Source organism: Pigmentiphaga sp. (assembly GCF_033795525.1).
Taxonomy (GTDB): domain Bacteria; phylum Pseudomonadota; class Gammaproteobacteria; order Burkholderiales; family Burkholderiaceae_B; genus Pigmentiphaga.
Map to the genome: position 1 here is coordinate 394,297 of NZ_JARYGM010000001.1, position 56,587 is coordinate 450,883.

The following is a 56,587-nucleotide window of genomic DNA, read 5'->3' on the forward strand; positions in this document are numbered from 1 at the left end:
GCTTGTCCGTTCTGCCGCGCAAGCAGTCGCCGCTGCCGCAATTCTTTCATTTATGAAATCCGTATAATCATTTTTGATATCGACCATAGCCGGGACGCTCCATGGCACTTGCCGCTCCTTTGCTGCCGCGCTCCCCTGCCCGGCCCGTGATCTGGGCCATGGGCATCAGCCGGGTCTCGCGCGCATTTGCCGAACTGACTCCGGCGTACGCCGGCCAGGCCGATTTCCGCATCGTCGATGAAGGTTTCGAGACGGCTGCCCGCTCCATCAACGAAGCAGCCCGGCAAGGCCTGGTCGACGCCGTGGTGGCGGGCGGCTCTAACGGCGCCTACCTGCGCCAGCACGTCGATGTCCCGGTCATCCTGATCAAGGTCACCGGGTTTGACGTCATGCATGCGCTGACGACGGCGCGGCAATTGTCCAGCCGCCTGGCCCTGGTTACCCACGCGTCCACGTTTCCGGAGACGGAAGCCTTCAAGCAGGCCTTCGGACTCGACTTCCCCAGCCACAGCTACATCACGGTCGAAGACGCCGCTGCGCGGGTCCAGGGGCTCAAACGGGCGGGCCTGGAGGTCATCGTCGGGCCGGGCATGGTGTCCGACCTGGCCGAACAGCAAGGGCTGGCGGGCGTATTCCTCTACTCCGCCAACTCGATACGCATGGCATTGGAAGATGCCATCGAAGCCGCGCGGCTGGCGCGCATCGAGCAGCGTCGGCGCGAGTACCTGAACACCGTCCTGTCCCACCTGAACGAAGGCGTGGTGGCGGTCGACGCCGAGGGCCGCATCCAGTCGCTGAATCCGACCATGGAGCGGCTGCTGGGATTGCGAGGGGACCAGGCCATCGGTCGCCTCCTGGAGGAAGTCGCGCCGGCAATATCGCTGGAAGGCCCGCTACGCCATGGGCAGAAAGAGCTGGAGACGATCCAGAAGGTCAACGACAAGGTCCTCATCCTGAACCGCATCCCGATCCAGAGCGGCGGCGAGCTGCTGGGCGCGGTAGTCACCGCGCAGGATTCGAAAGCCATCCAGCGTGTGGACCGCAGTTTGCGCACCGGCACGGGGGTGCGCCCGGTCGGCACGCGCTACGAGCTGGACGATTTGCTCGGCAGGTCCCCGGCCATCGAGCGCGTGCGGGAGCTGGCGCGGCTGTACGCGCAGGTCAGTTCCACGGTCCTGATCGAAGGCGAAAGCGGCACCGGCAAGGAAGTCCTCGCGCAGGGCATGCACCGCGCCAGCCCCCGGCGGGATTTTCCGTTCGTCGCGATCAACTGCGCCGCCTTTCCGGAACCGCTGCTCGAGAGCGAACTGTTCGGCTACGTGGAAGGCGCGTTCAGCGGAGCGCGCAAAGGCGGCAAGACCGGACTGTTCGAAGCTGCCCACAACGGAACCATATTCCTGGACGAGATCGGCGACATGCCGCTGGCCCTTCAGGTGCGCTTGCTGCGCGTGCTGCAGGAGCGGCAGGTGCTGCCCGTGGGCGCGCTGGAGCCGGTCGCGGTCAACGTGCGGGTCATTGCAGCCACGCATCGGGATCTTCGCGCCATGGTCGATACCGGCGAGTTCCGGCGCGACCTGTTCTATCGGCTCAATATCCTCCGGATTACCGTGCCGCCGCTACGCGAACGCGAGGGCGACATCGAAGAACTGGCAGAAGTGCTCTATGCGCGCGCCCAGCGCCGGCTGGGCATTCCGCGCCCGGTGCGGCTGCCCGCCTTCGTCAAAGCCCGCTGTGCCGGCTATGCCTGGCCGGGGAACCTGCGCGAAATGGAGAATGTGCTGGAACGGGTCGCGGTGTCGCATGCCGGGCGCAAGCCCGGCCGCAAGGAACTGGAATTGGAACTGGCGGTGACCGTGCCGGAACTCTATGCCGGATCGGGCCGGGAAAACGCCGGCTGCCCGCCGTTGGCGCCGCTGGAAGACGTCGCCCGCGCCAGCGAGACGGCCCACGTCCGGCGCGTGCTCGAGGCCTGCGGCGGCGATCGGGCCGCGGCCTGCGAAATCCTGGGGATCAGCCCGGCCACCCTGTGGCGCAAGCTCAAGAACGGGACCGCCTGAGAACGGCTCTGCCGCGGGGCCGGACACCGCCGGCCCCGCGCATGCGAGAAGGCTCAGCAGAAAGCCTGGATGCCTGTCTGCGCACGCCCGAGGATCAGCGCATGGATGTCGTGCGTGCCCTCGTAGGTGTTGACCACCTCCAGGTTGACCAGGTGCCGGATGACGCCGAATTCGTCGGAAATACCATTGCCGCCCAGCATGTCGCGCGCCAGGCGGGCAATGTCCAACGCCTTCCCGCAGGAATTGCGCTTCATGATGGACGTTATCTCCACCGCAGCCGTGCCTTCGTCCTTCATGCGGCCCAGGCGCAGGCATCCTTGCAGCCCCAGCGTGATTTCGGTCTGCATATCGGCGAGCTTCTTCTGGATGAGCTGGTTGGCGGCCAGCGGCCGGCCGAACTGCTTGCGATCGAGCACATATTGGCGGGCGGTATGCCAGCAATACTCGGCGGCACCCAGCGCTCCCCAGGCAATGCCGTAGCGCGCCGAATTGAGGCAGGTGAACGGCCCTTTCAGGCCGGCCACATTGGGCATGTAGTTTTCTTCCGGCACGAACACTTCGTCCATGACAATCTCGCCGGTGATCGAGGTGCGCAGGCCGACCTTGCCATGGATAGCGGGAGCCGACAGCCCCTTCCAGCCTTTTTCCAGGATGAAGCCGCGAATGGCGTCCTTGCCGTCTTCTTCCTTGAGCTTGGCCCACACCACGAAGACGTCGGCGATGGGCGAATTGGTGATCCACATCTTGGCGCCGCTCAGCCGGTATCCGCCATCGACCTTGGTAGCGCGGGTCACCATGGAGCCCGGATCGGAACCGTGGTTGGGCTCGGTCAAGCCGAAGCAGCCGATCAATTCGCCGGTGGCCAGCTTGGGCAGGTACTTCTGCTTTTGCGCCTCGGTGCCGAATTCGTAGATCGGAACCATGACCAGCGAGGACTGGACGCTCATCATGGAGCGGTAGCCGGAGTCGACCCGCTCGACTTCGCGCGCGATCAGGCCATAGCTCACATAGTTCAGGCCCGGACCGCCGTACTGCTCGGGAATGGTGGGGCCCAGCAGGCCGAGCTCGCCCATTTCGCGGAAGATGGCGGCATCGGTCCTTTCGTGGCGGAAGGACTCCAGCACGCGCGGCATCAGCTTGTCCTGGCAATATGCCGCGGCGGCTTCCCGAACCATGCGTTCGTCATCGGTCAACTGCTGGTCGAGCAACAAAGGGTCGGCCCAGTTGAATTGTGCGGGCTTGTGCATAAGATTCATGTCTCGCGGATGGTTGTAGAACAGGCGGATACCGAAGGCGCTGCCCCGATATCCTCGCCGCCCCTGGCTCGGGCTGGGCGTCTTTCCAGCACGATATACGCATTTGGTACTGCCGCCAAACGAGTTCTTTTCACTTACCTGTGCGTTTTCTGTACTTGTTAAAGTAGCGTTTTGCCTTCCGGGGCCCCCCGATGCGCCGCAAACTTCCCAGCACGGCCGCGCTGACCGCCTTCGAGGCGGCCGCCCGCCACCAGAGCTTCACCAAGGCCGCGGCCGAGCTGGCCTTGACCCAAAGTGCCGTGTGCCGGCAAATAGCAAGCCTGGAATCGTTCCTGGGGCTCAAGCTCTTTCGCCGCACCCGCCGCGGCGTCACACTGACGCAAGCCGGCCTCGCCTACGGCGAGGTCGTCGCGCGCAGGCTGGACGAAGTCGAGCGCGACACCTTGGACCTGATGGCCCGGCGCGGGGAAGGCGGCGTCCTGGAGCTGGCTTCGGTCGCAACCTTCGCCACGCGCTGGCTGCTGCCCCGCCTGGCAAGCTTCGAACGGGCGGCCCCCAACATCGTGCTCAACATCACGCCGCAGAGTCGCCCCTTCCTGTTCGAAGGCACGCCCTTCGACGCGGCCATCTATGCTGGAGACGGCCCGTGGCCCGGAACCGAGGCCATCTTCCTCATGCCGGAAAAACTCGTGCCGGTCTGCTCGCCGCGGCTGCTCGGTGTCCGCAAGCGCATCATGCCCGAGCAATTCTCGGCCTACCGGCTGCTCCAGCAGAGCACACGCCCCTACGCGTGGCGGCAATGGTTTGCCGCCCAGAACGTCAGCCATGCCCATGACCTGAGCGGACCCCGCTACGAATTGTTCTCCATGCTGATCGAGGCGGCCGTCCACGGCCAGGGCATCGCGCTGGTGCCGCGGCTGATGGTCGAGGCCGAACTGGCGGCCGGCAAACTGGTCGTCGCCTGCCACCGCGAATCGGTCCGGGACAAGAACTACTACCTGGTCCTGCCCGAATGGAAAGCAGACCATGCGCCGGTCCACGCCTTTACCCGATGGCTGAAGGAACAGGCAGAGGCGTACCGGCGCGAGCACGGCCTGGCCGACAGCCCAGCCTGAACCGGCATCGGCGGGGCGGACCGTCCTGGCATAAAAAATCCCCGTCACGCACCATGCGTGACGGGGATTTTGATTTCGCAGCAGCGCTTACTGGCCTTCCAGGAAGCTCTTGAGCTTGTCGGCGCGGCTGGGGTGGCGCAGCTTGCGCAAGGCCTTGGCTTCGATCTGGCGAATGCGCTCACGCGTCACGTCGAACTGCTTGCCGACCTCTTCCAGCGTCTGGTCGGTGCTCATCTCGATACCGAAACGCATGCGCAGCACCTTGGCTTCGCGCGGGGTCAGCGAGTCCAGCACTTCCTTGACTACGTTGCGCATCGAACCGTGCAGGGCCGCATCCGAGGGCGCCAGGGTGGCCGTGTCCTCGATGAAGTCGCCCAGGTGCGAATCGTCGTCGTCGCCGATGGGCGTTTCCATCGAGATCGGCTCCTTGGCGATCTTCAGGATCTTCCGGATCTTGTCTTCCGGCATGTCCATTTTCTGCGCCAGGGTGGCCGGATCGGGCTCGGCCCCGGTTTCCTGCAGGATCTGCCGGCTGATGCGATTCATCTTGTTGATCGTTTCGATCATGTGCACCGGGATGCGGATGGTGCGGGCCTGATCGGCGATCGAACGGGTGATGGCCTGCCGGATCCACCAGGTAGCGTAGGTCGAGAACTTGTACCCGCGGCGGTATTCGAATTTGTCCACCGCCTTCATCAGGCCGATGTTGCCTTCCTGGATGAGGTCGAGGAACTGCAGGCCGCGGTTGGTGTACTTCTTCGCGATCGAAATCACCAGGCGCAGGTTGGCCTCCGTCATCTCGCGCTTGGCCTTGCGGGCCTTGGCTTCGCCGGTGGCCATCTGCTTGTTGACGTCCTTCAAGTCCTTGAGCGGCAGCACGACGCGCGCCTGCAGATCGATCAGCTTCTGCTGCAGCTCCTGGATGGCCGGGATCTGCCGCGACAGCGTTTCGGAATACTCGTGGCCGGCGTCGACTTCGCCAATGACCCAATCCAGGTTGGTTTCGTTGCCCGGGAAGGTCTTGATGAAGTGGGCCCGCGGCATGCCCGCGCGTTCGATGCAGATCTGCATGATGGCGCGCTCGAGCTTGCGGACTTCCTCGACCTGGGAGCGCAGCGTATCGGCCAGGCGCTCGACCATCTTGGCCGTGAAGCGTATGCCCATCATTTCCTGCAGGATGGTTTCCTGCGCCGAGATGTACGCCTCCGACTTGTAGCCCTCGCGCTCGTAAGCCTGGCGCATCTTGTCGAACCAGCGCTTGACGTTCTCGAATTTCTCGAGCGACTTGATGCGCAGTTCCTCGACCTGCTTGCTGCTCATGCCGCCGGCGGGCGCTTCGTCCGCATCGTCGTCGTCATCGTCGGACGACGAGGTGACGCCCGAACCGGCGTATTCCTCGCCATCGTTCGGATCGATCAGGCCGTCCACGACCTCGTCGATCTGGATTTCGGCGTTGCGCACGCGGTCGGCATGCTCGAGGATCTCGTTGATGGTGGTCGGGCACGCGGAAATGGCCATGACCATGTGCTTGAGACCGTCTTCGATACGCTTGGCGATCTCGATTTCCCCTTCGCGGGTCAGCAGCTCGACCGAACCCATCTCGCGCATGTACATGCGGACCGGATCGGTGGTGCGGCCGAAATCGGAATCGACCGTGGACAGCGCGGCCTCGGCTTCCTCCTCGGCATCGTCGTCGGACGAGGCTACGGGAGCGTTCTCGTTGAGCAGCAAGGTTTCCGCATCGGGCGCCTGGTCATAGACCGAGATGCCCATGTCGTTGAACGTGCTGATGATGCCGTCGATCGCCTCGGCGTCGACCAGATCGTCGGGCAGGTGATCGTTGATCTCGCCGTACGTCAGGTAGCCGCGGTCCTTGCCGAGCTTGATCAGCAATTTCAGGCGATTGCGGCGCGCCTCGTATTCCTCGGGCGACACCGGGCCGCGCGCGATCAGGTCCTTGGGATCGGCCTTGCCCCGCTTGCCGCGTCCCTTGGGAATCTTGATCTCGGGAATCGGCTCGGCATCGACGTCGCCATCATTCACGTCGTCGAAATCAGCACCGGAAGAGTCCGCCTGCTTGGCATCCTTGGGAGGACGGCCAGGACGGCGCCCCACCGGCTTGGCCAGCAGCTCGGCGAGCTTCTTCTCGGCGTTTTTCTTGTCGGCGGCGGACACGGTCTTGCTCGCGGTCTTGGCGGCCCGGGCGGTCTTGGTGGCCTTGGTCGCCGCCTTCGCCGCAGGCTTGGCCTTCTCGACCGGCTCGACCGCGGGTTCGAAATCGGTATCGACCGTCTGGGCGGCGGCCTTCGGTTCCAGCAGCTTGGTCCGGGCCCGGCCGGCCGACTTGACCGTTACCTTGACGCCGCTGGCGTCAGCCGTCTTCGACGCCGCCTTTTCCTTGGCCTTGTCTTGCCCTTCGGCTTTGGATTTGTTCACAGTCAGCGTCTTGCCTGTCGTCTTCGCCATGGTCGGTCAACCACTCCTAATATTTCATCCGGGGGTCGGATCGCCCCGGCCCACACCTGTATCCGGCGCCTGCCGGCGCGGTGCCGCTATCCGCCCGCCTACCGCCCAGGGGCGCTCGGCCGCGGACAGGCAAACGGATGCGCAAAATGCGCGCGCAAAGTCCTCGTTACAAACCTATACCAGAAAACCCGGGCAAAAGGTCGGCATTAGACCTGCGGTAAACCCTCTATTCTAACACCCTCGGCTTCTTCAACTCCACGATTCTTTCGGTCAACGCGAGGTATCTTTCCTTGTCCTGTGCATCTTTCAGGCCTGAAGCGGCCAATCTCTGCTGCTCGGCACTGACGGCCTGCAACTCGACCATGCGCAAGGCGTCGTGCAGTTCGCCGTCGGGATCGGGTAGCTCGTCTTCATAGATGGTGGCCGTCGAGGCCATCACAAGGGCCTGTGCGAGGTCCGTGCCCTCCGCCGCCTGCAGCAGCGCGCCGGCGTGCTGGGCGCCGGTGCTGCGCACCAGCGCGAGCAGCGTCTTGACCGGCTCGTATCCTTGATTGGCCTCCAGCAAACGCTCGGCATCCTCGTCTATATGGCGGACCAGGCCGGGGTGGGCCAGCAGCAACTGCAGCAAGCGCCCGGCTATCGGGGTCACCCGGGGACGCGGCCCGGCGTAGCCGGGGGGCCGTCCCTCGCCGTAGCGGCCGTCCCGATCCCGGAATCGCCCGCCTTTGAAGCGACCGGGGCGGAATCCGCCGCCTTGGCCAGCCCCATCCTGTCGCGGATGAAAATCGGGGGCCGGCTCGTAGAAATGGTCGCCAGGCGGCTCGGAGTCCGGCACCCAGATGGGACCGTCGCCGTCGTCCTGCACGCCATTAGACTCTGAGCGGACGGGAACCGGAGAAGTTCCCCGGATTTGGCCGGCGGGCTGGACCAGCGGGCCGCTGGGTACATCCTGGAGCACTATGAGCTGCGCCAGCTCGTCGGTGGTCAGCCGGGTAAGCTGCGCCAGCTCCCGCTGCACCTGCATGCGCAAGGCGCCCGCCGGCATGGCCTGGAGCAGCGGACGGGCATCGTGGACGCAACGCGCCCGCCCTTCGGCCTCGTCCATGGCATGGCGCGCAGCCAGCTCGCCCAGCATGAATTGCGACAAGGACATGGCCTCCCGCAACGCCTTGCGAAAACTGTCGGCGCCGAACTCCCGCACGTACGAGTCGGGGTCGTGATCGTCCGGCAGGAACAGGAAACGCATGGAGACGTCGTCCCGCAGCAGAGGCAGGCAAGCCTCGAGCGCGCGCCATGCGGCCTTGCGGCCCGCCTTGTCGCCATCGAAGCTGAAGATCACGTTATCGCTGGCGCGCAGCAGCTTCTGTACATGGACCGGCGTCGTGGCAGTGCCCAAGGTGGCGACGGCACACTCGATGCCCAGTTGCGCCAGGGCCACCACGTCCATATAGCCTTCGACCACCACCACCATGCCTTCCTTACGGATCGCCTGACGCGCCTCCCAGAGCCCATACAGCTCCGACCCTTTGGAAAAAATGGGGGTTTCAGGGGAATTCAGGTATTTTGGCTCCCCTTTGCCGATGATGCGGCCGCCAAACCCGATCAAATGGCCGCGGGCATTCCGGATGGGAAAGGTGATCCGCTCGCGGAAACGGTCATAACGGCGCCCATCTTCGCTCTCGATGACCAGACCGGCCTCTACCAGCAGCGGGTCGTCGTAGGAGGGCAACACGGCGGCGAGCCCCTGCCGCTCGGCCCCTGCCCAGCCCAGGCCGAAACGGGCTGCGATCTCGCCCGACAGGCCCCGTCCCTTCAAGTAGGCGATCGCTGCCGGGGCGCCGCGCAATTGCTGTCGGTACCAGGCATTTGCGGTCTCCAGGACCTGGCTATGGCGCGACACCATGGCCTCGCGCTGCTGGCGGGCGGCGCGCTGCCTGGGGCTGCGTTCCTCTTCCGGTACCTGCAAGCCCACCATACCGGCCAGGCTCCTCACCGCTTCCGGAAAGCCGGCGCCGGTGTGCTCCATCAGAAAGCGGATCGCCGTCCCGTGGGCCCCGCACCCGAAGCAATGGTAGAACTGCTTAGTCGGACTTACCGTGAAGGACGGCGTCTTTTCTCCATGAAAAGGACACAAGCCGAGCAAGTTGGCCCCGGCCTTGCGCAATTGCACGTGCTGGCCGACGACATCGACGATGTCGACCCGGGCCAGCAGATCCTGGATGAACGACTCGGGGATCATGCGCGCAAGGCGTCAGGAGCTCGGCTCGCCAGGCTCAAGCCAACCGGGCCTTGATCAGCTTCGACACTTCGGCCATGTCGGCACGGCCGGCCAGCCTGGGCTTGACCAAGCCCATGATCTTGCCCATGGCCGCGCCTCCCGTTACGCCTTGGGCGGTGACTTCCGCCACCGCGGCCGACACTACCGCCGCGATTTCCTCCTCGGACGCCGCCTGGGGCAGGAATTCCTGCAGCACCGCGATTTCCGCGCGCTCCTGTTCGGCCGATTCGGCCCGTCCGGCCTGCTCGAACGAAGCGATGGATTCGCGGCGCTGCTTCACCTGTTTTTCAACGATGGCAATGATGTCGGCATCCTCCAGCTCCCGGCGCTCGTCGACCTCTTTCTGCTTGATCGCCGCCGACAACAAGCGCAGCGTGCCAAGGCGGTCGGCCGCCTTGGCACGCATCGCGCTCTTGATTTCATCGGAAAGACGGGCTTTGAGAGTGTCTGCTGTCATGGAAATTCCGCGATATGGAAGGCTCGGCCGAGGCGGGCCGGAGACAAGGCAAAGAATAACGGGAAAACGCCAAAAGCCGCCCGGCTGATGCCGTAGCGGCTCTCGAAATTCTGCGAAACTACCGGAAAGCTTATGTCACGCCGGGGCGTGACCGCAATCAGTACAGGCGCTTGGGCAGTTGCTGGCTGCGAATGCGCTTGTAGTGGCGCTTGACGGCAGCGGCATGCTTGCGTTTACGCTCGGCCGTGGGCTTTTCGTAAAACTCGCGCGAGCGCAGTTCGGTCAGCAAGCCAGTCTTTTCAATGGTGCGCTTGAAACGACGCAGGGCGACCTCAAACGGCTCATTTTCTTTAACGCGAATTGTCGGCATGTAACGATTGCCTCGGGGTTGCTAGGGGTTAATCAAGCCTGCCAATATAGCAGATCCTTGCCTAAGTTGCCAACCCTTATTCGGACCCGATGCTACACTGACCGCTAGGGTTAACTCTGATCATAGTCGCATCAGCACTCATTTTCCATGATCGTCCTCGGCTTTGAAAGTTCCTGCGATGAAACCGGCGTGGCCCTGGTCAGCGCCGAGCGCGGCCTTCTGGCCCACGCGCTCCATTCGCAGGTCGACATGCACCAGGACTACGGGGGCGTCGTCCCCGAGCTGGCCTCGCGCGACCATGTGCGCCGCGTCCTGCCCCTGACGCGCCAGGTCCTCGATGCCGCCGGCCTGGCCTTGGAAGACGTGGACGCCATTGCCTACACCGCCGGTCCGGGCCTGGCCGGCGCGCTGCTGGTAGGTGCCAGCGTTGCCCAAGCCATTGCCTGGGCCCGCGACCTCCCGTCCATCGCCATCCACCACCTGGAAGGCCATCTACTGTCCCCCCTGCTGGCTACGCCCCGGCCCGAGTTTCCCTTCGTCGCCCTGCTGGTATCGGGCGGGCATACCCAGCTGATGCGCGTGGATGGCGTGGGCCGCTATAGCCTGCTCGGCGAAACGCTGGACGATGCGGCCGGGGAAGCATTCGACAAAACGGCCAAGCTGCTGGGCCTGGGCTATCCCGGAGGGCCGGCCCTGGCCCGGCTGGCCGAATCGGGCCATGCCGAGCGTTTCGACCTGCCCCGCCCCAAACTGCACAGCCCGGACCTCGATTTCAGTTTCAGCGGCCTCAAGACCGCGGTGCTTACGCGCATGAAGACGCTGGCCGCGGGCGACACCCAGGCTCGCGCGGATCTGGCCGCGGCAACGCAGGACGCCATCGTGTCGGTGCTGGTGGCCAAATCCGCCAAGGCGCTCGAGGCGACGGGCCTGAAGCGGCTAGTCATCGCCGGCGGCGTCGGCGCAAACAGGCTGCTGCGCGAACGCCTGGCCGCCCGGCTCCAGGGCCTGGGCGCGCAGGCGTTCTTCCCGCCCCTGGAACTCTGTACCGACAACGGCGCCATGATCGCGTTCGCAGCGGCGATGCGCCTGCAAGCCGGCCTGGCGAACCTGGACGAGCGGCACAGCGCCTTTACCGTCCAGCCTCGCTGGGACCTCGAAGAAGCCGGCGCGCGTCCGGGAGCCTAAACACCGCGGACGCCAGGCACTCCGCGCCTCAGCGCGCCGGCCCGGACCGCTTCCCGATCCGGCTCTCCTTGCCGGACAGCAAATTGGCGATGTTCTGCCGATGGCGATAAAGCAGCAGCAGCGCCATCAGTCCTATGGCAGTGCCGATGCGGGTATCCGCATACCAGGCGACGCCATGGCCGAACACATAATAGATGGGTGCAAAGACCGCGGCGACGATCGCCGCCAACGACGAGTAGCGGAAGAACACCGCCACGATGACCCAGGTGGCCAAGGTGGCCACGCCCAGCCACGGTTCCAGCGCGAGCAGCACGCCCAGCGCCGTGGCCACGCCCTTGCCGCCGCGAAAACGCAAAAAGACCGGGTACAGGTGGCCGAGGAATACAGCCAGTGCCACGACCGCGACCGTCGTATCCCCAAGCCCGAAACGCGGGCCGTAGACCTGCGCCAGCCACACCGCGATCCAGCCCTTGAACGCATCGCCGACCAGCGTCAGGACGGCGGCCGCCTTGCTGCCCGAACGCAGCACATTGGTCGCGCCCGGATTCTTCGAGCCATATGTGCGCGGATCCTGCAGCCCCATGACGCGGCTCACAATGACGGCGAACGGTATGGACCCGGCCAGGTAGGCAAGAACGGCAGCGACAGCGGTGATCATGAACAGTAAGCCTCGAACCAGTGTGGGGGCGGCGATGACAATCGCGTGACAGGCGGCGATTCTACCGGTTGCCTATGACGCTGTCCCGGACGGGCGCGAAATCATCGAACACCCATAGCGGCATTCGCGATCGTCCGGGCGGCAGGAAGTTACCCGGGGCATCATAGCGCTGCCGCCACCGGGACAGCCTGCAGCAATCGCACCATTTCGCGCGGGTCGATGCCCACCAGATAGCCACGCCGGCCGCCGTTGATGAAGATGCGCGGCAGCTCCAGGATGCTGGCCTCGACATAGACCGGCATGGCCTTGCGCGTACCGAACGGCGATGTGCCGCCAACGAGGTAGCCCGAATGGCGCTGGGCGACGTCAGGCTTGCAGGGCCCCACCTTTTTGGCGCCGATCTGGCGCGCCAGATTCTTGGTCGACACTTCACGGTCGCCGTGCATGAGGACGATCAAGGGTTTGGCGGCATCGTCTTCCATGATCAGCGTCTTGACGACCGTATGTTCGTCCACGCCCAATTGCCGGGCGGACTCCCCCGTCCCGCCATGCTCGACATACTCGTAGACGTGCTCGGTAAACGCAACGCCGCGTTGGCGCAGGAACTGCGTCGCGGGGGTTTCGGAAACGTGCTTGGGTTTACTCATCTGGTATGGCGGAACAGCGGGGCTGCGGCTACCCTCGAGGGTGATGGCGGGCGTGCAGCAGTTTAAGCCGCTCGCGCGCGATGTGGGTATAGATCTGGGTGGTCGAAATATCGGCATGGCCGAGCAGCATCTGGACCACGCGCAGATCGGCCCCATGGTTCAACAAATGGGTAGCAAAGGCATGACGCAGCACGTGGGGCGACAAGGCCGCGCGTATACCGGCCCGCGCGGCGTACTTCTTGACGATGAGCCAGAAGCTTTGCCGTGTCATCGCCCCCGCTCGCGCAGTAACGAACAGGACGTCGCTGACCCTCCCGCCCAGCAGCGCGGGCCGCGACTCTACCAGGTAGCGCGCGATCCAGTGGGCCGCTTCGGCACCCAGCGGCACCAGGCGATCCTTGCCGCCCTTGCCCATGACCACGCGCACCACGCCTTCATTGAGGCCAACGTCCAGGGACTTGAGCGACACCAGCTCGGACACGCGCAGCCCTGTCGCATACAGCGTCTCCAACATGGCCCGGTCGCGCAAGCCCAGCTCCGTTTCGGGATCCGGCGCCGCAAGCAGCGCTTCGACTTGCGATTCGGATAAGGTCTTGGGCAGCCTGGGAGCCTGCTTGGCGGCGCGCAGCGTGAGGCAGGGATCGGCCTGGACGCGATGCGTGCGCAGCGCCCATTGGAAGTAGCGCCGCAGGGTCGCCAGCCGGCGATTGGCGGTGGTCGCCTTGCTGTGCGGATGGACGGCGGCGAACCATCCCTCGATATCGTGCGCCTGGGCACGATCGAGCACCGAACCACGCGTTTGCTTGAGCCAGGCATCGAAGGCGGCGAGGTCCTGCCGATATGCACGCAAGGTGTTATCGGACAGCCCATCCTCCAGCCACATCGCTTCGATGAAAGCTGCGATACCGGGATCGTCCTCCGGACGCACCACCGCCTGCCGCGCGCCGCCACGAGTCTGCCTGGCTGCGTTCATGCCGTCCGCCTGCGCACACGGCGGTTCGCCGGCGCCGCGGCCTGCGGTGCCAGCAGTGCGACTTCCAGCACTGCCAGAATTTCGTCTCCCATGTGCGCGGCATAGCCGGATACCGACCGCCGTCCACGCCAGCCGTTCAACCGGCCTTCCAGCAACAACGTGGCGAACCCGTGCACGGCCGACCAGGCAAGTACCAGCCGGCGATCGAAGTCGCTCCCCTCGCCGGGCAGCCCGCGCGCGGCCAGGGCACCGGCAAGCGTCTCCGAAAGATGGCCCGCGGCTTCCCGCCCGGCTTGCTCCAGCTCCGCATGGTCCGGCGAGAGCCGGTCGTAGCGGAACATCAGCTGGAATTGTGCGCGATGCCCGACCGCGAAGTCGATGTAGGCCAAGCCTACCGCGCGCAGTTGCGCCTCGGGCAAGTCCGGCGCGGCCTCGCGATAGGCACGCATCAAGGACGACAATCGCCGGAAGCCCGCGGCCGCGAACGCCGTGAGCAGACCGGCCACGTCGCCGAAATGATGCGCCGGCGCGGCGTGGGAGACACCGGCACGGCGGGCGCATTCGCGTAGCGTGAACCCCTCGAGCCCCCGCTCTTCGAGCAGCGATTGCGCTGCATCCAGCAATGCCTGCCGTAAATCACCGTGATGATAGGCGCCCGTGTGCCGCTTGGCGCGGCGCCCGCTCCGGCTGCCTGTCGATAAGTCCGATCCCATCGTCGCATGTTCGCAAACAAATCTTTACGTTGTCAAATTTTATGCGGGACGGCGCGAATAATTCTTGACACTGTAAACATCCATGCTATCGTGGCGCTTTGCAAATCTAGACACTGTCAAAAAAGATGACGACCGACTTCATCCTCGCTGGGGCACATCATCTTTGTTTTCTTGGCATGGCGGTCGCGCTGGCTATGCAATGGGCGCTGCTTGCGCCATCGCGAACGGCGATTCCCCTGGCCACATTGGGCCGCACCGACGCCTGGTACGGCAGCCTGGCCGGCCTGCTACTGTTGATTGGCACCGCGCGCGTGGTCTGGAGTCCGAAAGGCGCGGACTTTTTCCTGGAAAATCCCTTCTTCTGGGCCAAGATCGGCGTATTCCTGGCGGTGGGCGCGATCTCGGCCTTTCCCACCATCAATTACCTGCGCTGGCGACAGCAGTCACGCCATGATGCGAGCTTCCAGCCGGCGGGACCGGACATTGCCAAGGTACGCAGCGCGATCCGGCTCCAGGCCCTGGGCTGGGTGGCCCTCCCCATTCTGGCCGCGGCCATGGCGCGCGGCTTGGCCAGCTAGCCTGGGGAAGGCGCTCCTTGCGCGCGACAGCGCGCCTACTCCAGCTTGATGTTCTGCTTCTTGACGACGTCGCGGGCCTTGTTCAGTTCTTTCTCGATCTCGGCACGGAACTCCGCCGGCGTGTTCCCCACGGGCGCGGCCCCCTGCTTGGCCAGCGTGTCCTTGACCTGCGGATCGGACAAGACCTTCACCGCCGCCTCGCGCAGCCGCTCCACGATCTCGGTCGGCGTACCGGCGGGCGCCAGCAAGCCGTACCATGCCGGATCGTTCATCAAGGGCAGGCCCAGCTCCTTGAAGGTCGGCACATCGGGCAGCCCGTCGACCCGGTCCGGCCAGGCCACGGCCAGCGCGCGTAACCGCCCCGCCTGGATATTGGGCATGGACGAAGGCAGGTTGTCGAACAGCATCTGCACCTGGCCGCCGACCACGTCGGCGATGGCCGGCCCCGAGCCGCGATAGGGAATGTGCACGATCTTGGCGCCGGTACCCAGCTGGAAGAGCTCGCCGAGGAAGTGATTGATGCTGCAAGTGCCCGAGGTCGCGAACGAGAACTTGCCCGGCTCCTTCTTGGCCAGCTCGAGGAAGGCCTTGTAGTCGTTGGCCTGGACCTTGGGATTGATGGCGAGCACGTTCGCGGTATGGGCGAAGTTGGTGACCGGCTGGAAGTCCTTGAGCGGGTCGTATCCGAGCTTGGGGTTGCAAGCCGGGTTGATGGCCATCGTGGACACCGTGGCGATGCTCAAGGTGTAGCCGTCGGGCGCTGCGCGCGCGGCCTCGGTCGCGCCGATGGCGCCGCCGCCCCCGCCCCGGTTCTCGATGACAAAGGGCTGACCGAGCTCCTTGCCCATGCGTTCGCCGACCAGGCGCGCGATGATGTCGGTCGAGCCGCCCGGCGCAAAGGGCACGATGACGCGCACCGGCCGGCTGGGATAGGACTGCGCCACCGCGGCCCCGGGCACCGCCGCAAGCGTGGCGGCCGCCGCCGCCATTCCCGCCAGCATTGCTGTGATTCTTCTGGCTTTCATGCATGCTCCTCTTTGGATTGGACAACCCTCGCCGGACGGCCCACGCGGCGCTGCGCCGATGCGCATTCGCGCCTGCCTTCATCCGGCACGCTTCGGATATCGCCTTGACCTCATGGCTCAAGCGGGCTTGCTCAAAAGAATAGCAAACGGCCTTGTTACGCTGTGGATGTCGCTCTTCTCGTTTTCCCCGATCCCCAGGGGCGTTGCGGCCGCCCTCAAGCGCCCGAGGCTTCCTGGCGCGCCAGCGCCCAGCGCACGTGCTCGCGCACCAGCTGGCTGGGATGGTCCGCCCGGGCCTGCAGCGCGGCACGGGTCGCTTCGGAGGCCGGCGCATTGCCCAAGGCGACGGCGACGTTGCGCAGCCAGCGCTCGTAGCCTATGCGCCGAATGGCGCTGCCTTGCGTGCGCGCCTCGAAATCCTGCTCCGTCCAGGCGAACAGCTCCAGCAACGCTGCCGTATCGAGCCCGTGGCGAGGGGCGAAATCCGGCACGGCCGACGCGCGGGCGTATTTGTTCCAGGGACAGGCCGTCTGGCAGTCGTCGCATCCGTAGACGCGCGTGCCGATGGCGGGCCGCAGCGCCTCCGGTATGCTGCCCTTGAGCTCTATGGTGAGATAGGAAATGCAACGCCGGGCGTCGAGCACGTATGGCGCGACGATGGCGCCGGTCGGACAGGCGTCGATGCAGCGGCGGCAGCGTCCGCAATGCGGTGTTTCCAGACGGTCGGCCGGCAAGGGCAGGTCGGTCAGGATCTCGCCCAGGAAAAACCAGCTGCCGTCGCGCGACAACAACAACGTATGTTTGCCGCGCCAGCCCAGGCCGGCCTTGCGCGCGAGCTCCACCTCCATGACCGGGGCCGAGTCGGTAAAGACCCGGTAGCCGAAGGGACCGATGTGTTCGGCGATGCGGTCCGCCAGTCGCTGGAGGCGCTGCCGCAGGACCTTGTGGTAGTCCCGGCCCAGCGCGTAGGCCGCCACCACTGCCCTCGTTCCGTCGGCCAGCGCGGCCTGCTGGCGGGCAGCCAGCTCAGGTCCGTCCAGGGGCGCATAATCCATGCGCACCATGATGGCCGACCGGGCATTGGCCACCAATTGAGCCGGGTCGCGCCGCAGCGGCAAATGGCGCTCCATATAATCCATTTCGCCATGCATGCCCTCGCCCACCCAGGCGGCAAGCCGCTCTCCGGCCTCGGACAGGTCGAGATCCGCGACCCCCACGGCGGAAAAGCCCAATTCCCGCCCCCACCGGCGCACCGATTCCACCAGGCTGGCAAGATCGGGGCCGGCGTCGCGAGAAGGAGACGCAATCGGGGGCAACGCTGACATACTGCCATGGTAGCCCATGCCCACGAACGACGCCTTTCATCCCGCCATGTCCTCTTCACACCACCTGCACCTTCCCGACGAATCCGCGACCGAGGCGCTGGCGGGCCGGCTGGCCCCGCTGGTCCGCAAAGGCGGCCGGATCCACCTCCACGGCGACCTCGGCGCGGGCAAAACCAGCCTTGCCCGGGCACTGTTGCGCGCAGTCGGCGTTACAGGTCGAATCAAGAGTCCGACCTTCACGCTAGTTGAACCTTACAAAGTTTCGAACTTATACTGCTATCACTTTGATTTTTATCGTTTTACCGATCCACGCGAGTGGCTCGACGCCGGATTCCGGGATGCCCTTCGCGATGACGCCCTCGTGCTCATCGAGTGGGCCGAACGCGCGGGCGGTGCGCTTCCGGTTCCGGACCTGGACATCGCGCTGTCTTATGAAGGCGCAGGACGCGGGGCGACACTCCGTGCGCACACCGCAAAAGGGCAGGCATGGCTGACAACACTTTTTCCCGACACGACGAGCTAGATCCCGACCTCCCGGCCGGTAAGCCGGCCTCCACCTACGCCCAGGCCCAGGGCGTCCTGGCTCCCCGCGGCGTGTCCCGGCGCCGGTTGATGGCCGGCCTGGCGGCCACTCTCGTGGTTCCCATGGTACCCACGGCGACGCGTGCCGCGGAGCTCGTGGCCGTGCGCCTGTGGCCGGCCCCCGACTACACGCGCCTCACGCTCGAACTGGATACCGAACTCAAGACCGAGCACTTCGTGCTTACCAACCCGGACCGGGTGGTGCTGGACATCGAAGGCGTGGAAATGAGCGCCACGCTGCGCGACCTGGTATCGAAGGTGCGCCCGGAAGATCCGTATATCGCCAGCGTGCGCGTCGGCCAGAACCGCCCCAATGTCGTCCGGCTGGTACTGGATCTCAAGCAGGAAGCCATTCCGCAGGTCTTCAGCCTGCAACCGGTCGGGGAATACAAGCATCGCCTGGTGCTGGACCTCTACCCCAAGGCGGCGCAAGACCCGTTGCTGGCCCTGGCCGACAAGGGCGCCGACGATCCGATGACCCGCATGCTCGAACAGCTGCAGGCCGAGCGCAATGCGCCGGCGGCCCCGGGAACCGGACGAGCGCTCAATGGCGCGCCTATTCCGGAGGTCCAGCCGCCCAGCAAGAAGACCGCGCCGGCGCCGGCCGTCGCGCGCATGATCACGGTCGCGCTCGACCCCGGCCACGGCGGGGAAGACCCGGGCGCCGTCGGCCGCGGCGGGACGCGCGAGAAGGACGTCGTACTCAAGATCGCACGCGGGCTCAAGGCCAAGATCGACGCGCAGCCGAATATGCGGGCCATGCTCACGCGCGATGGCGATTACTTCGTTCCCCTGCACGTACGCGTGGCCAAGGCACGGCGCGTGCAGGCAGACTTGTTCGTATCCATCCATGCCGATGCCTGGATCAAGCCCAATGCGCGCGGCTCGTCCGTCTTCGCCCTGTCGGAACGCGGCGCCAGCAGCAGCGCGGCACGCTGGCTGGCGGCCAAGGAGAACGCCTCGGACCTCATCGGCGGCGTCAACATCGGCTCGCACGACAAGCAGATCGCGCGCGTCCTGCTGGATTTGTCGACCACGGCGCAGATCAATGATTCGCTCAAGCTCGGGCGGGTCGTGCTGGATGAACTGTCCAACATCAATCGGTTGCACAAGCCACATGTCGAGCAAGCCGGCTTTGCCGTGCTGAAGGCGCCCGACATTCCATCCATCCTGGTCGAGACCGCGTTCATCAGCAATCCCGAGGAAGAAAAGCGCCTTTCGGACGATGCCTACCAGGGCCGCATGGCGACCGCGATCATGCAGGGCATCCAGCGATATTTCGCGAACAATCCGCCGCTCTCGAAGAACAAACTGACGTAGTGCCGGACGCTTTGCGCGCCCCCGGCAGCGGCGCAGGGGCGGAGCCTGGTCCGCCCCTGTGCTTAACGCGTAGGAGGCGGCTCGCTTTTCGGTTGCGTCATATGGCGCACGCCTTTCCAGAGGGCGCCCAGGAGCAGCGGGACGATGGCAGCGGCCAGGCCCACGAGGACGATGGTATTCAAGTGCTCCCGCACTATCGGCAAGTTGCCGAAGAAGTAGCCGGCCAGCACCAGCAGGACCACCCACAGCAGCGCGCCGACGACGTTGAAGAACTGGAATCGCGCGAACGTCATGTATCCGACTCCCGCCACGAAAGGCGCGAAGGTCCGGACGATGGGCAGGAAACGGGCGATGACGAGCGTCTTGCCGCCATGCTTTTCGTAGAACGCGTGAGTCTTGAGCAGCGCCTCGCGGTCGAGGAACCGGATGTTCTGCGAAAAGACCCGCGGCCCGATGTAGCGCCCGACGTAGTAATTCACGGTGTTGCCGGCCACCGCGGCAATCAGCAGCAGCGCGATCAACAGGCCGGGATGCATGTATCCGGTGGCCGCGAACGCCCCTGCGATGAACAGCAGGGAATCGCCTGGCAGGAACGGCACCACCACGAGACCGGTTTCCGCAAAAATGATAAGAAAGAGGATCAGGTAGATCCACGCACCGTATTGCGCGACCCATACGCCCAGCGTCTGGTCGATATGGATCAACATGTTGAGAAATTCGAGCATAGGAAAACCGGATCGTCCGCGAGCTTGGCAACCGAGAGGGCACTATAGCCCACGTCGATGTTTCTGGACATGTCAAAGCATGACAGGACGACCTGCCGCCGGCGGTATGCCGGGCCACTATAATCGGCCCATGCCCCAACGCCGTCCCATCGCCCCGCTTCCCGACCTTTTGATCAGCCAGATCGCAGCCGGCGAAGTCATCGAGCGCCCTGCCTCTGTCCTGAAGGAATTGATGGAGAATGCCATCGATGCCGGAGCGCGCGCAATCGACGTAAGGTTGGAGGGCGGCGGCATACGGCGTATTGCGGTCAGCGACGACGGCGGAGGTATTCCTCCCGAAGAACTACCCCTGGCCATTGCGCGTCATGCGACCAGCAAAATCCGTTCGCTCAACGAACTGGAGTCCGTGGATTCGATGGGGTTCCGGGGCGAAGCGCTGGCCTCGATCGCCTCGGTGGCGCGGCTGACGCTGATCTCGCGCACCGCCGAGGCCGACCACGCCTGGCAATGGGAAGACGGCCAGGTCGCGCCCGCTTCCGGCCCCCCGGGCACGACCGTAGACGTGCGGCAGCTGTTCGATAACGTCCCGGCGCGCCGCAAGTTCCTAAAATCGGAAGCCACGGAGTTCGGCCATTGCGTGGAGGCGTTCCAACGCATTGCGCTGGCCAATTGCCAGGTGGCTTTCCGGCTGTTCCATCACGACCGGGCCTACCAACAGCATTTGCCGTCCGATCCGGTGCGCCGCATCCACGACGTGCTGGGGACCGAGTTCGGCGCAGGCGGCCTGCCGGTACAGGCCGATGCGGGCTCGATCCGGCTGCACGGCGTGGTTTCCCGCCCGACCGCCTCGCGCGCCCGCGCCGACCGGCAGTATCTCTACGTCAATGGCCGCTTCGTGCGGGACCGCACCGTCAGCCATGCCCTGCGCACGGCCTATGCCGACGTCCTGCATGGCGACCGGCAACCCGCTTATGTGCTGTTCCTGGACCTCGATCCCGCGGCGGTCGATGTCAACGTGCATCCGGCCAAGCACGAAGTCAGGTTCCGCGACAGCGGCGCGGTGCACCGGTTCGTCGCCCAGATCGTCGGACAGACGCTGGCCCACGCGGCGGGTGCCGTTCCCGCGCCGGGGGCTGCCGATGGCCACGCCGGCGAGGGCGCGCAAGCCTTGGGAGGGCGTTTTCCTGCCGATGCCGAGCCGGCCACGGTTGCGCCAGCCGGGCAAGGCGCTGTCATGCCGGCGCTGCCGTCCGCCTCGCAGCTGCCCTTCAGGCTGCACGACGCGGGTCCCGCCTACCGGCCGGAGCTCGGCGCCCGCATCCTGGCCTTGCACGAACCGCTCGCGCCGTCGCCTGCCGCCGCGCCCGGCCTGCCGGTGCGGCCCGCACCCATCGCCGCGAACCGCCCTGCCGCGCTGCCCGCCGATACGGAATTTCCGCTGGGCATGGCGATCGCCCAGCTTCACGGCATCTACGTCCTGGCCCAGAACGCGCATGGCCTGGTCGTGGTCGACATGCACGCGGCGCATGAACGCATCGTCTACGAGCAGCTCAAGAACGCGCTGGACATGCAGCGCATGCCGCGGCAAAACCTGCTGGTGCCCGTCGTGTTCCGTGCTTCCGAACGCGACGTCGCGCTGGTGGAGGAACAACAGGAGAACCTCGCCGCGGTAGGTTTCGAATTGCGCCCCGCAGGACCGGCCTCGATCGCCGTGCGCGCCGTGCCGGCCCCGCTCGCCCAAGCCGATATCGAAACCCTGGCGCGCGAAGTCCTGCGAGACTTCGCCGAAATCGGCGCCTCGCGCCTGTTGACCGAACAACGCAATGAACTGCTCGCCACCATGGCATGCCACGGTGCGGTCCGGGCGAACCGCCGGCTTACGCTGGACGAAATGAATGGGCTGCTGCGGCAAATGGAGACCACCGAACGCGCCGACCAGTGCAACCATGGCCGGCCGACCTGGGTGCAGCTCAGCGTCGGCGACCTCGACCGGCTGTTCCTGCGGGGCCGTTGAACCGGCGCCAGTTCCCCCATGCCTCCCAGTACGCCTTCCGTCCTGTGCCTGATGGGCCCGACCGCCGCCGGCAAGAGCGCCGCCACCCTGGCGTTGGCCGAGCGCTGGCCGATTGAAATCGTCAACGTCGATTCGGCAACGATCTACCGGGGCATGGACATCGGCACGGCCAAGCCCAGCGCAGCGGAACGCGAGCGGGTTCCGCAGCACTTGCTGGACATCCGGGACCCGGCGGAAACCTTCTCGGCCGGCCAGTTCCGGGCGGAAGCGCTGCGCCTGATCGCCGAAATCCGCGCCCGTGGCCGGATCCCGGTACTGGCCGGCGGCACCATGATGTACTTCAAGGCGCTGCGCGAGGGCCTGGATACCTTGCCCCAAGCCGATGCGCTCGTGCGGGCCCGTCTCAACGCCCGTGCCGCGGAAATCGGTTGGCCCGCCCTGCATGCCGAGCTGGCCGCGGTCGATCCCGAAACGGCGGCCCGGCTCTCTCCCAACGACAGCCAGCGCATCCAGCGCGCACTGGAGATCCATGCCCTCACGGGCCGGCCCATGTCGGCCTTGCTGACGGGCCAAGCCGCACCGGACGAGACGGCGCTGCACTACGTCAACCTGAGCCTGGAACCGTCCGAGCGGGCAGGCCTGCATGCCCGGATCGAACAGCGGTTCGACGCCATGCTCGAGGCCGGCCTCGTCGACGAGGTCCGCCGCCTGCGCGCACGTCCCGACCTCGGCCCGGACCTGCCTTCCCTGCGATGCGTCGGCTATCGCCAGGTCTGGCGCTATCTGGCGGGCGAGATCCACGGTGCGGAGATGCGGGGACAGGCCATCGCCGCCACCCGGCAATTGGCCAAGCGGCAGATCACATGGCTGCGCGCCCTGCCGGACCGTGCCGTCGTCGACTGCCTGGCCGCCGACAGCGCGGCACGCGTCATCGACGCGGCCGCTCCCGTGCTCGACGCGGCGGCGGGCGCAAGTCCCTGAGCCGGCCCCGCCGCCGGCGTGCGCCCCGGCGCCGGCCCTGCTATGCTCAACGCTCGCGCGGCCTGTCGCCGCGCTTTGCGCTTTCGACGACACCATTCATGAACAGGTACTGGAGCCGCGTCACTCAGCAACTGACGCCCTACGTCCCCGGCGAACAGCCTCAGATCGACGGCCTCGTCAAACTCAACACCAACGAGAACCCGTACCCGCCTTCGCCGCGCGCGCTGGAAGCCATCCGCCGCGCCACCGACGACGCGCTGCGCCGCTATCCCGACCCCGACGCCACCGCTTTCAAGACCGCCGTTGCGCGCTTCCACGGCGTTCCGGCCGATCATGTCTTTGCCGGCAACAGCTCGGACGAAGTGCTGGCCCACGTATTCGTCGGCCTGCTCAAACACGACCTGCCGCTGCTCTTTCCTGACGTCACCTACAGCTTTTATCCGGTCTATTGCGGCCTCTACGGGATCGATCACCGTACCGTCCCGCTGGCCGCCGACCTGTCCATCCGGGTACAGGACTATGGCTGTCCGAACGGCGGAGTCATTTTCCCCAACCCGAATGCGCCGACCGGGCGCCTGCTGCCGCTGGACGACATCGAGGCCCTGCTCAAAGCCCATCCGGACTCCCCGGTGGTCATCGACGAAGCCTATATCGATTTCGGCGGCGCCTCGGCCGTGCCGCTCGTTGCGACCTATCCCAACCTGCTGGTCGTCCAGACGCTATCCAAGTCGCGTTCGCTGGCCGGGCTGCGGGTAGGCTATGCCATCGGCCAGCCGCACTTGATAGAAGGCCTGGAACGGGTCAAGAGCAGCTTCAACTCGTATCCGCTGGACCGGCTCGCCATCGCAGGCGGGACGGCCGCGATGGAAGACGAGGCCTACTTCGACCAGACCCGGCAGGCCATCATTGCCTCGCGCACGCGGCTGACCGGCCGGCTGGAAGAGCTCGGCTTCGAAGTCCTGCCGTCGGCCGCCAATTTCGTATTTGCGCGCCACCCTGGGCACAGCGGCGCCGCCTTGCTGAAAGCGCTGCGTGAACGCAAGGTGCTGGTGCGGCATTTCAAGCACCCGCGGATCGACCAGTTCCTGCGCATCAGCATCGGCACCGACGCCGAATGCGATACGCTGGTCGGGGCGCTGCGCGAAATCGTCGGCTAGTCGCCGGGGTCCGGTCGGTACGTCCGTCCAGCTCCCCTGGCATCATTCCGCCTTGATGCCCACCGCCCGCACGATGCCGCTCAGCCGGTCCGCGTCCCGGCGTATCAACGTGCCAAAGCTCGCCGGCGTGCCGCCCACCGGATCGACGTACTGCGCCGCCATTTTCTGACGGGTCTCGGGCTGCTTCAGCAACTCGTTCACGGCAGCATTGATCTTGCCGATGACAGGCTGCGGCGTCCCCTTGGCGGCGATCAGGCCGAACCAGGCATCCACCATCACGTCTTTGTAACCGGCCTCGACCAGCGTCGGCGCGCCGGGCAGCAAGGGCGAACGCGCCTGGCCCGTCACCGCGACCGGCGCAATCCTGCCGCTTTTCTGCCCTTCGACGATATGCGGAATGCTGGCGAAGAATACCGGCACCCGGCCCGCCAGCACGTCGGTCAAGGCCTGGCCGCAGCCCTTGTAGGGAATGTGGGTCAGCCGCAGCCCGGCAACCTCGCGGAACTGCTCGGCGGCCAGGTGCTGCGGCGTGCCGGGACCGCACGAGGCATAGCTGACATCGTGCGACCTCGCATAGGCGATGAGTTCCTTCAGGTTCTTGGCGGGAAAGCTGGCATGCACCGACACCCCTATGGGCGAATTCCCGACGTGCACGATGGGCGCGAAATCCTCCACCGGATCGAAGTTCAGATTGCCGTACAAGGCCTTGAATACGACGATGTTGGCCGGCACCATGGTCAGCGTATAGCCGTCGGCCGGTGCCCGGTGCACTTCCGATAGGCCAATGACGCCGCTGGCGCCGGGACGGTTCTCGACCACGAACGACTGGCCCAGCCGCTGGGTGAGCTGGCTGCCGATCAGCCGCGCCATGGTGTCGGTCACCCCGCCCGCCGTCGAACCTACGATGATGCGGACCGGCTTTTCAGGGTACTCGGCACGCACCGCCGGAGCAGCCGCCAGGGCCAGGCACGGGAAAAGGCAAGCGATCAGTTTGTTCATGGATGTCTCCTCGATCTGGTTGGATACGCACCTCCGGGGCCTTCGTCCAACCACGACGACGGGGGAAAATGCGGCGCTGGATGCTCAGAAGTAGCGGTCGCGGTAAGCATGTTCGTCCTGGGGCGCCGCGAGCGCCCAATTGCCCAGGTCCTCCAGCCGGCAGAACCAGACGTCGGAATGGCCGCTGATGTATCGCATGATCTGATCGAATACGGCCGTAATCAGCGGACGTCCGCCGAAATGGCAATGGAGCGTCAGCACCAGCATGCTCATCGGCTCGTGTTCGTACAGATAATCGAAGGTGCTGGTGTAGACCTCGTACAGGCCGCGGGAACTGGCCTTGAGCACCCGGTTGTCGGTGAAATCGCTCTTGGGTACGCCGGCGATCACCCCGTGCGGGGTACGGATGCGATGCGGCATGTCGACATAGGTCACGTCGTTGTGCCAGCTCAGCCCAGCCTCGGCCAGGAAGCCGGCGGTGTGCGGAGTAAAGGCCACCACTGGACTCAGCCAGCCGCTCGGCGGTTTGCCGGTGGCGTCGGCTAGTATCTCCAGGCTGCGGAATATGGTGGCACGCTCTTCTTCCGGCTGCATGTAGGTCAATAGCCTGTCCTGCGTGTAGGCATGCCCGGCCACGTCGTGCCCGGATCGCACGATCTGCTTGACCGCGTCCGGATAGATCTCGGCGCAGCGGGCGTTGGTGAAGAATGTGCCCGGAACCTGCCAGCGGTCCAGCGTGCGGATGATCCTCCATACGCCCTCGCGGCCGCCGTAGGTGGACCACGCCCGGCCTGCGTGATCTACAGTACCGCTCTTCAAATGAGTGGTCTGCACCGAGTAAGTGGGCGCCGTGCCTTCGCTCCAGGTTTCGAACATGACGGATACCGCCACGGCGATACGCTTGCCGTTGGGCCACGCCAGGGATGGCTGGTTCACTCGTAGTCTCCTGAGGATGGGTGAATAGGAAAGTCCGCGCCCGGACGGCCTCCAGCTGGACCCAGTCTTTCACGCCTACCAGGAACAGGCCGTCCACACTCCCGCCCCGCCAATATCGTCCGCAACCGGACTCGGCCGGGCATGCGATACATCTCGTCTCCTGGTGAGCGCCGGCGGCAGGCACCGCGCAAGGCTTTTTATGGTATCGATACCATACATGCTGCAAAAAAAGCGCTCACTGGCGGGACAGGACCCGTGGGAGCGTACAGCTTGCGCGTCTGCGGTTTCCCCGCCGCAGCGCGGGGAAAACCGTGGCGCCATCGCAGCCGTATGGTATCGATACCATAAAAAAATAACACCGCCATTTCGTGGGGTCAATGGGGAGATGCCGTTAGCTGCTTTCGCGCACGCAGAGCTCGAAGCCCAGGTCCTGCCGCCGAGCCACCTCGCGGCCAGCCAGACGAGCGAGAATGGTATCGGCCACCGCCCCGCCGATTTCGTGGCGCGGGATACGCAGGGTCGTCAGGGTCGGTTGCAGGCAGATGGCGAGTCCCGTGTCGTCATACCCGGCGATTGCCACGCGCTGCGGCACCGCCCAGCCCTCGCGCCGGCACGCCAGGATGGCCCCCGCCCCGGTGTCGTTGCCCGTGAAGAACACGGCGTCCACCTCGGGCCGCTCCGCGAGAATGCGGCGCAGCGTTTGCGCGCCGCCGGCCACGCCCGCGTCGGACCCGAACAACAGACCGTCATCGGACGGCAGCCCTGCCTGTGCGATGGCAGCGCGGTAGCCCCGGATGCGTTCGTCGGTCCGCTCATTGCGCTCGGCCCAACGGTAGACGAACGCAATGTGCCGGTAGCCCCGCGACGCCAGATGAGCGGTCATGCTACGCGCCGCTTCGAAGTTGGAATAGCCGATGGCGACATCGAGAGGCTCGGGCGGCAGGTCGCCGGTTTCGATGACGGGAATGCCGGACTGCAGCAGCAGCCGGCGGCATTCGTCGGTATGCACGGTGTTGTGCAGCACGGCGGCGCACGGCCGCTGCGCCAGGAAAGCGCGCAGGATTTTTTCTTCTTCCTCGCGCGAGTCGCCGCTGGTGGCCAGCACCAGGTGGTAGCCCGTCGGAGCGAGTCCCTCGGAAATCCCCTGGATCATGCTGGCCAGCGAATGGTGCGTCACGCTGGGAATGACCACGACCACCAGATTGCTACGGCGGGACTTCAGGCTGCCCGCGGCCCGGTTGCCGACATAGCCCAGGCGCTGGATGGCTTCGTCGATGCGCCGGCGGGTCTCGGGCGCCACGGTATCCGGGGTGCTGAGCGCGCGCGAAACCGTAATGGGCGCGACGCCCGCCTCCTTGGCCACATCGGCCATGCGCACCTCGCGCGGGGCGGCCCTTTCTTTCTTGTTCAAGCGCGCTTAGACGACGACCGTCTGGGCGCCGCCCGGTTGCTGTTCGACGATCTCGCCGATGCGGCTGACCGTCTCGCCTTGTTCCCGCAGGGTCGCCATCACGGCGTCGGCCTGGACCGGCGACACCACGACGACCATGCCGATGCCGCAGTTGAAGACGCGGTGCATTTCCTCATCGGCCACGCCCCCTTCGCGTTGCAGCCAGGCAAAGAGCTCGGGCATTTGCCAGGCATCGCGATGCAGGCGGGCGGCCAGCCCGGGACGCAGGATGCGCGGAACGTTGTCGAGCAGCCCGCCGCCGGTGATATGGGCCAGGCCCTTGATCTCGTGCTTGGCGATGGCAGCCAGCACCTGCTTGACGTAGATCCGCGTCGGCGCCATCACGACGTCGCGCAGCGGCTGGCCATGGAAATCCTGGTCGGGGGTCGCGCCCGCGCGTTCGATGATCTTGCGCACCAGCGAATAGCCGTTCGAATGCGCGCCGCTGGAAGCCAGCCCCAGGACCACGTCACCGGGCTGGATCAGGCGGCCGTCGATGGCTTGCGATTTCTCGACAGCGCCCACGGCAAAACCGGCAAGGTCGTACTCGCCGTCCGGATACATGCCGGGCATCTCGGCGGTTTCGCCGCCTATCAGCGCACAACCGGCCAGCTCGCATCCCTTGGCGATGCCGCCGATGACGGTCGCGGCGGTATCCACCGACAGGCGGCCGCAGGCGAAATAATCCAGGAAGAACAGCGGTTCGGCGCCTTGCACCAGGATGTCGTTGACGCTCATTGCCACCAGGTCGATGCCGACGGTGTCGTGCTTGTTCCAGGAGAAGGCCAGCCGCAGCTTGGTGCCCACGCCGTCGGTACCCGATACCAGGACGGGTTCCCGGTATTTCTTGGGCACCTCGAACAAGGCGCCGAACCCGCCTATGCCGGCCAGCACGCCTTCGCGCATGGTGCGCTTGGCGAGCGGCTTGATGCGCTCGACCAGGGCATCCCCCGCATCGATGTCGACGCCCGCGTCGCGATAGGTTAAAGAAGAAGCGCTGGGTTGTTGTGCGGACATGGGATGAACCGAAAAGTAAGTGGGGCCGCCCCGCGTGCCGACGGCGGCGAGACGCCTTCCTGACGAAAAAACCGGCCGAGGAACGCCTGAAAGCTATAATTTTACGATGATTGATATTCCCACGCAGCGCATAGGGGTTTTTAGCGGGCATGTTCCCACGCAAACCCTGGAGGCCGTCCCGGACGCCGCCGCCCCGCCGTTGCGTTTCTTTCCTGCCCGTGCAGCCATGCCCGGCCCGACCTGTCGCCGCCCAACGCCATGATCGTCCGACGCTGCGGGTTCATTTAGCCGCATCCCATGAAGCAGTTGCTACTCGACGTTCTCGCCGCGCCGGCGCCGTCCCTGGAAAATTACGTTGCGGGGCCCAACACCGAGGCCCTGGCGAACCTGCGGGCGTTGCCGCCCGGCCGGGCGGTCTACCTGTGGGGACCGGCCGGATGCGGCCGCACCCACCTGCTGCGAGCCCTGTCGGACCGCCCCGAGGCACTGTACCTGGACAGCCGCAGCGCGGTGTCGGACTACCAGCGCACGGCCCAACCGGACGACACGGATGCCTGCCCGGCCCTGATCGCCATCGACGACCTGCACCTGCTCGACGAGCCGCGCCTGGCATGCGTCTTCACGCTGTACAACCGCTGGCGCGAATCCTCGGCCACCGCGATGGCGTTCTCGCTGATCGTTGCCGGCGAGCGCGCCCCGGCGCAACTCGAGATCCGCGAGGACCTGCGCACCCGGCTCGGGTGGGACCTCGTCTTCCGCCTGGAAGTTCTGTCCGACGCCGAAAAGACCGACGCCCTGGTCCGCCAGGCCGCCAGCCGGGGGATGCAGTTGGCGCCCGAGGTCATCAACTGGATACTCACCCACTACGAGCGCGATATGCGCCAGTTGTCCGCCCTGCTCGAGGCCCTGGACCGCTACTCGCTGGCCGCCAAGCGCCCCATCACCCTGCCGCTGCTGCGCGCCATGCTGGCCGAACAGCCTCAACCGACCTCCATTCAGTCGTATTCTTCGTTGTCATGACTTCCACCCAAGCGCCGCCCGCCCGTCTCGCCCTGTTCGACCTGGACCACACCCTGTTGCCGCTGGACAGCGATTATCAATGGGCCGATTTCCTCGCCCGCGGCGGCCACGTCGGCGATCCCGCGGCGGCCTGCGCCAAGAACGAAGAACTGATGCAGCGCTACGACGCAGGCAAGCTGACGGCCATGGAATCGGCCGAATTCATGCTGGGCCTGCTCGCGCGCAACACCCCTTACGACCTCGCGCTCTGGCACGAGGAGTTCATGGCCCGGATCATCCGCCCCGCCATCAGCGAACAGGCCATCGCGCTGGTGCGCGAGCACCTGGAGGCGGGAGACCTGTGCGCCATCGCCACCTCGACCAACTCATTCGTGACCGCCCCCATCGCGCGCGCATTCGGCATCCCCGTGCTGCTCGCCACCGAGCCGGAATATGTCGCGGGCCGATATACGGGCCGCATCCAGGGCATCCCCTGCTTCCGCGAAGGCAAGGTGGTGCGTGTCAACCAATGGCTGGCCCGGCATGGTTGGCAACTGGCCGATTTCCGGCAATCCTTTTTCTATAGCGACTCGATGAACGACGTCCCGCTGCTCGAGGCAGTCACCGACCCGGTCGCCACCAACCCGTCCGCGGCGCTGCGAGAATTGGCGCGGGACCGAGGCTGGCGCACAACGGATTTGTTCGCATGATCAAGAAGCTCATCAGCAAACTCTTTACCCCCCGGGCACCGCGCCCCATCCTGAGCGTCAAGCGGCATGCGCCGCTGCGCGTGCCCCAGACCCGGCACGGCATCGATCGCCGGCTGGTCTCGCGCCATGCGATCAAGGTCTGCGACGTCCTGCACGAGAACGGCTACCAGGCCTACATCGTCGGCGGCGCGGTACGCGACCTGATCGTGGGCGTGCAGCCCAAGGACTTCGACGTCGCCACCGACGCCACGCCCGAACAGATCCAACCCCTCTTTCGGCGCGCCCGCATCATCGGCCGGCGCTTCCGGCTGGTCCATGTCGTGTTCGGCCAGGAGATCATCGAGACCTCCACCTTCCGGGCCTCGGGCACGGACGAACAAACCACCGACGAACACGGGCGGATCCTGCGCGACAACGTCTTCGGCACACTGGAAGAAGATGCCGCCCGGCGCGATTTCACGCTCAACGCCCTTTACTATGATCCGGCCACCGAGATCGTCATCGACTACCACAATGGCGTGGCCGACCTGAAGAAAAAAGTGGTCAGCATCATCGGCGATGCGGCCAAGCGCTATCGCGAAGACCCGGTCCGCATGCTGCGCGGCGTGCGATTCGCGGCGAAGCTGGGCTTTACCATCGCCCCGGCCACGCAGGCGCCCATCCGCGAGATGGCGCACCTGATCGAGAACGTACCGGCCTCCCGGCTGTTCGACGAAATGCTCAAGATGCTGACCTGCGGCCACGCGCTCGAATGCCTGCGGCGCCTGCGGGCCGAGGGGCTGCACAAGGGCCTGCTGCCGCTGCTGGACGTGGTGCTGGAACAGCCGGATGGCGAACGTTTCGTGAAGCTCGCGCTGGAACGCACCGACCAGCGCGTACGCAGCGGAAAATCCGTCAGCCCCAGTTTCCTGTTCGCGGCGCTGCTCTGGCAACAGGTCAACCAGCGGTGGCAGCAGTACCGGGCCGAAGGGGAATTGCCCATGCCGGCATTGGGCATGGCGGTGGACTCGGTGCTGGACGACCAGACCGAAAAACTGGCCATCCAGCGCCGCTTCGTGTCCGATATGCGGGAAATCTGGTTCATGCAGCCCCGCTTCGAGCGCAGGCAGGGCAAGGCCGCCTGGCGCATGCTCGAGCAACCTCGCTTCCGCGCGGCGTGCGACTTCCTGCAGCTGCGCGCGGCGGCCGGCGAAGTCGACAGCGCCCTGGCCCAGTGGTGGATGGACTTGGCCGACGCCAGCGACTCCACCCGTGCCGCCATGCTGGAGGAACTCGCGCGCCAGCCCCGCGCGCCGGGAGAAGGGCCTGCCCGCAAGCGCCGCCGGCGCGGCGGCCGGTCACGCCAGGGCGGCGGCGGTGCCGAAGGCGGCCCGGAGCCCGCCGCCGGATGAGCGCGCCGGCCTGGCACACGGCTTGGGTGGCGCTGGGCGCCAACCTGGGCGATGCGCGGGGAACGCTGCAGCAGGCGCTGGACGAATTGCACGCCCATCCCGCCGTCCGGCGGGACGCGGTGTCGGGCTTCTACCGGACCGCTCCGGTGGACGCCAACGGCCCCGACTACATCAACGCGGCAATGCGCCTGCACACGACCCTGCCTCCCCTGGCCCTGCTGGACCTGCTCCAGGACATAGAACGGGCGCACGGCCGCCAACGCCCGTACCGCAATGCCCCGCGGACGCTGGACCTGGACCTGCTGGCCTACGACGACCTGCGTTTGGATACGCCGCGCCTCACACTGCCCCACCCGCGCATGCACGAGCGCGCCTTTGTCCTGCGTCCTCTGGCCGATATCGATCCCGACATGCTACTGCCGCAAGGACGCGTGGCCGACCTGCTGTCTGCGTGCGCGGACCAGCGCGTGCTGCCCTTGGAAAACTAGCTGCGCGCGTGCCACTGGCCGGCAGGCAAGCCGCCGCAGCGGCGGCCAGACGCGCTATCCTGGGGGAATCCGGCACCCTATCCGCGACACGCTGCCATGAATCCCATCCCCCTCTTCCCTCTCAGCCGAGCCCTCTACCCCGACGGCATCCTGCATCTGCGCGTTTTCGAGATCCGTTATCTCGACATGATCAAGCAATGCATTGCCGACCAGAGCGAGTTCGGCGTCGTCCCGCTATTGGCCGGCAGCGAGGTCCGTACGCCGGAAGGCAAGGAAATCCTCGCGGATTTCGGCACCATGGCGAAAATCGCGGCATGGGAGGCGCCCATGCCGGGCCTGCTGCAACTGCGCTGCGTGGGCGGGACCCGCTTTCGCCTGGTCTCCAGCGAACAACGCAAGTACGGTCTTTGGGTAGGACAGGTCGAACCGCAGGCCGACGATCCACCGGTTCCCATCCCGGACTTCCTGCAGCCCAGCGCCAATACACTGGGCCAGCTGATTGCCGAGCTCCAGCAGAACAGCGTGCCGGAGACGGACATGGCCATTGCCGCGCCTTTCCGCCTGGACGAATGCGGCTGGGTGGCCTACCGTTGGGCGGAACTGCTGCCGCTGCTTCCGCCGCAGCAACGGCACCTGCTGGCCGACGGCAATCCGCAAAGCCGGCTGACTCAGGTGCAGGACATCTTGAAACGCCGCAAGCTACTGGGCGATTGAGGAGCCTTGCGCCGGGCGCACGCCGATGGGGCGGCCGTCCAGGTAGGCAGCCACGCCCTGCACCGTGGCGCGGTAGAAGCCGGCCAGCGTATCGCGCGTGACATAGCCCAGATGAGGCGTCAGCACGACGTTCTCGAGCGTGGTGAAGGGATGTCCGGCGGGAAGCGGCTCGTGTTCGAATACGTCCAGTCCCGCGCCGCCGAGCCGGCCATGGACGAGTGCCTCGACCAATGCCGCTTCGTCCACGATCGCGCCACGGGCCGTGTTGATCAGAATGGCTTCGGGTTTCATCCAGCCGAGCTCTTGCGCCCCCACCAGATGGCGGGACCGCTCGCTCAGTACGACATGAATGCTCAGGACATCCGCCTGGCGGAACAAGCTGTCCTTGTCCACGCGTTCGACATGGAAGGCCGCCGCCGCGTCCGAGGTCAGGTTGGGACTCCACGCGATCACCCGCATGCCGAAGGCCCGGCCGATGGCCGCCATGCGCTGCCCCACCCGCCCGAGCCCGAGCAGCCCCAGCGTCTTGCCATCGAGCAGCATGCCGGCCGTATGTTGCCATCCCCCTTCGCGCATGTGCCGGTCTTCGCGGGCGATGTGGCGTGCCGTCGCCAGTATCAGGCCCCAGGCCAGCTCGGGCGTGGCATTGGAACCCTCTACCGCCGACGAGACGTGCGAGACCACGATGCCCCGCTCCACCGCCGCCTCCAGATCGAGCGTCCGGTGCGCCTTGCCGGTGACGGTCATGAACTCCAGCTTGGGCAGCCGCTCCAGCAAGGCCCGCGGCATGGGCGTGCGTTCGCGCAAATGGCACAGGATATGGTAGGGAGCCAGCACGCGAGCGGCCTCGTCCGGAACCTCCAGCTTGCGGTCGATGACATCGATCCGGCAGCGATCCTGCAACACCGACCAATCCGCGGACTTCAACGATAGATGCAGGTAGTCATCCAGGATGGCGAGCCGCTTCATGGCAGTTGCAGGACGCCGACGTCCCCCTCGATCGAAAATCTGGTGCCGAACGGCCGCGACAACCGCGCCATTCGATCCAGGATGCGGCGCGCCGATTCGCCCCGCGCGAGCATCGGGCGCCCGCGCTGCGCACGCGGCCTGCCGAAGCCCATGTCGACAGGGTACAAATGCACCGCCGCCAGTTTTCCTGCCTCGAACTGGCAGGTGGCGAGGCAGCCTTCCCAGAACTCCCGGGCCGCCGGAAATCCGCGCGTATCGTTGCCGGTCCGGGCATCGAGGAACTCGGACGGCGTGGCCTCCGTACCGAGTCCGAAGCGGCCATAGGCTTCGGCAGGAAAGGCACCGATCGTTTCGTTCTGGAAAATGAAGTTGCCGAGACTGTAGAAAATCGGCGCGCCGCGATACACCTCCACCCCCATGGTCAGGTGCGGTCCATGACCGGCCACGACATGGGCGCCCGCCTCGACGGCGGCATGGGCAAAGGCCACGGCAAAGTCCGCCGACTCTTCCAGTTCGACGTCCGTCGGCGCGGTCCGCCTGCCCGCACTGCCGAACTCATGACAATGGAAAGAAAAAACTACCCAGTCCGCCTGCTTGCGGGCCTCGCGTATCCAACGCAGATTCGCTTCGGCGTCCTGGGGATCGACCCGGGTCGACATGCCGAATGCGTTGCCCCGGCGGAATTTGGCACCCAGCAGGGCCACGCTGTCCTCGTCGCTCCGGGGGACTTCATGCGGTGCATAGAACTGGGAACGATGGCGCACCTGTTCTTGCGCCAGCCCCAACTCTTCGCTGATGCGCTTCAAGGCCTCGAGCGCCGCGTCGTCCACGGTGTACGAAGTGGAAAATCCCAAGGGATTGATGCCGGGCCGGCCGGCGCTGTCCGAACGCGCATCGGCCGCCCGATTCCACGGCCGGAAGAATGAGGTCGCGGACACCAGCCCTATCCTCCCCGCGCCCGTTTCCAGGTAGCCCGGCCGCCGCGCTTCGGTCAAGGTGCGCCCGGCTCCCGAGTACGGGATGCCTGCCTGCTCCAGGTGAGCGAGGCTGGCCAGGACGCCGGATACGCCGTAGTCCGTTGCATGGTTGTTCGCCACGGAAACGATATCGACGCCCATCCATTTCAAATCCTCCAGCAAGGCCGGAGGGGTGCTCATCGGCGTCCCCTGCGTGAAATTGGGAACGCCCTCGTGGGCGTGCCGCACCGTGGTCTCCAGATTGCCGAAGCTGGCGTCGGCCCCGCGCAGCAGCTCGACCAGCGCCAGGTACTCCTGTTCGGCATAAGGCCGCAACGCTCGCGACAACATCATGTCGCCGACCAACGCCAGCTTGATCCGGCCCTGCTCCGCCTCATAAAGCATATGCGGCCTCCGCGCTATTCGATGCTTCCCACCGTTTCGTAGATCAGCTTGCCGGTGCGCGAGGGGAATCCTCCCCGCACGGCCCCGGGCCGGCCATCGCGGTAAATCGTACCCAGCGCGGGACTCAGCGGCCGGCTATTGGGCACCGCTAGCCACATCCGCAGCAAATGGCGCTTTCTTTCCGGTTCGTCGTAGTCCTCGAACTGGGTGCGCGAATGCAGCATGACGTGGTTGTTCAGGAACTGCAGGTCGCCCGGCTGAAACATCATCGAGAAATGAAAGTCGGTGCTGGCCGCCAGGCTGTCCAGCAGGTCCAGCGCCTCCTCCTGCCGGGGAGTCAGCCTCGGGACATCGGGAAAACGCTGTGCCGAGCGGATATGCGTGCGCACATAGCGGCACGAGAACTTGCCTTCGTGCACCGTGAAGATGGGCTGCTGGTAGTAAGGAAGCTGCCCGGGCTCCTCCTGTCCCTGCCAGCTCCAATAGAAAGGCTCGTACAGCACATCCAGAAGGTCCGGACGAACGCGCGCAATCTCGTTGTGGATGGCCTGCGAGCTGGCAATCATGCTCAACCCGCCGCTCTTGGCGGTGCGCAGCACGAACAGCCCGACCACGTCGCAACTGTCCGTGTGATAGGTCAGCTTCTGGTTGGAGGTATAGCCCCGGCCCTGCGGACTGTTGATGTCTATGTTGAGGTTGCGTACGTCGCCCAGGATGTCGCCGCGCGCGCTCTGGGAAACCGCCGTCCCCAGGTGCTTGCCCAGGCCCCAGTAGATGATGCGCAGGTCGTCCTTCCCGTAGCGCTCGGCCGGGAACCCGCGCAACAGCTGCAGGCCCGGGCCGTTCTCCAGGCGGTCGCGGGTATGGTCGATCAACGCGGCAACCGTCGGCAGCGGGAAATCCTCGCGGGTCATGGTCTCGATGGTCTTGCCCAGGCTGCGCACGTTGCGCAGCGCCCCATCGATCTCCGCGATGTTCTCCGCCGTGAACTCGTAGATCCACGACTTGTCGTCCTTCATTTCCGGCCCCCGCCAGTTGGCCGGTCCCATGATCGCTTCACGCATTGCTTGCACTCCTTGGATCGGCGGCTACGTCCGCATCGAGACGGTGCCCGCCCTACGGCGTCAGGCCGCATCAATCGACATTGATGCCGGTCGAACGAATGACCTTGCTCCAGCGTTCCACTTCTTCCTTGGTAAAGCGGGCCGCCTCGCCAGGATTGCTGGCAATCAGATCGCGCGCATCCAGGCCCTTGAGATCCTTGCCGGCACCGTCGCCGATCAGCACGTCGTGCACCGCGGCGGCCAGCTTGGCGGCGACCTCGGGAGGCGTTCCCGGCGGCGCCGCCATGCCGGTCCACGACACCGAGATGAACCCCGGCAGCGATTCCGTCAACGTGGGAACGTCGGGCAGCGCGGGATGGCGCTTTTCCCCGCCGACCGCCAGCACGCGCAGCTTGCCTTCCTTGATCTGCGGCAACGCCGTGGCCAAGCCCTGGAACATGACGTCCACCTGGCCGGCCAGCAGGTCGGCGTAGGCCGGGGGGCCGCCTTTATAGGGAATATGGACCATGTCTATGCCCGTCATCATCTTGAGGAGCTCGCCCGCAAGGTGCGGCGTGGAGCCCGTTCCGCCGGAAGCGAAGTTGAGCTTGCCCGGATGCGCCTTGGCATAGGCAATCAATTCCTTCAGGGATTTGGCCGGCACCTTGGGATGGACGAGCAGCACGTTGGGATTGGCCGCAATGATCGACACCGGAACCATTTGCGCGGGGTCGTAGGCGAGCTGCCGGTACAGGCTTTTGTTGATTGCCAGCGGCCCGGGCGGAGAAACGAGCAGCGTATGGCCATCGGGTTCTGCGCGATAGACGGCCTCGGCCCCGATGTTGCCGCTCGCGCCCGAACGGTTCTCGACAATGACCGACTGGCCCCATTTTTGTTGCAGGCCTTCTCCGACGATGCGCGCCAGCGTATCGGCCGCGCCACCGGCGGGCACGGGCACGATGATGCGTATCATCTTGGAGGGATAGTCCGCCGCCATCGCGGCACAGGGGAAAATCAGCGATACGGCTGTCAATAGCCGGCGCACCATGTACTTGGGCATAAGCATCGTCTCCGTTGTTGGCGCTTTTACTGCGCCTCTTCTAGCCGTCATTTCGCCGAGGCAAAACGGGCGCTCCCGCTCCGCCTCAGGCCTCCAGCACTTGGCCGGGCTGCTCGCCGCCGCCCAGCACCACAGGCGCACTTTGAAACCAATGCCCATCTTCGGTGGCCAGATGCGCGGAAAAAATCGCCAGACTGCCGGCCGGCAGCGGCCACAGCACTTCGTCCTGGGTACGCACCAGACTCAGCGGCTGCGCACCGATGCAGGCCTCCAATGTCCAGCGTCCCCCGCTCGCGGGCACCGCGTCAACGGCATCCGCGCCGCGTTCGGCCAGACGAAGCAGGCTGTCGCGGAACCAGGCCTGGGCCCCCTCCCAGGCCTGAGGGCGAGGTCCGTGGCTAAAGCTGCGTCCGGCACGGACCCAATAGCCTTTGTAGGCCACCGACAGCTCGAGCGCGTAGGCCTGGCCCAGCGGCCGCCCGCCTTCCAGCCGCATCAAGGCGGCGCCCCGCGCCAGATCGGGTGCCATGCGGTGCAGGACCTCTTCCGCTCCGTCTGCCCGGGCCGATGCCTCGACCGCGCTGGCGATCTGCGACGTGCTTCGGGCCATGCCCGGCGCCGCGGCCAGCGCCCGCACGGCGATCTCCCACGCCCGCCGCGCGAGGGCCAACTCGGCTACGCCACACGGCTGGCGCAGCGAGGCGTATACCCGCGTCGCATCCGCCACCGCCGCCTCGCCCCATTGCGCGAGCAAGGGCATGGCGACGGAGGCAGGCAGCGCATCCAGGCCGATCACGCCTATGCGGGTACCCGTCGCCACGCCCTTGTCCGCCAACATCTGCAGCACGCTGCTGGCGAGCCGCGGCGCCGACACCAGATCCCCCAGGTGGGAGACTTCGCGTATCCATCCGTGCACGCGAGGGGTCAACGCGGCCAACAGCACGGGCTTGCCCCGGGGGAGCACCAGCAACATGGCCTCGCTCCAATAAGGCGTGAAATTGGTCAGCCAGTGGACGGCCGCCGGTTCGGCAAAGGAGGTGTAGGCCAGCACGGCGCCCCATCCTTCCTGCTCCATGGCCGCCTGCAGCCGGGCCACCCGTTCATCCAGTACCGAGGCCGGCAGTTCTTCCTGCGACCAACTCATCAGTCCGCGACGCATAGAACGAATCTCTCCGTATGCCAGTCAGATCACGCGGGGCCGGCGGCCGGGCCGCGCAGGGCTCGCGGCGTGCGGGTCAAGACCCTGCAGCCGGTGTCGGTCACGCGCACGGTGTCGCCCAGTACGATGTAGCCCGCGACGGGATGGTAGGTATTGGGATGGACCACCAGGGTCATGTCGGGCTCGAGCACCAGATCCACGTCTTCCAGCACATGCGGACCGTCCACGTACAAACCCATGCCGTGCCCGCGAACACGCGTGTACTTGGACGTGACGTACTCACCGAGCCCATGGCGGCGGAATACATCGTTCTGGGCGCGGGCCACATCGCCATGGGTCGCCCCCGGGCGGACCGCCGCGATACCGGCCTCCAACGCCTCGACGAACACGGCGTAGGCGTCCAGCTGCTCGCGGGTGGGCGGCCCCAGGACCAGCGTCCTGCAGATCTGCGCGTAATAGCCGTCCACGCAAGGCGTCAATTCGGTGGTAACGAGATCACCCGGCGCCAGGCGGCGTTCTCCCGGCGGCCGCATGGTGCGGACTTCCTTGCCGCCCGACCCCATGATCATGAAATTCTCGGGGCAACCTTGCGCGCGTAGCCACGCTTCGAGTTCGCCCACCAGTTCGAACTCCTGCCTGCCCACGCGGGCCGCGGCGCGGAAGACCTCGTAGCCGGCATCGGCCAGCTCCACCGCGCGTTCGACGGCATCGGCCTCGGCTGCCGACTTGCGTACCATCAATCCATCCAGCATCGCCGTCGTGCGCAGCATGGAGCTGCCTACCGCGCTGCCCGCCAGCAGCGAGGGGGTCGACGGGGCCGGAGCCAGGCCGGTACGGGTGGGATCTGCCGCATCCAATTCCCGGCGGGCACGGGGCAGCAGCTCATGCGTCCATTCCACATGCAGTCCCGGCTGCTCGGCCGCCAGGCGTTCGGCCTCGGCAGGGGTGTCGACCAGCAACCGTACGCCGGCACCGGAGAAAAAGGCCACCGCCTGCCCTTCCATGGGCGTGATATCCAGCACGAACCGCAGGTAATCGCTGCGCCACGCATTCCCGGTCACGACCAGCAAGTCCATGCCGGCCCGTTCCATGGCTGTTCGCAAACGACCTGCCCGTTCTTCCCTGAGCAATGCACTCATGCGTGTCTCGGCTCCACAGCGCGGCCGAAGCTGGCCGGCATCATCGTTATCGCGGCCCGGTCATGGCCAAGCCGTCTCGCGAGACAGAATACGTAGGAGGGATATAGACATCAAATACATTTTTTTGCGCCAGTTATCTGAAATATTGATATCCTGGCGGCTCCTTTTTTGCCGCCTCCGCCCGTGAACCTGCGCGCCCTCAAACGTTTTCTCGCCATCGCGGAACTCGGCAGCATCAACAAGGCCGCCGCGCATCTGAACGTCTCCCAGCCATCGCTCACCAAGGACTTGCAAGAACTGGAAGAGGCACTCGGGGTAGCGCTGTTCACCCGGACTGCCCGGGGTGTCAGCCTGACCGCCTTCGGCGAGACGATCTACACGCGTGCCAAGCTGGTCGACGCCGAGCTGCGCAAGCTGGAAAACGAAGCGCGTGCCCTGCGGGAAGTCTCCATGGGCGAAGTGAACGTGGGCGTCGTGCCGGGTTTCCTGCAGAACCAGGTGTTGCCCAAGGCCACGCTCAACCTGGCAAGAGATGCGCGGCGGCTGACGGTGAACTACCAGTTTGGCCACCGCTCCAGCATGCTGGGCCCCCTATTGCGCGGCGATCTGGATTTCGCCATTGTGGGGATCGAGGATGACGAATACGCCGACGAACTGGTTTCCGAGCCGCTCTTCCCGGACCGCAACGCCCTCTTCGTCCGCTCAGACCATCCCATACTGGGCACCTTCGACGGCAGCGCGCGGCACCTTGCCGACTATCCGTGGCTGGTCTTGTCCGAATGCTCGCAGCTGGAGCAGATGCTACGGCGAACCGTCAGGGCCCAGGGCACGCCGTTTGCCCATAACGTCATCCGGACGGATTCGTTCTACTTCTTCCGCTCCACGCTGGTAGCGAGCGACTGCATAGGCTTGACCCGGTACGATTCGGCACGGCTGGAGAAAGACACCGGGAACGTGGTGGAACTCCCGCTGCATGCCTCGATCCGGGCGCAGCTGCTGGGCACCCACACCATTGGCATCGTCTATCGGCGGGATACCGCGCTGTCGATCGCCAGCCAGGCCCTGATCAAGGAAATACGCAGCCTGACCGACGAGGCGCTGGAGCTGGAGTTTTCGCTGCGCGAGAAAAACCGGACCGCCCGGCCGGGTGCGCGCCGCGTCCGCCGCGCGGCGAAGCAAAGTACCGCCTAGCGCCACGCGCCGTGGGCGCTCAATCCTCGAACAAGATGCGCCATTGCGCCAGCTTCTGCTCGAAGCTGTACATCGCCGCCGCGGGCGACGAAGAAGGAAGCCGGTAGACCCGGTAGCCATGCTCGGCCAGATGCCGGCCGAGCTTCCATGACAGGCCGCCGTTGAATCCTATGCGCGAGAGCGCGGGAGCATGTTCGCGCAGATAGGCGGCGAGCGGGTTGACCCGGGCGTCGGTGACGGACGCATCCAGGCTGCCTTCGCGCCGGCAACTGGCCACCACATCCCAGATCCCCACACCCCGTTCGAGCACGGCATCCAGGCGGTCGGCATACGGCAACGCCGCCAGGTCGAACCCGAGGCAGGCGCCCAGCAGCCGCCAGAACTGGTTGCGCGGATGGGCGTAGTACCGGCCCTCCGCAAGCGACGCGACGCCTGGGAAACTGCCCAGGATGAGCACGGAGGTATGGCCGGCCAGCACCGGCGGAAAGCCGCTGAGCGGGGAAGCCGGCAGGGAAGGCAAGCGCTGCGTCATGCTGCCCGCGACAGCGCCGGCGCCAGGGACCGCGCCCATTTCCTGGCCGGCAGGCCGTACCGGCGCTCGACCTCGTCGGCGCGGGCCAGCAGAGTCTGCGCGTCGATATCCAGCGGCGGACCGGCAAGCGCGATCGCAACGCGATTGCCTTCCTCGATCTCGGGCAGCAGCAACACCCGTCCTTCGAACGCTTCCTCCAGATTGCGCCGGTTGTATTCGAAACTCTGGTGTGCGCCGAAAAGGTTGACGGTCACCACACCGGCCTGCTGCGCGTGGGCGCTGACGACTTGCCGGCATCCCCGGTAGAACGCCACCGAATCCCGCACCGGACCGCGCGCCTCGTGATCGTACAAATCCACCATCAACGCGCGGCAACTGCCGCGATGGGCGATATCACGCACCCACTCGCCGGCATCGGCGTGGATGACGCGGAAACGGTCGCCGTCAGGCGGAAGCCGGAAATAGGCGCGGCAAGCCGCCGTCACACGAGGATTCCATTCCACCGCGAGCACGGGGCTTTCCGTGTTTTTGAGACAGAACCGCGCCAGCGATCCGGCCCCCAGGCCCAGCGTGCCGATGGCCTCCGGTCCCCCGGGGGGATCGAGAAACAACAGCCACGCCATCATCTGGCGGGTATATTCCAGCACCAGCGAAAACGGGCTGCGAAGCCGCATCGCGCCCTGTATCCATGGGCTGCCGAAGTGAAGGTAACGTATGCCCTCGTCTTCCGAAAACGTGGGTTCGTCGAGCTCGCTCGGGCCGGCTGCGGCGGGCCGGCTCCGCTGCGGCTGACGGCGGCCGCGGCTCAAGACCGGCCGAGGAGCAGGCTGTTCATCCGGCGCACGAAGGCCGCCGGGTCTTCCAGGGTCGCCCCCTCGGCGAGCAACGCCTGGTCCAGCAACAGCTTGGCCCACTGCTCGAAATCCCCGTCCTCCGCCTGCTTGATGCGCTCGATCAGCGCGTGGCGAGGATTGACCTCGAGAATGGGCCGCGACTCGGGCGTGGCCTGGCCCGCCGCCTTGAGCAGGCGCTGCAGGTGCTGGCTCATGTCCTGGTCGTCCACGACCACGCAGGCCGGCGAATCGACCAGCCGGAAAGTGACGCGCACCTCCTTGACCGCATCGCCCAGCGCCGCCTTGATCCGTTCGACCACGGGCTTGAACTCTTCCGAGACCTCGGCCTGCTGCTTTTTCTCTTCCTCGTCCGCCAGCGCGCCGAGATCCAGCCCGCCCTTCGCAATGGAAACAAGCGGCTTGCCCTCGAACTCGCGAAGAAAGGACAGCATCCACTCATCGATGCGGTCCGTGAGCAACAGCACCTCGATCCCCTTCTTGCGGAAGATTTCCAGATGCGGGCTGCTGCTGGCCGCGGCAAACGTTTCCGCCGTCACGTAGTAGATCTTGTCCTGGCCGTCTTTCATGCGCGAGACATAGTCTGCGAGCGATACCGTCTGCTCGGCCGTGCCGTCGTGGGTAGAGGCGAAACGCAGCAGCTTGAGGATACGCTCCATATTGGTCGCGTCTTCTCCCACGCCTTCCTTGAGCACCTGGCCGAACTCCCTCCAGAAACCCGCGTAGTCTTCCTTGCGGTTCTCGGCCAGGTCTTCCAGCAGGCCCAGCACGCGCTTGGCGCTGCCTTCGCGGATAACCCGTACGTCGCGGCTTTCCTGGAGGATCTCGCGCGACACATTGAGCGGCAGGTCTGCCGAGTCGATCACGCCCCGCACGAAACGCAGATAGGCAGGCAGCAACTGCTCGGCGTCATCCATGATGAAGACGCGCTTGACGTACAGCTTCACGCCGTGCTTGCGTTGACGGTCCCAGAGATCGAACGGGGCGCGCTTGGGCACATACAACAACTGCGTGTATTCGCTGCGGCCTTCCACGCGGTTGTGGGTCCAGGCCAGCGGTTCCTCGAAGTCGTGCGCCACGTGCTTGTAGAACTCGGCGTACTGCTCGTTGCTGATCTCGGACTTGTTCCGGGTCCAGAGCGCGCTGGCCTGGTTGACCGTTTCCTCCTCGTCCTTGACCACATGTGCCGACTTCTCGGCATCCCACTCCTCTTTGTTCATGCGGATAGGAATGGAGATGTGGTCGGAATAGCGACGCAGGATGTCACGCAGCTTCCAGGACGAGAGAAACTCGTCCTCGCCTTCGCGCAGGGTCAGCACGATATCGGTGCCGCGCCCCGGCTTCTCGGCGGCCGAGATGGTGAACTCGCCGTCGCCGGCCGATTCCCAACGTATCGCCTGATCGGCAGGCAGCCCGGCGCGGCGGCTGATCACCGTCACGTTCTGCGCGACGATGAACGACGAATAAAAGCCCACGCCGAACTGGCCGATGAGCTGCGCGTCCTTCTGCTTGTCGCCGGTCAGTTGCTGGAAGAATTCACGCGTGCCCGAACGGGCGATGGTGCCGAGGTTCGCGATGGCCTCGTCGCGGGTCATGCCTATGCCGTTGTCTGAAATCGTGATGGTCCGCGCGGCCTTGTCGTAGCCGACGCGGATGGCCATCTCGCCTTCGCCTTCCAGCAGCTCCGGGCGGTCGATGGCCTCGAAACGCAGTTTGTCGCAGGCGTCCGAAGCGTTGGAAACCAGCTCGCGCAGGAAGATCTCTTTGTTGCTGTACAGCGAATGGATCATCAAGTGCAGCAACTGCTTGACTTCAGTCTGGAAACCCAGGGTCTCGGAGGTATTTGCGGTTTGAGTCATAGCGGCGATTCAAAGGAACGAAACAGGCTGGCGTACAAAATAGGGACGCCAGGCCGATTTTCAAGCATGTCGGCGACGAACGCGTCGAGGAAGGGCCAACCAGGAAGACACCGCGGGGCCAGCCCCGGTGCCTTGGCATGCAACGACCGCGGCAGCGCCGCTATGCCGCCAATCGGCTGGTGTTGGGCACCCCGGCCATGAGGAACTCCATCTGGTCCGCCAGGATGCGCCGGTTGCGCAGAATCATACCTTCCCAGCGATTCGGCCGGTACGGCAGATACAGCAACGGCATGCCGGCTTCCTCGGGCGTGCGGTTGCCCTTGCGCTGATTGCACGACCGGCACGCCGTGACCACGTTTTCCCAGCGGTTGCCGCCGCCGCGGGATTCCGGGCGTACATGTTCGATGGTCAGGTCGGCATCGGGAAAACAGCCGCCGCAGTATCCGCAGATGTGCTTGTCGCGCGCGAAGAGCCGCTCGCGGCTGATGCTGATCGACGCTGAACGGTCGCCACGGAATTCGCGCCCGCGCACCGCGATGATGCTGGCGGTGCTGACGGTGGAGATCTCTCCGGTCAGCCGATTGACGCCCCCGCGATAGGTCACGGTGGTCTCCCCCAGTTCCCATGCCACGCGGCCTGCGACGTGCAGGCTAATGGCCTTTTCAATATCCACCCAGTGCACCGGCGTACCGGCAACATCGAGTGCGAGAACCAGATGAGCCACAGTTTTCTCCTGAATGGATTGCCTATCGCTATCTTTTACTGGGTTTTTATACAGCGCCTCAATGACCAAATCAAGACAAGGGTGGAGGGAGGCGCGATTCGTGGCGAGATTGCCACCCTCCCGGCCGCGCCCATGCCCGGGCGCCGCTACACCGCCGCCTCGGCCTGCCGTCAACGCGCCTGGGGGCCGCTTTCGTCTCCCGGCGCCCGCACCAGCCACCGGCCATCGCGCCACACCCGGGTTTCGCCATGGCGCATGACGAAGAACTCCTCTGCCGGGACTTCTGCGTAGCGGCGCGCGCGAGCCAATTCGCGCGGCGGCTGGTCCAGTGCCTCGTCGGTCAACTCGAAGGTTCCCCAGTGGATGCCGACCGAAGCCCGGGCCCGTAGCTCATGGTGCACATGCACCGCCTCGGTAGGGCTCATATGATGGCTTCGCATAAACCAACGCGGCGCATACCCCCCTATGGGCAGCGCCGCCAGATCGAAGGGCCCCATGCGCTCGCCTATGGTGGCGATGTCGCGGGAATAGCCGAAATCGCCGCCGAACAGGAAGCTGAAGGCGGGCTCCCGCGTTTGTACCGACCAGGCGCCCCACAGGGTAGTCGAACGGTCGAAAGGCGTGCGCGCGCTCCAGTGCTGCACGGGAAGCAGCGTCAGGACCGCAACGCCGACGATGGTCTGGCCCCACCAATCCAGCGGGCGCAGATCGGTGGCCTCGGGCACGTGCTGGCGGAACCAGACGTCCACGCCCAAGGGCATCATGAAAACCGGCGGTCCCCCTTGCTGGGCGGCCAGCGCCTTGACCGAGGCCAGGTCCAGATGATCGTAATGATTGTGCGAGATCACGACGGCATCGATACGGGGCAGGTCGGCCAGCGCGATGCCCGGGGGCTGGTGGCGCTTGGGACCGGCGAAGGAAACCGGCGAGGCGCGCTCCGAAAACATGGGGTCGGTCAGGAGGTTGAAGCCGCCGGCCTGGACCAGCAGCGTCGAGTGCCCGACCCAGGTCACCCGGACATCGTCCGACGGCGCTTGCAACCACGCCACGTCGGCGACCACGGGAGCCAGCGAATCGGTGGGCGGAGGCGGCAAGCCACGGTTCCAGCGATTGAATTGCCACCGCCAGAAATCCAGCGTGCTTGAGGCGGCATACGAATAAAGATTACGGAATCCGCGCTCGGTATGATGAGGCTGCGCCGGGTCGTAATAGGGGTTGACCGGCGTACATCCGGCCACCGCCCCCGCCGCCGCCACTGCCGCCAGCCACTTGCCCAGCATGGGTCAGAGCACCGGAGAAAGCACGGGCTGCTTGGCCTTGGCATCGAGCAGCCGGCCTTTGCGGGCGCGCTTGCCGACGTAGACCGCCAACGCGTCGCCCGCGAGGATTTCCTCGTGCGGCTTGTTGCGATAGATGCCCGCAACCCGCAGCCCGGCCGGGCCTATGGGCACGACCTGCGCCAGGCTGTCCTTGGCGTCGATGTCCATGAGGGTAGTACCCCGTCCTCCCGAAGACAGCACCTTGACTTCGGCCATGCCGAACACCAGGAACCGCCCCTTGGCCGACAGCAGCGCAATCGATTCCGCCCCGTCGAAGACCGGGACCGGCCGCAACGGGCGATCGCCCTCGTCGAGGGTCATGAATTGCTTGCCGCCGCGCTGGCGGGTGGCCATGTCGCCCAGGCGGGTGACGAAGCCCATGCCCCGCTGCGTCGTCAGCAGCCAGCGGCTGTCGGGAGCGGCCGCAATCATGTGCAGAATGTGGGATCCGGCCTCCAGATCGATCAGCGTGGTCACCGGCACGCCGTCGCCGCGCGCGGACGGCAGCGCGCTGACAGCCACGGAATAGACCCGCCCGTTGCTGCCGAGCGCAACCAGGGTGTCGGTCGTCCGGCACTCGAAGGCACCATAGAGCGCATCGCCGGCCTTGAACGTGAACAGACTGGCATCGTGGCCGTGGCCCTGGCGCGCGCGCAGCCAGCCTTTCTGCGAGACGATCACCGTGACCGGCTCGTCGATCACCTTGGCCTCGACCGTGGCGCGTTCGGCCGCCTCGATCAGGGTGCGGCGGTCGTCGCCGTACTGCTTGGCATCGGCTTCGATTTCCTTGACGATCAGGCGCCGGAGCGAGGACGGATTGGCCAGCAGGTCTTCCAGCTTGCCCTGCTCTTCCTTCAGGTCCTTGAGTTCCTGCTCGATCTTGAAGCCCTCGAGGCGGGCGAGCTGGCGCAAGCGCATCTCGAGGATGTCCTCGGCCTGCCGCTCCGACAGCTTGAACGCCTGCATCAGCGCCGGCTTGGGTTCGTCCGACTCGCGAATCACCTTGATCACGGCATCCACGTTCAGGTAGACCACCATCCGGCCTTCCAGCACGTGGATGCGGTCCAGCACCTTGTCGAGCCGGTGGCGCGAGCGGCGGGTAACCGTCTGGGTACGGAAGGCCAGCCATTCGTCGAGGATGCCGCGCAGGGACTTCTGGCGCGGCCGGCCGTCGTTGCCCACCGCGACCAGGTTGATCGGCGCGCTGCTTTCCATCGAGGTATGGGCCAGCAGCGTATTGACGAATTCGTCGCGGTCCACCCGCGACGTCTTGGGCTCGAACACCAGCCGCACGGCGGCATCCTTGCCCGATTCGTCGCGGACCGCGTCGAGCAGGCTCAGCATGGCCGCCTTGGTCTGCTGCTGCTCCGCGCTCAGGCTCTTCTTGCCGGCCTTGACCTTGGGGTTGGTCAGTTCCTCGATTTCCTCCAGGACCTTCTGGCCGGACGTCGAAGGCGGCAGCTCGGTCACGACCAGCTGCCATTGGCCCCGGGCCAGCTCTTCGAACTTCCAGCGCGCGCGGACCTTGATGGACCCGCGGCCGGCACTGAAGATCTGCGCGATCTCGGCCTGCGGGGTGATGATCTGGCCACCGCCCGGGTAATCCGGTCCCGGCACCAGCGCGTACAGCTCTTCGTCCGGGATCTTGGGGTTCTTCAGCAATGCGACGGCAGCCTGAGCCACCTCCCGCAAATTGTGCGGCGGTATCTCGGTCGCCATCCCCACCGCGATACCCGAAGCGCCATTGAGCAGCACCATGGGCAGGCGCGCCGGCAATTGCTTGGGTTCCTGGTGGGAACCGTCGTAGTTCGGAATGAAATCGACGGTGCCTTCGTCCAACTCGTCCAGCAGCAACCGGGCGATCGGCGTGAGCCGCGCCTCGGTATAGCGCATGGCCGCGGCGCCGTCGCCGTCGCGCGAACCGAAGTTGCCCTGCCCATCGATAAGGGGATAGCGCAACGAGAACGACTGCGCCATGCGAACCAGCGCGTCATAGGCGGCCTGGTCGCCGTGCGGGTGGTACTTGCCCAGCACGTCGCCCACCACCCGGGCGGACTTCACGGGCTTGGCATTGGAACCCAGCCCCATGGCCTGCATTGCATAAAGAATGCGGCGCTGCACCGGCTTCTGGCCGTCGCTCACCTCGGGCAGCGCCCGTCCCTTTACGACCGATACCGCATAATCCAGATAAGCCTGTTCCGCATAGCGCGCCAGCGTGATCGCGGCATCGCCGCCCGGCATCTCGAACAAGCCGGGTTGTTGTTCGTCCGTCATTAAATATCCACCTCGGCCAGATCGCCTTTTTCTTCCAGCCACGAGCGCCGCTGCGCGGCCTCACCCTTGCCCATCAGCATGTCGAACATGCGCGTAGTTTCGTCGCGCCCCAGTTCGCCGTAGGTCACCGGTAGCAGGCGCCGGGTGTCGGGGTTCATCGTGGTTTCCCAAAGTTGCTCCGGGCTCATTTCGCCCAGCCCCTTGAAGCGGCTGATGCTCCACGAACCTTCGCGCACGCCTTCCTTGCGCAGCTTGTCCTCCACCGCGGTCAGCTCGCCCTGGTCCAGGCAGTACAGCTTGCGGGGCGGACGCTTGCCCTGGGCGGGCACGTCGACCCGGAACAGCGGCGGCCGGGCCACGAACACGTGGCCGGCTTCCACCAGCTTGGGAAAGTGCCGGTAGAAAAGGGTCAAGAGCAGTACCTGGATATGCGAGCCGTCGACATCCGCGTCCGACAGGATGCAGACGCGCCCGTAGCGCAGGCCCGAGAGGTCGGGATTGTCGCCGGGGCCGTGCGGATCGACACCGATGGCCACCGCGATATCGTGGATCTCGTTATTGGCGAACAAGCGATCGCGATCGACCTCCCAGGCGTTGAGCACCTTGCCGCGCAGCGGCAGGATGGCCTGGAACTCCTTGTCACGCCCCATCTTGGCCGACCCCCCGGCCGAGTCGCCCTCGACCAGGAAGACTTCGGTGCGCGACGTATCGCTGCTTTCGCAGTCGGTCAGCTTGCCGGGCAGCACCGCGACGCCGGAGCTCTTGCGCTTCTCGACCTTCTGCGTCGCGCGGACCCGCGACTGCGCCTGCCGTATGACCAGCTCGGCCAGCTTCTTGCCGTACTCCACGTGCGTATTCAGCCACAGCTCGAGCGCGGGCTTGCAGAACCCGCCCACCAGGCGCACCGCGTCGCGGCTGTTCAGGCGCTCCTTGATCTGCCCTTGGAACTGCGGGTCGAGCACCTTGGCAGACAGCACGAAGCTGGCGCGTGCGAAAACGTCTTCAGGCAGCAGCTTGACGCCCTTGGGGCTGAGATTGTGCAGCTCGACGAAACTCTTGACCGCGTTGAAGAGCCCGTCGCGCAGGCCGGCCTCGTGCGTGCCGCCTGCCGGCGTGGGGATGAGGTTGACGTAGGACTCGCGCACGACGTTGCCATCCTCGGTCCAGGCCACCACCCACTGTGCGCCTTCGCCTTCCGCAAAGTTCTCGTGGTCGCTGCCGGCGTACTGCTCGCCCTCGAACAGCGGAATCAGCAGTTCGGCGCCGGCCAGCGCTTCGGTCAGGTAGCCGCGCAAGCCCTGTTCGTACAACCAGGTCTGGGTTTCGCCGGTCTTCTCGGTCCGCAGCGTGACCTTGACGCCGGGCAGCAACACCGCCTTGCTGCGCAACAGGCGCGTCAGCTCGCCCAGCGGGATGGCACCGCTGTCGAAGTACTTGGGATCGGGCCAGCAGCGCACGCGCGTGCCGTTTTTCTTGCGCGCCGGGTCGGACACCTGGGCGAGCTCTTCGACCACGTCGCCGTGCTGGAATACCAGCCGATGCGCCGCGCCGTCGCGCCAGACGGTCACTTCCAGCCGGGATGACAGCGCGTTCGTGACGGAAACGCCGACGCCATGCAGGCCACCGGAAAAGGAATAGGCGCCGCCGCCCTGCTTGTCGAACTTGCCGCCGGCATGCAGGCGGGTGAAGACCAGTTCGACGACCGGCGCGTTTTCTTCAGGATGCAGGCCGACCGGGATGCCGCGGCCCTCGTCCTCGACCGTGACGCTGCCGTCGGCATGCAGGATGACCTGCAGATGCTTGCCGTAGCCGGCGAGCGCCTCGTCGGCGGCGTTGTCGACCACCTCCTGCACGATATGCAGGGGGTTTTCGGTTCGGGTATACATGCCCGGACGCTGTTTGACGGGCTCCAGCCCTTTCAGCACCCGGATCGAAGCTTCGTTGTAGCGAGTGGCCAAGTTATCCCCAGCAACTGTGGAAAAAAATGAAGGCTATTTTACGGATGAAGCGCGAGCTTCGTCCGTCCAGCTGCGACAGCCGCCTCAAAAGCCGCACCAGGCCATGAGTGCGTCCCAGCCGACGACCATTTGCGGACGCAAATAGCCCAGGAAGGCTACCGCAAGCACGGCCCCAAGCAAAGCGTAGCCCAGCACGCGCCACGCGAGCTGCAGGCCGCGGCGCCGGCGCGGCGCTATCTCTGCATTCGGGCGGAAAGCGGTCATGGTGCCTCTGAAGGAACGGGGCATGCCTACGCGGGGGCCAGCGCGCGCTCGCGCACGGGCAGGCACAGCGCCGCGGCGGCGAGTCCCAGCGCCACCGACAGCCACCATACGACATCGTAGCTGCCGGTTGCGACATAGAGCTTGCCGCCGAGCCAGACGCCGACGAAGCTGCCGATCTGGTGCCCGAAGAATACGATGCCGGTCAGTGTCGCCGCATAGCGCATGCCATAGATATGTCCCACCAGGCCGGTCGTCAATGGCACGGTGCCCAGCCACACCAGCCCCATGAGAGCCGCGAAAAGATACAGCACGACGGGTGTCAGCGGGAGGAAAAGGAGCAGCAGGATCGCGGCCGACCGTATGGCGTACAGCAGCGCGAGCAGATGCTTCTTGCTGTGGCGTCCGCCCATCTTGCCGGCCCAATACGAACCGAATACGTTGAACAGGCCGATCAACGCGATGGACATGGCGCCGTCCGAGGCCTTCAGGCCACCGTCCACCACGAAGGCCGGCAGGTGCAGCGTAATGAAAGCCGTGTGGAATCCACAAACCGAATAGCTCCAGAACAGGAAGTGGTAGGAGCGATGGCCCATGGCCTGCTTGATCGCGGCGCCCAGCGACTGCGCGCCTGCGGTGTGCTGCGGCTTGCCGACCAATCGCGTAGCCAGCGGCAGAGCCAGCAATACCAGTGTCGACAGGATCCACAGCGCCCCTGTCCAATCGAAGCGGTCGATCAGCAGCTGCCCAGCCGGCACGACCACGAACTGGCCCATGGACCCGCCCGCACTGGCGATGCCCATCGCGACGCTGCGTTGCTCGACCGGAACCGAGCGCGCCACGACCGGCAGCAGCACCGCGAACGTCATCCCCGCCTGTCCCAGGCCCACCAGCACGCCGGAGCTGAGATACAGCATCCATTCGGAACTGGCATACCGGGTACCGACCAAGCCCAGCACGCACAACAGCACCGAGGCGACGATGGTGCGCCCCGATCCCCATTTATCCGCTACCGACCCCATCAGGATGGCAGCCAGGCCCCAAACCAGGTTCTGAATGGCGAACGCCAGCGAAAAGACGTCGCGGCCCCAGCCATGGGCGAGCCCCATGGGTTGCATGAAAAGACCGAAGGTCGCCCGCACGCCCATGGCGATGAGCAGCACCATCGAGGCGCACGCGATGACGGTTCCGGCGCGGGGCGGTGATGACGATGGAAATAGATGCGGCAACGACATGGGCAGCGACCTTGGTCATGGCTGCGCGGCGGACGCCCGCGCTTAAGGCCATGGCCTGGGCATTGTATTCCGCCGGGCCTTCCGCTATCCGTCACGCCGCCATCAGGTCATCCAGCATCCGATAATCCGGCAGCGTCGTATCGATGGCCTGGCCCGCCCGCAGCACTACACGATCCGACTGGAAACGCGACAACATCTCGGAATAGTCCCGCGCGCGCAAGACGATGAGGTCGGCCGGCGCGCCGGGGGCGATGCGGCCAGCCTGCGGCAGCCCCATGATCTCGGCCGGGGTGGCGGTCGCTGCCCGTATCCAGTCGCCCAGCGGATGGTCCAGGTGCAGGATCTTGACCGCCTGGCTGAATGTTTCCAGCATGTCGTGGTCGCCATACGCATAGAAGGGATCGCGGCAGTTGTCGCCGGCGATGGCCACGCGCAGCCCGCGCGCCTTCATTTCATGCAGCAACGTGACGCCGCGCCAGCGCGGGGTGACGCCGGCCTGGCGCGACTGCAGGTACAGGTTGACGGCAGGCAAGGTGACGATGTCGACCCGCGCCTGGACGCACGCATCGAGCGTTGCCTCGATGACGTCGTCGTCCTGCAGCGACAGCGAACAGCAATGGCCGCACAGGATGTCGCCCTCGAAGCCGTCGCGGCGTGCAAGCTCTGCGACGCGCAGCAGGGTCCGCGCCTCCCGGTCGCCGGACTCGTCTACATGCAGGTCGACGTCGAGGCCCCGCTCGGCGGCGAGCCTGAACAGGTTGCCCATGGCCTGGTCGAACTCGGGCGGCATCGGCACGTTGGGCAAGGACCGGAAGCGCGTCATGCAGCCGAGCTGGCCTTGCGCATGCGCCACGGTATCGGCCAGCTGCCGGCCCTCGTCCGTCAGAAAGAGATCCAGCGGTGCAATGGACGAGACCTGCAGGTCAATGCGGCCCGCCCACCGCGCGCGCAAGGTTTCGAATACGGGAAACGAAATCGCCGCCTGGGGCGCCAGCGAATCGAGATGCGTGCGTATCGCCACCACGCCCTTCGCGTAGGCGGTCATCAGCCCGAACTCCATCCGCCGTTCGACATCCTCGGCGGTCCAACGGGCGCTGCGGTCTTCGCTCGTCGCCATGGCGGCGCCCACGGCGTCGCCGGTGGGATTGGGCATGCGCGGCCAGATGTGGCCTTTGTCCAGATGCGCATGCACATCCGGCATACCGGGCAGGACCATGGACTGGCCCAGGTCCGGCCCCATTGCCGCGGGCAGCGTGCCCGCCGGCTGGATGGCCGCGATCCGGCCGTCTTCGATCAGCATGTCTGCCTGCACCATCGACGCAATAGGCCTGCCTCCGCGCATCGCGGGCGGCAGGCCGGCGGGGGCCAGGCACTCAGGCAGGCTGATCCAGCGCAGCGCATAGCGCGCCGTACGGGGCATGTCGAAAAAAGAAGTGGCACTCATGCGTCGGTTCTCGTGGCAAATGGCGCGGCGGCGCCGTCATGGCAGACACCATGATCGAAGGCAAGGCCCATGCCAGCGCATGGGCCTTGCCTTGGGGACATGGCTGGGCCTAATTAGACACGGAAGACGCGAATGCCGCCCGGCGGGCGCCCTGCCCGCCGGCACGGGCACGGTCCGTTCAGTCGATGATGATGTTGGCCTGCTGGATCACCGGCCGCCACAATTGGATCTGGTCCTTGATGTACTGCGCGAACTCTTCCGGCGTGTTGTACATCGGCTCGAGTCCTTCCTTGCGGAACTGTTCCAGCGTTTCGGGGTTCTTCAAGGCAGCGACCACTTCCTTGTTCAGGCGGTCGACGATGGGCTTGGGCGTACCGGCGACGGTCAGGAGGCCATACCACTGGCTGGCCTCGAAGCCCTCGAGCCCTTTGGTTTCGCTGATCGTAGGCACGTCGGGCAGCTGCGGCAGCCGCTTGGCGGTGGCAACGGCGATGGGCCGCAAGCGGCCGGCCTGCAGGAACGGCGACAAGGGGGGATAGCCGGTCAGGACCATGGAGGTCACGCCGCCGACCAGGTCGTTCAGCGCGGGCGCCGTACCCTTGTACGGCACGTGCTGGATCTGGATGTTGGCCTTGAGCTTGAAGTACTCGGTGGCCAGGTGGGCCGCGCTGCCGTTGCCGCCCGACGCGTAGTCGTAGCCATTGGGCTTGGCGCGGGCGGCCTTGATCAGCTCGTCCACCGTGCGCACATCGAGCTTGGCGGGATTCACCGCCAGCACGTTGGGCACGCCGGCGACCAGCGAGATCGGTGCGAAATCCTTCACCGGGTCGTAGGGCAGCCGGCGATAGAGCGTGGCGTTGGCCCCGAATGTGCCAATGGCGCCCATGATCAGGGTGTAGCCGTCGGCCGGCTGGGATTTGGCGTACTGCGTGCCCACGATGCCGCCGGCCCCCGGCTTGTTCTCGATCACGATGGGCTGCCCCAGCGCCGCGCCCAGCTGCTTGCCCATGACCCGGGCAATGATGTCGGTACTGCCGCCGGGCGTGAACGGCACCACCAGCGTGATGGGCTTGGTGGGATAGGAATCAGCCGCATAGAGCGGACCCGCAGCGGAACCGGCGCAGGCCAGCGCCGATGCGACGACGACTTTCTTCAACATGGTGCGTGTCTCCTCGATGTGCACTTCGTATGGTCTAAACGCCGGGCTTGGCACCCTTTTTGTGGCGCCTCAGGAACGGGCGGCCCGCGCCTCGATGCGCCGCAGGCGATCGAGCAACCGGCGGGCGCGCTCGATGACCGGGATGTCGATCATCTTGCCGTCCAGTTGAAACGACGCACGCCCTTCGGCCTGCGCCCGTTCCGCGGCTTCGAGGATGCGCCGGGCGTTGGCCACATCCTCGGGCCGCGGCCCGTACTCCTCGTTGACGATGGCGACCTGCCCCGGGTGGATGCAGCTCGCACCGTCGAACCCGAACTGCCGGGAGCGGCGAACCATGGCGCGGAAACGCTCCCAGTCGGAAAAATCGGCGACCGTGCCGATATAGCCCAGCGGCATGACGCCGGCGGCACGGGCCGCGAGAATCATGCGCTGCTTGGGCATCAGCAAGGCCTCGTCGGTCGGCTCGAAACCGCCGTTCAGCGCAAAATCCTCGCCTCCTATGTTGATGGCCGCCACCCGCGGCGACGAACGGGCGATCTCCGTCATTTGCTCGAAGGCCTCGGGCGTTTCTATCATCAGCAGGAAACGCGTATGGCCTGCCGGCATGCTCCGCTCGGCCTCCAGTTCCGTGACCAGTTCGTCGAGCAGCCGAACGTGCGAGGGGCCGTCGACCTTGGTAATGGCGATGGCATCGACGTGCTCGCCCACACTCGCCTCGACGTCGCGCACGCATAAGGCCAGCGGACGGTTCACGCGCACCAGCACGTCGGCACCACCCCGCCGCACCTGCGCCGCCGCGGCAGGTACGGCAGCTCGCGCAGCGGCCTTCTCGGTGGCAGGCACGCTGTCTTCGAGGTCCAGCATGATGGCGTCGGCGCCGCGTGTATGGGCCTTCTCGATAAAGCGCGGCACATTCGCCGGGACATAGAGCAGCGAACGCCAGACCGGCAATTCGCGCTGTTTGGCTCGCTCGGCCATGCTCGTCGTCATGTCTTTCTCCTCAAGCCGCCGCGCGGGACGCGAAGTCCACGGTGGCCCCGCTTTCCAGCAAGGCGCCGATGGCGCCGTCGTCCAGGCCGATGCTCTGCAACAGCTCGACGCTGTGCTCCCCGATATGCGGGGCCGGCCATTTGATCTGCGGCTCGTACGTCGAAAAACGCACCGGATTGCGCAGGTTGGTGATCGTGCCCTCCGTGGGGTGCTCGATTTTCTCGAACAGGCCGGTATCGGCCAGGTGCGGATCTTCCAGCACCGAATCGAGCGTGTGCAAGGGCATCGCCGGAATATCGGCCGCCTCGAGGATCTCCAGCCATTGCGCCGTGGTGCGGGTGGCGAATATCTCGTTGCGGATCCGGAACATTTCGCCGATGTTCTCGAACCGCGCCCGCTTGTCGGCGAACCGCGGATCGGTACGCAGGTCCGGCCGTCCCATGGCCTCGAACATCGCGAACACCTGCGCGTCGGTGTTGGCCGTTACGCAGATGTAGCCGTCCGCGGTACGGATAGGCCGCGAATTCGGATCGAGCAGGCGCGAATCGCCCGGGCTGCCGAGCGGCGGCTCGAAGGTCTTGAGAAACATGTGCTCGGCCAGCACGAAGGCGGCCATGCTCTCGAACATGGGTACCTCCACCACTTGCGGCCCGCCGCGCCGCATGCGCTGCACCACCGCCATCAAGATAGTGTTGGCCACCATGATGCCGACGGTCCGGTCGGCGATGACCATGGGCACGAAGCGGGGCTGGCCGTCGCCGCCATTGTTGATGGCGGCCAGTCCGGAGGCGCCCTGGATGATGGAGTCGTAGGCGGGCTTGTCGCGATAGCGCCCCTGCTGTCCGAAACCCACGACGCTGCAGTAGATCAGGTCCGGCTTGAGCTTGATCAGGTCGTCCGCCGACAGGCCGAGCCTGGCGGCCGCCGGCGGACGCATGTTGTGCACCACCACGTCGGCGGTGGCAATCAGCTTCTTGAGCGCGTCCAGCGCCCCGGGCTTTTTCAGGTCCAGGGCCAGGCTTTTCTTGTTGCGGTTCAGGTGCAGGTATTTGGCAGCCATGCCGGGAGTGGGCGACCGGCCGCCTATCCAGCGGGCGAGATCGCCGGAAGGATGCTCGATCTTGATGACTTCGGCGCCGAAGTCGGCCAGAAACTGCGTTGCATAGGGGCCGACCACGACCTGGGTCAGATCGACCACGCGCAGGCCCTCGAGCGGGGCCTGGCTGTCGGAGGCAAGGGGAGCCTGGCTCACTGATGCGCCCTCCTGGCGGATCCCTGCAAGGTGGTTTTACCGGCCTCGGTCACCACCCGGAACAGGATTTCATCCGGGTCCTGCCCGCCCCGGCTTTCGACCCTGAAGGGGTCCCCTTCGAACAAGGGCGCGGTATTGCGTGTCGTCACCTGCGACAGTCGCGTGCCGCCCCAGGCCTGGTGCAAATGCTCTACCGCGCACAGGGCCGACAGGCCGCCATT

51 protein-coding genes (1 of these 51 cut by a window edge) are annotated in these 56,587 nt (G+C 65.9%); 15 read left to right on the forward strand and 36 right to left on the reverse strand.

Features of this window, described 5'->3' with window-relative positions; translation table 11 throughout:
* Positions 1-101: 101 nt before the first annotated feature.
* Positions 102-2,057, forward strand: coding sequence for a propionate catabolism operon regulatory protein PrpR (gene prpR / locus QHC78_RS01920; protein WP_319742188.1), 1,956 nt, complete (start codon positions 102-104; stop codon positions 2,055-2,057).
* Positions 2,058-2,110: 53 nt separating this feature from the next.
* On the opposite strand, the gene QHC78_RS01925 is transcribed toward prpR, so the two are convergent.
* Positions 2,111-3,304, reverse strand: a complete 1,194-nt coding sequence (locus QHC78_RS01925; RefSeq protein WP_319742189.1) for an acyl-CoA dehydrogenase — start codon at positions 3,302-3,304, stop codon at positions 2,111-2,113.
* Between the two features lie 200 nt (positions 3,305-3,504).
* Here QHC78_RS01925 and QHC78_RS01930 point away from each other — a divergent pair, with 200 nt between their 5' ends.
* Positions 3,505-4,428 (forward strand): LysR family transcriptional regulator, encoded by a 924-nt coding sequence (locus QHC78_RS01930; protein WP_319742190.1) that lies wholly within the window; start codon positions 3,505-3,507, stop codon positions 4,426-4,428.
* An 87-nt stretch (positions 4,429-4,515) separates the two neighbouring features.
* Here QHC78_RS01930 and rpoD read toward each other — a convergent pair whose 3' ends face one another.
* From rpoD to rpsU, 4 genes are all read right to left on the reverse strand, one after another.
* Entirely contained in the window at positions 4,516-6,894 is a 2,379-nt protein-coding gene (gene rpoD, locus QHC78_RS01935; RefSeq protein WP_319742191.1) for an RNA polymerase sigma factor RpoD, read from the reverse strand.
* Between the two features lie 226 nt (positions 6,895-7,120).
* Entirely contained in the window at positions 7,121-9,133 is a 2,013-nt protein-coding gene (dnaG, locus tag QHC78_RS01940) for a DNA primase (RefSeq protein ID WP_319742193.1), read from the reverse strand.
* 34 nt (positions 9,134-9,167) lie between these two features.
* Positions 9,168-9,629 carry a GatB/YqeY domain-containing protein gene (locus QHC78_RS01945; protein ID WP_319742194.1) on the reverse strand — a complete coding sequence of 154 codons (462 nt, stop codon included), beginning with the start codon at positions 9,627-9,629 and terminating at the stop codon, positions 9,168-9,170.
* A gap of 157 nt (positions 9,630-9,786) precedes the next feature.
* A complete protein-coding gene (rpsU, locus tag QHC78_RS01950; protein ID WP_087782307.1) occupies positions 9,787-9,999 on the reverse strand; it encodes a 30S ribosomal protein S21 in 213 nt (70 codons plus the stop codon).
* Between the two features lie 147 nt (positions 10,000-10,146).
* Here rpsU and tsaD point away from each other — a divergent pair, with 147 nt between their 5' ends.
* Positions 10,147-11,184, forward strand: a complete 1,038-nt coding sequence (gene tsaD, locus QHC78_RS01955; protein ID WP_319742196.1) for a tRNA (adenosine(37)-N6)-threonylcarbamoyltransferase complex transferase subunit TsaD — start codon at positions 10,147-10,149, stop codon at positions 11,182-11,184.
* 28 nt (positions 11,185-11,212) lie between these two features.
* Here the strand turns inward: tsaD and plsY are convergent, their stop codons facing one another.
* The 4 genes from plsY to QHC78_RS01975 all read right to left on the reverse strand — a co-directional run bounded on the left by plsY (position 11,213) and on the right by QHC78_RS01975 (position 14,085).
* Positions 11,213-11,842: a glycerol-3-phosphate 1-O-acyltransferase PlsY gene (gene plsY / locus QHC78_RS01960; protein ID WP_319742197.1), complete on the reverse strand. Its 630-nt coding sequence runs from the start codon at positions 11,840-11,842 to the stop codon at positions 11,213-11,215.
* A gap of 161 nt (positions 11,843-12,003) precedes the next feature.
* A complete protein-coding gene (gene ybaK, locus QHC78_RS01965) occupies positions 12,004-12,489 on the reverse strand; it encodes a Cys-tRNA(Pro) deacylase (RefSeq protein ID WP_319742198.1) in 486 nt (161 codons plus the stop codon).
* Between the two features lie 28 nt (positions 12,490-12,517).
* A complete protein-coding gene (gene xerD / locus QHC78_RS01970) occupies positions 12,518-13,372 on the reverse strand; it encodes a site-specific tyrosine recombinase XerD (RefSeq protein WP_413816407.1) in 855 nt (284 codons plus the stop codon).
* 86 nt (positions 13,373-13,458) lie between these two features.
* Complete coding sequence (locus tag QHC78_RS01975) at positions 13,459-14,085, reverse strand: TetR/AcrR family transcriptional regulator (protein WP_319742200.1); 627 nt, start codon at positions 14,083-14,085, stop codon at positions 13,459-13,461.
* A gap of 215 nt (positions 14,086-14,300) precedes the next feature.
* Here QHC78_RS01975 and QHC78_RS01980 point away from each other — a divergent pair, with 215 nt between their 5' ends.
* Positions 14,301-14,753, forward strand: coding sequence for a DUF2214 family protein (locus QHC78_RS01980; protein ID WP_319742201.1), 453 nt, complete (start codon positions 14,301-14,303; stop codon positions 14,751-14,753).
* Positions 14,754-14,788: 35 nt separating this feature from the next.
* Here QHC78_RS01980 and QHC78_RS01985 read toward each other — a convergent pair whose 3' ends face one another.
* Together QHC78_RS01985 and queG are read right to left on the reverse strand one after the other, a co-directional pair.
* Positions 14,789-15,778, reverse strand: a complete 990-nt coding sequence (locus tag QHC78_RS01985) for a tripartite tricarboxylate transporter substrate binding protein BugE (protein ID WP_413816395.1) — start codon at positions 15,776-15,778, stop codon at positions 14,789-14,791.
* A 215-nt stretch (positions 15,779-15,993) separates the two neighbouring features.
* Positions 15,994-17,103, reverse strand: coding sequence for a tRNA epoxyqueuosine(34) reductase QueG (gene queG / locus QHC78_RS01990; RefSeq protein ID WP_319742202.1), 1,110 nt, complete (start codon positions 17,101-17,103; stop codon positions 15,994-15,996).
* 46 nt (positions 17,104-17,149) lie between these two features.
* On the opposite strand from queG, the gene tsaE reads away from it, so the two are divergent.
* Both tsaE and QHC78_RS02000 read left to right on the forward strand, forming a co-directional pair.
* Complete coding sequence (gene tsaE, locus QHC78_RS01995) at positions 17,150-17,626, forward strand: tRNA (adenosine(37)-N6)-threonylcarbamoyltransferase complex ATPase subunit type 1 TsaE (protein ID WP_319742727.1); 477 nt, start codon at positions 17,150-17,152, stop codon at positions 17,624-17,626.
* An 89-nt stretch (positions 17,627-17,715) separates the two neighbouring features.
* Positions 17,716-19,005 (forward strand): N-acetylmuramoyl-L-alanine amidase, encoded by a 1,290-nt coding sequence (locus QHC78_RS02000; RefSeq protein WP_319742728.1) that lies wholly within the window; start codon positions 17,716-17,718, stop codon positions 19,003-19,005.
* A 62-nt stretch (positions 19,006-19,067) separates the two neighbouring features.
* Here QHC78_RS02000 and QHC78_RS02005 read toward each other — a convergent pair whose 3' ends face one another.
* Entirely contained in the window at positions 19,068-19,730 is a 663-nt protein-coding gene (locus QHC78_RS02005; protein ID WP_319742203.1) for a VTT domain-containing protein, read from the reverse strand.
* Between the two features lie 130 nt (positions 19,731-19,860).
* Here QHC78_RS02005 and mutL point away from each other — a divergent pair, with 130 nt between their 5' ends.
* From mutL to hisC, 3 genes are all read left to right on the forward strand, one after another.
* Positions 19,861-21,744, forward strand: a complete 1,884-nt coding sequence (mutL, locus tag QHC78_RS02010) for a DNA mismatch repair endonuclease MutL (RefSeq protein WP_319742204.1) — start codon at positions 19,861-19,863, stop codon at positions 21,742-21,744.
* A gap of 18 nt (positions 21,745-21,762) precedes the next feature.
* Positions 21,763-22,725, forward strand: coding sequence for a tRNA (adenosine(37)-N6)-dimethylallyltransferase MiaA (gene miaA, locus QHC78_RS02015; protein ID WP_319742205.1), 963 nt, complete (start codon positions 21,763-21,765; stop codon positions 22,723-22,725).
* 98 nt (positions 22,726-22,823) lie between these two features.
* Complete coding sequence (gene hisC, locus QHC78_RS02020; protein ID WP_319742206.1) at positions 22,824-23,882, forward strand: histidinol-phosphate transaminase; 1,059 nt, start codon at positions 22,824-22,826, stop codon at positions 23,880-23,882.
* Between the two features lie 42 nt (positions 23,883-23,924).
* Here hisC and QHC78_RS02025 read toward each other — a convergent pair whose 3' ends face one another.
* The 4 genes from QHC78_RS02025 to purM form a co-directional block, all read right to left on the reverse strand.
* Complete coding sequence (locus QHC78_RS02025) at positions 23,925-24,881, reverse strand: tripartite tricarboxylate transporter substrate binding protein (RefSeq protein ID WP_319742207.1); 957 nt, start codon at positions 24,879-24,881, stop codon at positions 23,925-23,927.
* Between the two features lie 84 nt (positions 24,882-24,965).
* On the reverse strand, positions 24,966-25,817 hold the full coding sequence (locus tag QHC78_RS02030) for a polysaccharide deacetylase family protein (RefSeq protein ID WP_319742208.1): 852 nt from the start codon (positions 25,815-25,817) through the stop codon (positions 24,966-24,968).
* Between the two features lie 391 nt (positions 25,818-26,208).
* A complete protein-coding gene (locus tag QHC78_RS02035) occupies positions 26,209-27,228 on the reverse strand; it encodes a LacI family DNA-binding transcriptional regulator (protein ID WP_319742209.1) in 1,020 nt (339 codons plus the stop codon).
* Positions 27,229-27,234: 6 nt separating this feature from the next.
* Positions 27,235-28,284 carry a phosphoribosylformylglycinamidine cyclo-ligase gene (gene purM / locus QHC78_RS02040; RefSeq protein ID WP_319742210.1) on the reverse strand — a complete coding sequence of 350 codons (1,050 nt, stop codon included), beginning with the start codon at positions 28,282-28,284 and terminating at the stop codon, positions 27,235-27,237.
* Between the two features lie 297 nt (positions 28,285-28,581).
* On the opposite strand from purM, the gene hda reads away from it, so the two are divergent.
* The 5 genes from hda to QHC78_RS02065 all read left to right on the forward strand — a co-directional run bounded on the left by hda (position 28,582) and on the right by QHC78_RS02065 (position 32,586).
* A complete protein-coding gene (gene hda / locus QHC78_RS02045; RefSeq protein WP_319742212.1) occupies positions 28,582-29,304 on the forward strand; it encodes a DnaA regulatory inactivator Hda in 723 nt (240 codons plus the stop codon).
* Positions 29,301-29,993, forward strand: coding sequence for an HAD family hydrolase (locus QHC78_RS02050; RefSeq protein ID WP_319742213.1), 693 nt, complete (start codon positions 29,301-29,303; stop codon positions 29,991-29,993). The genes hda and QHC78_RS02050 overlap by 4 nt, the downstream gene beginning before the upstream one ends.
* Complete coding sequence (pcnB, locus tag QHC78_RS02055) at positions 29,990-31,384, forward strand: polynucleotide adenylyltransferase PcnB (protein WP_319742214.1); 1,395 nt, start codon at positions 29,990-29,992, stop codon at positions 31,382-31,384. Before QHC78_RS02050 ends, pcnB begins: the two co-directional genes overlap by 4 nt.
* Positions 31,381-31,872, forward strand: a complete 492-nt coding sequence (gene folK / locus QHC78_RS02060) for a 2-amino-4-hydroxy-6-hydroxymethyldihydropteridine diphosphokinase (RefSeq protein WP_319742215.1) — start codon at positions 31,381-31,383, stop codon at positions 31,870-31,872. Before pcnB ends, folK begins: the two co-directional genes overlap by 4 nt.
* A gap of 96 nt (positions 31,873-31,968) precedes the next feature.
* Positions 31,969-32,586, forward strand: coding sequence for an LON peptidase substrate-binding domain-containing protein (locus QHC78_RS02065; protein ID WP_319742216.1), 618 nt, complete (start codon positions 31,969-31,971; stop codon positions 32,584-32,586).
* Here QHC78_RS02065 and QHC78_RS02070 read toward each other — a convergent pair.
* From QHC78_RS02070 to QHC78_RS02095, 6 genes are all read right to left on the reverse strand, one after another.
* Positions 32,572-33,555: a D-2-hydroxyacid dehydrogenase family protein gene (locus QHC78_RS02070; RefSeq protein WP_319742218.1), complete on the reverse strand. Its 984-nt coding sequence runs from the start codon at positions 33,553-33,555 to the stop codon at positions 32,572-32,574. The genes QHC78_RS02065 and QHC78_RS02070 overlap by 15 nt on opposite strands.
* Positions 33,552-34,916 carry a CapA family protein gene (locus tag QHC78_RS02075; protein WP_319742219.1) on the reverse strand — a complete coding sequence of 455 codons (1,365 nt, stop codon included), beginning with the start codon at positions 34,914-34,916 and terminating at the stop codon, positions 33,552-33,554. Before QHC78_RS02075 ends, QHC78_RS02070 begins: the two co-directional genes overlap by 4 nt.
* Positions 34,917-34,930: 14 nt before the next feature.
* Positions 34,931-35,980 (reverse strand): TauD/TfdA family dioxygenase, encoded by a 1,050-nt coding sequence (locus QHC78_RS02080; RefSeq protein ID WP_319742220.1) that lies wholly within the window; start codon positions 35,978-35,980, stop codon positions 34,931-34,933.
* A gap of 70 nt (positions 35,981-36,050) precedes the next feature.
* A complete protein-coding gene (locus QHC78_RS02085) occupies positions 36,051-37,019 on the reverse strand; it encodes a Bug family tripartite tricarboxylate transporter substrate binding protein (RefSeq protein ID WP_319742221.1) in 969 nt (322 codons plus the stop codon).
* Positions 37,020-37,104: 85 nt separating this feature from the next.
* Entirely contained in the window at positions 37,105-38,163 is a 1,059-nt protein-coding gene (locus QHC78_RS02090) for an aminopeptidase P family N-terminal domain-containing protein (RefSeq protein WP_319742222.1), read from the reverse strand.
* A gap of 44 nt (positions 38,164-38,207) precedes the next feature.
* Positions 38,208-39,317 (reverse strand): M24 family metallopeptidase, encoded by a 1,110-nt coding sequence (locus QHC78_RS02095; RefSeq protein ID WP_319742223.1) that lies wholly within the window; start codon positions 39,315-39,317, stop codon positions 38,208-38,210.
* A gap of 183 nt (positions 39,318-39,500) precedes the next feature.
* Here QHC78_RS02095 and QHC78_RS02100 point away from each other — a divergent pair, with 183 nt between their 5' ends.
* Entirely contained in the window at positions 39,501-40,508 is a 1,008-nt protein-coding gene (locus QHC78_RS02100; protein ID WP_319742224.1) for a LysR family transcriptional regulator, read from the forward strand.
* A 19-nt stretch (positions 40,509-40,527) separates the two neighbouring features.
* On the opposite strand, the gene QHC78_RS02105 is transcribed toward QHC78_RS02100, so the two are convergent.
* The 14 genes from QHC78_RS02105 to QHC78_RS02170 all read right to left on the reverse strand — a co-directional run.
* Complete coding sequence (locus QHC78_RS02105) at positions 40,528-41,040, reverse strand: DNA-deoxyinosine glycosylase (RefSeq protein ID WP_319742225.1); 513 nt, start codon at positions 41,038-41,040, stop codon at positions 40,528-40,530.
* Positions 41,037-41,714, reverse strand: a complete 678-nt coding sequence (locus tag QHC78_RS02110; RefSeq protein ID WP_319742226.1) for a class I SAM-dependent methyltransferase — start codon at positions 41,712-41,714, stop codon at positions 41,037-41,039. The genes QHC78_RS02105 and QHC78_RS02110 overlap by 4 nt, the downstream gene beginning before the upstream one ends.
* Positions 41,715-41,845: 131 nt before the next feature.
* Positions 41,846-43,750, reverse strand: coding sequence for a molecular chaperone HtpG (gene htpG, locus QHC78_RS02115; protein ID WP_319742228.1), 1,905 nt, complete (start codon positions 43,748-43,750; stop codon positions 41,846-41,848).
* A 160-nt stretch (positions 43,751-43,910) separates the two neighbouring features.
* The gene (locus QHC78_RS02120; protein WP_413816396.1) at positions 43,911-44,474 is read right to left on the reverse strand and encodes an HNH endonuclease; all 564 of its coding nucleotides are present in this window, start codon (positions 44,472-44,474) and stop codon (positions 43,911-43,913) included.
* 170 nt (positions 44,475-44,644) lie between these two features.
* Positions 44,645-45,754 (reverse strand): MBL fold metallo-hydrolase, encoded by a 1,110-nt coding sequence (locus tag QHC78_RS02125; protein WP_319742230.1) that lies wholly within the window; start codon positions 45,752-45,754, stop codon positions 44,645-44,647.
* A 3-nt stretch (positions 45,755-45,757) separates the two neighbouring features.
* Complete coding sequence (parC, locus tag QHC78_RS02130; protein WP_319742231.1) at positions 45,758-48,067, reverse strand: DNA topoisomerase IV subunit A; 2,310 nt, start codon at positions 48,065-48,067, stop codon at positions 45,758-45,760.
* The gene (gene parE, locus QHC78_RS02135; protein ID WP_319742232.1) at positions 48,067-50,025 is read right to left on the reverse strand and encodes a DNA topoisomerase IV subunit B; all 1,959 of its coding nucleotides are present in this window, start codon (positions 50,023-50,025) and stop codon (positions 48,067-48,069) included. Before parE ends, parC begins: the two co-directional genes overlap by 1 nt.
* Positions 50,026-50,109: 84 nt before the next feature.
* Positions 50,110-50,289, reverse strand: coding sequence for a hypothetical protein (locus QHC78_RS02140; RefSeq protein ID WP_319742233.1), 180 nt, complete (start codon positions 50,287-50,289; stop codon positions 50,110-50,112).
* A 26-nt stretch (positions 50,290-50,315) separates the two neighbouring features.
* Positions 50,316-51,452 carry an MFS transporter gene (locus QHC78_RS02145; protein WP_319742730.1) on the reverse strand — a complete coding sequence of 379 codons (1,137 nt, stop codon included), beginning with the start codon at positions 51,450-51,452 and terminating at the stop codon, positions 50,316-50,318.
* A gap of 160 nt (positions 51,453-51,612) precedes the next feature.
* On the reverse strand, positions 51,613-52,965 hold the full coding sequence (locus QHC78_RS02150; RefSeq protein WP_319742234.1) for a cytosine deaminase: 1,353 nt from the start codon (positions 52,963-52,965) through the stop codon (positions 51,613-51,615).
* Positions 52,966-53,143: 178 nt separating this feature from the next.
* Positions 53,144-54,124, reverse strand: coding sequence for a Bug family tripartite tricarboxylate transporter substrate binding protein (locus QHC78_RS02155; protein WP_319742235.1), 981 nt, complete (start codon positions 54,122-54,124; stop codon positions 53,144-53,146).
* Between the two features lie 69 nt (positions 54,125-54,193).
* Positions 54,194-55,114, reverse strand: coding sequence for an HpcH/HpaI aldolase/citrate lyase family protein (locus QHC78_RS02160; RefSeq protein ID WP_319742236.1), 921 nt, complete (start codon positions 55,112-55,114; stop codon positions 54,194-54,196).
* A 10-nt stretch (positions 55,115-55,124) separates the two neighbouring features.
* The gene (locus QHC78_RS02165; RefSeq protein ID WP_319742237.1) at positions 55,125-56,366 is read right to left on the reverse strand and encodes a CaiB/BaiF CoA transferase family protein; all 1,242 of its coding nucleotides are present in this window, start codon (positions 56,364-56,366) and stop codon (positions 55,125-55,127) included.
* Positions 56,363-56,587: the 3' portion of an HTD2 family dehydratase gene (locus QHC78_RS02170; protein ID WP_319742238.1), read on the reverse strand. 663 nt of this gene lie beyond the right edge of the window; the window shows 225 of its 888 coding nt (coding positions 664-888); its start codon lies off the right edge, out of view; it ends in the stop codon at positions 56,363-56,365. The genes QHC78_RS02165 and QHC78_RS02170 overlap by 4 nt, the downstream gene beginning before the upstream one ends.

Coding starts and splice junctions, on each gene's coding strand:
- QHC78_RS02065 (WP_319742216.1), top strand. CDS start 31,969: ATGAATCCCATCCCCCTCTTCCCTCTCAGCCGAGCCCTCTACCCCGAC.
- xerD (WP_413816407.1), bottom strand. CDS start 13,372: ATGTGGCTGGAGGATGGGCTGTCCGATAACACCTTGCGTGCATATCGG.
- QHC78_RS01945 (WP_319742194.1), bottom strand. CDS start 9,629: ATGACAGCAGACACTCTCAAAGCCCGTCTTTCCGATGAAATCAAGAGC.
- plsY (WP_319742197.1), bottom strand. CDS start 11,842: ATGATCACCGCTGTCGCTGCCGTTCTTGCCTACCTGGCCGGGTCCATA.
- mutL (WP_319742204.1), top strand. CDS start 19,861: ATGCCCCAACGCCGTCCCATCGCCCCGCTTCCCGACCTTTTGATCAGC.
- QHC78_RS02085 (WP_319742221.1), bottom strand. CDS start 37,019: ATGCCCAAGTACATGGTGCGCCGGCTATTGACAGCCGTATCGCTGATT.
- QHC78_RS01980 (WP_319742201.1), top strand. CDS start 14,301: ATGACGACCGACTTCATCCTCGCTGGGGCACATCATCTTTGTTTTCTT.
- dnaG (WP_319742193.1), bottom strand. CDS start 9,133: ATGATCCCCGAGTCGTTCATCCAGGATCTGCTGGCCCGGGTCGACATC.
- parC (WP_319742231.1), bottom strand. CDS start 48,067: ATGACGGACGAACAACAACCCGGCTTGTTCGAGATGCCGGGCGGCGAT.
- QHC78_RS01930 (WP_319742190.1), top strand. CDS start 3,505: ATGCGCCGCAAACTTCCCAGCACGGCCGCGCTGACCGCCTTCGAGGCG.
- QHC78_RS02110 (WP_319742226.1), bottom strand. CDS start 41,714: ATGCGGCTTCGCAGCCCGTTTTCGCTGGTGCTGGAATATACCCGCCAG.
- QHC78_RS02075 (WP_319742219.1), bottom strand. CDS start 34,916: ATGCTTTATGAGGCGGAGCAGGGCCGGATCAAGCTGGCGTTGGTCGGC.
- purM (WP_319742210.1), bottom strand. CDS start 28,284: ATGTCCGCACAACAACCCAGCGCTTCTTCTTTAACCTATCGCGACGCG.
- QHC78_RS01925 (WP_319742189.1), bottom strand. CDS start 3,304: ATGCACAAGCCCGCACAATTCAACTGGGCCGACCCTTTGTTGCTCGAC.
- QHC78_RS02155 (WP_319742235.1), bottom strand. CDS start 54,124: ATGTTGAAGAAAGTCGTCGTCGCATCGGCGCTGGCCTGCGCCGGTTCC.
- QHC78_RS02005 (WP_319742203.1), bottom strand. CDS start 19,730: ATGCTCGAATTTCTCAACATGTTGATCCATATCGACCAGACGCTGGGC.
- QHC78_RS02090 (WP_319742222.1), bottom strand. CDS start 38,163: ATGAGTTGGTCGCAGGAAGAACTGCCGGCCTCGGTACTGGATGAACGG.
- QHC78_RS02025 (WP_319742207.1), bottom strand. CDS start 24,881: ATGAACAAACTGATCGCTTGCCTTTTCCCGTGCCTGGCCCTGGCGGCT.
- folK (WP_319742215.1), top strand. CDS start 31,381: ATGAGCGCGCCGGCCTGGCACACGGCTTGGGTGGCGCTGGGCGCCAAC.
- QHC78_RS02160 (WP_319742236.1), bottom strand. CDS start 55,114: ATGACGACGAGCATGGCCGAGCGAGCCAAACAGCGCGAATTGCCGGTC.
- QHC78_RS02125 (WP_319742230.1), bottom strand. CDS start 45,754: ATGCTGGGCAAGTGGCTGGCGGCAGTGGCGGCGGCGGGGGCGGTGGCC.
- htpG (WP_319742228.1), bottom strand. CDS start 43,750: ATGACTCAAACCGCAAATACCTCCGAGACCCTGGGTTTCCAGACTGAA.
- hda (WP_319742212.1), top strand. CDS start 28,582: ATGAAGCAGTTGCTACTCGACGTTCTCGCCGCGCCGGCGCCGTCCCTG.
- QHC78_RS02095 (WP_319742223.1), bottom strand. CDS start 39,317: ATGAGTGCATTGCTCAGGGAAGAACGGGCAGGTCGTTTGCGAACAGCC.
- ybaK (WP_319742198.1), bottom strand. CDS start 12,489: ATGAGTAAACCCAAGCACGTTTCCGAAACCCCCGCGACGCAGTTCCTG.
- hisC (WP_319742206.1), top strand. CDS start 22,824: ATGAACAGGTACTGGAGCCGCGTCACTCAGCAACTGACGCCCTACGTC.
- rpoD (WP_319742191.1), bottom strand. CDS start 6,894: ATGGCGAAGACGACAGGCAAGACGCTGACTGTGAACAAATCCAAAGCC.
- QHC78_RS02105 (WP_319742225.1), bottom strand. CDS start 41,040: ATGACGCAGCGCTTGCCTTCCCTGCCGGCTTCCCCGCTCAGCGGCTTT.
- QHC78_RS02145 (WP_319742730.1), bottom strand. CDS start 51,452: ATGGTGCTGCTCATCGCCATGGGCGTGCGGGCGACCTTCGGTCTTTTC.
- rpsU (WP_087782307.1), bottom strand. CDS start 9,999: ATGCCGACAATTCGCGTTAAAGAAAATGAGCCGTTTGAGGTCGCCCTG.
- queG (WP_319742202.1), bottom strand. CDS start 17,103: ATGTCAGCGTTGCCCCCGATTGCGTCTCCTTCTCGCGACGCCGGCCCC.
- QHC78_RS02070 (WP_319742218.1), bottom strand. CDS start 33,555: ATGAAGCGGCTCGCCATCCTGGATGACTACCTGCATCTATCGTTGAAG.
- tsaD (WP_319742196.1), top strand. CDS start 10,147: ATGATCGTCCTCGGCTTTGAAAGTTCCTGCGATGAAACCGGCGTGGCC.
- prpR (WP_319742188.1), top strand. CDS start 102: ATGGCACTTGCCGCTCCTTTGCTGCCGCGCTCCCCTGCCCGGCCCGTG.
- QHC78_RS02000 (WP_319742728.1), top strand. CDS start 17,716: ATGGCCGGCCTGGCGGCCACTCTCGTGGTTCCCATGGTACCCACGGCG.
- pcnB (WP_319742214.1), top strand. CDS start 29,990: ATGATCAAGAAGCTCATCAGCAAACTCTTTACCCCCCGGGCACCGCGC.
- miaA (WP_319742205.1), top strand. CDS start 21,763: ATGCCTCCCAGTACGCCTTCCGTCCTGTGCCTGATGGGCCCGACCGCC.
- QHC78_RS02140 (WP_319742233.1), bottom strand. CDS start 50,289: ATGACCGCTTTCCGCCCGAATGCAGAGATAGCGCCGCGCCGGCGCCGC.
- QHC78_RS02080 (WP_319742220.1), bottom strand. CDS start 35,980: ATGCGTGAAGCGATCATGGGACCGGCCAACTGGCGGGGGCCGGAAATG.
- QHC78_RS02150 (WP_319742234.1), bottom strand. CDS start 52,965: ATGAGTGCCACTTCTTTTTTCGACATGCCCCGTACGGCGCGCTATGCG.
- QHC78_RS02050 (WP_319742213.1), top strand. CDS start 29,301: ATGACTTCCACCCAAGCGCCGCCCGCCCGTCTCGCCCTGTTCGACCTG.
- tsaE (WP_319742727.1), top strand. CDS start 17,150: ATGTCCTCTTCACACCACCTGCACCTTCCCGACGAATCCGCGACCGAG.
- QHC78_RS01985 (WP_413816395.1), bottom strand. CDS start 15,778: ATGAAAGCCAGAAGAATCACAGCAATGCTGGCGGGAATGGCGGCGGCG.